The sequence below is a fragment of the Arthrobacter sp. GAS37 genome (genome assembly GCF_044908325.1).
Taxonomy (GTDB): Bacteria; Actinomycetota; Actinomycetes; order Actinomycetales; family Micrococcaceae; genus Arthrobacter; species Arthrobacter ramosus.
In genome coordinates this window covers 1-55,680 of sequence record NZ_JBIYDB010000011.1, presented here as the reverse complement: position 1 = coordinate 55,680, position 55,680 = coordinate 1, and the positions used below count along the sequence as shown (strand labels likewise).

The window sequence follows — 55,680 nt, the reverse complement described above, 5'->3', positions numbered from 1 at the left end:
TTGTTCTCTGGCCGCTAGTGGCGCTCTTCGGGGTTGATTTCCATACCTTGATCGCCTAGTCCTGCTTCCGGCGTCCGTGGACCGGGCTAGCCCCGCAGGACCAGACGTTCTATTGCTCCCGAGCGATGGCCTTGGGATACTCCACGCATGTCTTCTCTTCCCGTGACGTTCGCCGAGGATGTCCTCAACCAGCCAATCCGGACCCAATTCGAGGCATTCATTGACGAGCACCGCCGTGCGCTCAATGACTGCTTGGACGGGTTGACGGAGGAACAAGCCCGGCGGTCAATGGTGCCGTCCCGGACCACCTTGCTGGGCCTCGTGAAACACGCGACCTTCGTCGAGAAGGTCTGGTTCGACGAAGCCATCTCTTGCCGTTCACGCGCCGAGATCGGCCTCCCTGCGACGCCGGACGAATCTTTTATCCTCGATGACGGCGACACTGTCGCCACGATCCAGCAAGCACACCGCGAGGCATGCGAAGCATCGCGCCAGGCGACATCGTCCTTGGGGCTCGACGACATGCTCAACGGCAACCGACGCGGTCCGCTCCCGCTGCGCTGGGTCTATCTCCACATGCTTCGGGAGCTTGCGCAACACTGCGGGCACGCAGACATCCTGCGCGAGCAGATCCTCAGTCAATAGCAGCAGCGAAAACCCTACTCGATTCCCGCGAACAGCTCGTTGAGTTCGGCCGTCAGCTGTTTGCGCATTGCCGGGGTGCCGATCTCCCTGCCGTCCACATGGTTGACGGGAGCGATGAGCCGGATGCTTGAGATCAGCCACACCGCGTCGGCGTCGAACAGGTCTTCCGGGACCAGCGGGCCGTAGCCAAGCTCCCAGCCCGCGGCTTTCGCCTTGGTGAAAAGCGCGTCCTGGGACGTGCCCGGGAGGATCCCGCTGTCCAGTTGCGGAGTGATGAGGCGCTTGACCGTGCGCACCGAGCCGGCGCCGTCGTCGACCGTTTCAACGTGGGCCAGCAACACCGTGGACGTCGGGCCCTCGAGGACCCGGCCGTCTGTTGAGGTGAAGATGGCGTCGTCCGCGCCTTGCTTGTGCGCGTAGCGCAGCGCGGCCATGTTCACGGCATAGGAGAGAGTCTTGGCGCCGAGCAGCAGCCAGGGGGCGCGGTCGCCCGCCTCGGTGTCGAAGCCACGGTCAAGGAGTACGACGTCGATGCCCGTCTCGCGCTGCCGGCGGCTGCCCGCGGGGGACGGCGAAGCCTGGATCCAGCAAGTGGGAGTCGACGCGCCTTCCACTCCGCGCGTCACCAGCAGCTTGACGACTACTTCGTCCTCGGCTGGGCTTGGCGCGGGGAAGGCGTCGCGGAATTCGGTGATCGCGGTGTCGATCGCGCGGCGCCAAACGTCCTGCCCGGGAATGTTGAGGTCCAATGCGCGGGCTGAGCTCTCAAGCCTGTTCAGGTGCGCTTGCACCTTGCGCGCACGGCCCTCGACGGCGAGCAGCGACTCGAAGACGCCGTCACCCCGGGTGGCACCCAGGTCGGTTGCCATGAGCTGCGGCTGGCTGGAATCGGCGACGCGGCCGTTTTCGAACGCTGGATCCAGGAAAACGAGGACCGTCGAGGCAGGTAAAGTCATGCTTCCAGCTTAGTGCTGGCCCACAGGACCAGCGGTCGGGAGCGGCGCGCCAGATAGGCTGGGCTGACTATTGGTTCTTTGACTGGCTATTAGATCGTGGGGGTGTGGGGGTGCCGTTTCCTTTTCAGTTCGGAACAGAGTGGACATGGCTCCTCGGCGCGTGGGCCATCGTTGAGATCGCCTTGCGCGTCGTGCTGCTGGGCGTCATCCCCGGAAACCGCCGCCCCACCACGGCCATGGCGTGGCTCCTTGCCGTCTTCCTCGTTCCGTCCGTGGGTTTCGTCCTGTTCCTGTTGTTCGGAAATTTCCGCTTGTCCCGCCGTCGTCGGGAGCAGCAGGAGCAAGTCAACGATCGGGTGCGTGCAGGCACTTCGGCGCTCGCCGACATCGTGAGCAATTACTCGGGACCCGAATGGGTGACGTCGGCCGGTGAACTGAACCGGCGCCTCGGCTCGCTGCCGATGGTGGACGGCAACTCCGTGGAGCTGATCCCCGGCTACGAAGAGTCCATCAAGGCCATGGCGGAAGCGGTGCGGGGGGCCAAGAAGTTCGTCAATGCGGAGTTCTACATCATGAGCAGTGACTCCGTCACCGACGAACTCCTCACCGAGTTGGAAAACGCAGCAGCGCGCGGTGTCAGCGTCCGGCTTCTGTTCGACCACATCGGTACGCTGCGGATCCCTGGCTACCGAAGGCTGGTCCGCAGGCTCAAGGGCGGCCAGATCCAGTGGCGCCGCATGTTGCCGTTGTTGCCCATCCACGGCCAGTGGCGTCGCCCGGACTTGCGGAACCACCGGAAAATCCTGGTGATCGACGGCGAAATCGCCTTCACGGGCTCCCAGAACCTGATCGAGCCCTCCTACAACAACCCCAAGCACCGACGCGCCGGACGTAAATGGGTGGAACTCATGGCGCGGATGGAGGGGCCGATCGTTGCTACCCTCAACGTCGTCTTCGCTACCGACTGGCTCAGCGAAACCGATGAATCCCTCGAAAACCAGTTGCAGGTAGCGGTCCGAGCAACGCCCGGCCGAATAACGGCCCAGGTGGTTCCCAGCGGCCCGGGGTTTGTCACGGAAAACAACCTGCGCCTTTTCAATACGCTGATCTACTCGGCCCAACACCGCATCTCGATCTGCAGCCCGTACTTCGTGCCCGACGATTCGCTGCTGTACGCCATTACGACGGCGGCCCAGCGTGGCGTCGACGTGGAACTGTTTGTCTCCGAGAAGGGCGACCAGTTCCTCGTCCACCACGCCCAGCGCTCCTACTATGAGGCGCTGCTGGAAGCCGGAGTACGGATCTACCTGTACCGCGCGCCGTACGTGCTGCACGCCAAGCATTTCACCATCGACGAGGAAGTGGCCGTCCTCGGCTCCAGCAATATGGACATGCGCTCCTTCTCGCTCAACATGGAGGTGTCCGTGATGCTCCTGGGCGCCGAGGCTGTGGACAGCATGCGCTCCGTGGAATCGAGCTACCGGGAGATGTGCCGCGAGCTGACCCTGGAAGGCTGGTTGCACCGGCCTATGCTTGCCAAATACGTGGACAACGTGGCGCGACTGACCGCCACGCTGCAGTAGGGCTCAGTCCTCGGCGCAGGCCTCGTCCGCGGGTTCGCCGTGGATCCTCGACAACAGCCCATGGAGTTGTTGGAGTTCATCGGCGGAGAACCCGGCAAAGGCCTCCTGCTCGACGTCGGCTACCGCAACTTCAATCGACGCCACCGCTCGCTTGCCTTCCGCGGTGATTTCGACGATATGACGACGGCGGTCCGCGGGATCTCGGCGTCGTTCCGCCAGCCCTTCGCGTTCAAGGTCGTTCAGGACCGCTACCAGTCCGCTCGCGTCGATTGAGAGGATATCGATCAGGTCCTGCTGACTGAGCGGCCCGGACTCCTCAAGCCGGCACAGCAGCACGGCATGCCTTGGGCTGAGCCCGGAGGAGTCCAGCGCTTGGCGGAGGCGCGCATTCATGATGCGCCCGTGGCGCGCCAGGAGAAACCCCAGTTGCTTTCCTGCTGCCGAAGAACTCATCAGGAAAATCTTATCACTGAGGAAATTATTGATTACTTGCAATCGTTGTGCTTCATAAACGATCTGGGCGGCACGAGCCGAGCAGCGTGAGCTTTCTACCTAAGGAGTTGCCATGAACAACAATGCTCCGCACCCCACTGTGGTGGTTGTCGGCGGAGGCTACGGTGGGATCTCTGTAGCCAAGGCCCTGGACGAACACGCGACGGTTACCTTGGTGGAGCCCAAGGACGCTTTCGTACACAACATTGCGGCCCTCCGATCCGTGGTCCAACCCGATTTCCTGCCGCGGATGTTCCTTCCCTATGACCGCCTGTTGGTGCACGGCACGGTACTCCGGGACCGCGCGGTCCGGGTAGACGGGCACACCGTCGAGTTGGCTTCGGGTGGCAGCCTGGCGCCGGACTACATTGTCCTCGCGAGCGGTTCCAGCTACCCCTTCCCGGCCAAGAGTGATCGATTGGTCACCACCGACGCCATCGCCCGCTACCAAGCCGCACATGATGACCTCAAGCGCGCCGCCAGGGTGATGCTGCTGGGCGCCGGGGCGGTAGGCCTTGAACTTGCGGGCGAGATCGCGGCGGCATGGCCGGAGAAGGACATCGTGATGGTGGATCTGGCGCCGGACATCCTTCCCGGGCCGTACGATCCACGGCTGCGGATTGAGGTCAACCGGCAGCTGGATGAACTCGGCGTACGGCGAATCTTGGGGAGTTCGTTGGTGCAGTTGCCTCCGGTTCCTGCGGGTGAATTCGCTACCTTCACGGTCAGCACCACGGACGGTACTGACATCCAGGCGGATATCTGGTTCCGCTGCTATGGAATAGCCCCGCAGACGGACTATGTGGCGGGGGACGTCCTTGCCGCACGGACTTCGGAGGGCTACCTGGACGTCACCCCCGAACTCCGCGTCGCAGGCTTCGAGAACGTCTACGCCTTGGGCGACATTTCGGCGATCGACGTGAACAAAGCCGGCGTCGCGGCACGCGAGGCAGCGGTTGTTGCCAAGAACATCCAAGCCCAGATTGAGGGCTCCCCGGAACTGGCCGCTTACACGCCGTCGAAGCCCGTCATCATCCTTCCGTTGGGGCCGTCCGGCGGTTCGGGACAACTGCCCGACGGCGAGATCGCCAGTCCTGAGCTGATCTCCCAGATCAAGGGCCAACACATGATGATCGACCGCTATGTCGAAATGTTGAATCTCAGCGCATGAGCCGACTGCCTACGCCGACTAGTACTCACCTTTGATCACGAAGAAGGAGCCGCGGATAACGCCTGCCAGCTTCGATTTCTGGCGAGCGAATTTGAAGCGTGACGCCAGTTCTTCCGGAATCTCCATGCCGTCGGCGAGCTTGAATCCGACCGCTCGCTTCCCGCCGGCCTCGATGCTGTACATGACGTTGATCGACAGCCCCGACTCGTAGAAGACGTAGGCCATCCGCAAACCGTCGACTTCGAAGGCAGTCGCTTCCAGCGGGCGGGAGCTGATGACGATGTCACGCTCGTCCTTCAGGATGCGGCTCACCCGCTCGACCACCTCGGGAAGCTCGCTGGCGGGGTTCACAGCAAAGGCGTGGTCGTACTTGTTCCGGTAATAGCGGCCCTCGTTGGCGCGCAACCCGGCAAGCGCCCCGGCAACGGGAGACGATTCCAGCCCGGCAGTAGAAACATTCTCGAAGTCAACGATGTGCGGCATGCACCCTCCTGGTAAGACGTGGTTGGACCAATGCTAACGTGACGACGTTCCAGCACTCCCAAGGGGGCTTTCCTTCCCGCCGCAATGGGGCGATTCTGGAATTCCAAGCATGTTTGGAAGCGTTCTTCGGAGGCATCATGGCGCGGAAAAACGAGTCCCCGGCTGTGCAGGCACCGCCCGAGCCGGGAGACGAATACCCTGAGAAAGTCCGAATCCTTGCGGAGGGCCGAGTGGTCAGCGACAGGCTGTGGAATGCGGACCTCGCACCGGCCCGGCAACGCAACTGGAGGGTCCGCAGCCTCTTCGCCCTGTGGATGTGCGACGTCCACAGCATCGCCGGTTACACCTTCGCAGCCGGTCTTTTCATCACCGGCCTGGTGGGCTGGCAAGTCTTCCTGGCACTGGTCCTCGGCATTACCCTGGTCTATTTCCTCATGAACTTTGCCGGGACGGCGGGGCAGAAAACCGGGGTGCCGTATCCGGTCCTGGCGCGGATGTCCTTCGGCCTCTTCGGTGCCAACCTGGCTGCCCTGATCCGGGCACTCATCGCCATCGCCTGGTACGGCATCCAGACCTGGCTCGCCTCGGAAGCCGTGCTGGTGTTGCTGTTTTCCGTGTGGCCCCAATTGACCTCGCTCGACGGTCCGGACGTACCACGCATCCTTGGCCTCACGCCGCTCGGCTGGGCGGCTTTCCTGGTCCTCTGGGCGGTCCAGCTGCTGGTCGTCCGCCGGGGCATGGAGACGGTGCGGAAGTTCCAGGACTGGGCCGGTCCCGCCATCTGGGTGGCCATGTTCGCGCTCGCGATCTACATCCTGACGCAAGCGGGCAACAAGTTCAGCCTCTCGATCCCCGGCGTCGCGCCTTTGGACGGCCCGGCAGCCTTGACACAGTTCTTCTCGGCCATCGCCCTGACCGTCACCTACTTCGCGGCGCTTCTCCTGAACTTCTGCGATTTCTCCCGGTTCGCACCGGACCGCAAGACCATCCTGCGCGGCAACTTCTGGGGCCTGCCCGTGAACTTCATCGCGTTCGCCCTGGTCACAGTGGTGGTCACAGCCGGCGCGGCGTCCTACTTCACCGCAGACCAGTACGCCGGCAAGGACATGTTCAAGGTGATCACCGATCCCGTGGCGATCGTCCAGGCGATCAGGAATCCGTGGATCACCATCATCGCCGCCATCACGTTTGTGGTGGCCACGATCGGCATCAACGTCGTAGCGAACTTCGTTTCGGCCTCCTACGACCTCGCCAACGTGGCCCCGCACCGCATCGACTTCCGCCGCGGCGGCCTTATCAGCGCAGTGCTCGCAATCGTGATCCTGCCTTGGAACCTCTTCAGCAGTCCTGTGGTGATCGTGTACTTCCTCGGCGGCCTGGGCGCGCTGCTTGGTCCGTTGTTCGGGGTCATCTTCACGGACTTCTTCCGCATCCGGCACCAGCGTTGCAAGGTCTCGGATCTCTACCACGAGGACGAGAAAGGCCTCTACTTCTACACCAAAGGCTGGAACTTCAAGGCCATTGCCGCGCTGGTTCCGGCCGCCGTCGTCGCAGGCGTTTTGGCACTGGTCCCGGCATTGCAGAACTTCCTCCCGGGAGGCTCGGGCCTGGGCCCGTATTCATGGTTCGTGGGGGCAATCCTGGCCAGCCTGATCTACTACACGATCACCCGCAACGACCCCCGGACAGTCCGCGCACGGACGGAGGAGCACGACTGACTCTCAGGTAGTGGGAAACTCCGCGCCCAGGGCGGAGAGCACGCCGAACGCCTTGGTCCGGATTTCGTCGTATTCGTCCTGGGGCGTGGAGTCCGCCGTGATGGCCCCTCCGACGCCGAGACTGAGCGTGCGTCCGCCGTCGCCGTCGGGACCCATCACCAGGGTCCGGATCACGACGGCGAGGTCCGTCGCCGCGTTGAGCGAAAAGTACCCGATCGCGCCGGAGTAGACCCCGCGCGGTCCGGATTCGAGCCCGTCAAGGATGTCCATGGTTCTGATCTTCGGGGCGCCCGTCATGGACCCGGCAGGGAACGCGGCCGCTACGGCCTCGGCCCGGGGTGCTCCGGGGCGCAGCCGGGCGTCGATGGTGCTCACCATCTGGTGCACGGTGGCATAGCTTTCCACCTCGCACAGCCGGCTGACGGTCACCGATCCGGGCACGGCGAAGTGGCTGAGGTCGTTGCGGAGCAAGTCCACGATCATGATGTTCTCGGCACGGTCCTTGAGCGAGGATTCAAGGCCGCGCCGCAGGGCCTCGTCAATGGCGGGATCGTTGGCCCGGCCCCTGGTGCCCTTGATCGGCTCGGCCCGCATGCCGCCGTCGGAGGTTATCCGCAGGAAGCGCTCCGGCGAGGTACTCGCGACCGTCAGATCGCCGAACCGCAAGTAGCTCGCGAACGGTGCCGGGTTGCGCTTGCGCAGCGCGAGGTAGCTCTCCCACGGGTCCAGCCCAGGATCCGAGGCGGTCACGGTGGTGGTCAGGCAGACCTCGTACGTGTTGCCCTCGGCGATCTGGTGCTGGGCGTCGGTAATTTTGCTTTTGTACTCGTCCTCGGTGTCGCGGCTGGAGAACTCGAGCGCCACCGTGCCGCTCCCGACGGCGGGATCCCCGGCCGAGTGCCTCGGCGCGCCGGCCGCTTGGTGTGCCTGGGTTTTCGAGGTCTCGGCCGCGGACAGCACGGCCTCGCGCGCAAGCCCAAGCCAATCGCCGGCGTCGGGAGCATCGATGGCGAGCAGCCACACCCCAGCATCCCGGTGGTCGATCACGACGGCCCGGCCGGCGAAGAGCAACGCTGCATCCGGAGTGCCGGCGTGGACATCGCTGCCACCGGTCTCCCGCTTCAATTCATATCCGAGGTAACCCAACCAGCCGAGCGTGAATTCGCAGTCATAGCCTTCCGGTGCCCTCAAGGCCCTGCGGCCCCACACGGTGTCCAGCCAGCGGAAGAAGGGGCCGGTGGTCTCCACGGTGGCGCATCCGGCGCTCAGCCGGGTGGCTCCGGAACTGTGCATTACAGCCTGACCGAAGGAGCCGCCGTCGTCCGCGAGGATACTGAAGCGGCTGCGCTCGGCCGCGGCATTGAAGGATCCGGCGTCGCTGGCTGTGTCCCTGTTGGAGGACGTGTTGGAGGAATCGAGCCAGACGGCGTTCGCGGACTTGGCGTACAGCGCGTGGAACAGGGCCGCGGCGTCCGGCGTGGCGTCGATCCGTTCGGCCTTGAGCTGCAAGCCGCGGCGTGCCGACAGTTCGGGAGCCAGCACAGGGGAGAGCGAAGGGAGATAGTTCAGCGCTTGCAGGACGTCATCCCGGGCATTGCCGTCCGCCCGGTTCAGCACCCGGACGTCAGTGTGGTCGAGGACGTCGTCGGTCTCCAGCCACTCGTCCTCCTGCGCCGCCCAGCTGTCCCAGAACGGTTCGTAGCTGCTGCCATCGCGGGCCATCGCACGGCGCCGGCGATCGTCGTCGGGGGCGTCCACCCAGACCACGGCGTCCAGCATGGGCCGGGCGGCACTCGCGGCTGCCCCGACGCCCTCGACGATGACGATTTCGGCAGGCAGCGTCACGTGGCTGCGGCCGTCGTAGTGTTTCTCCCAGTCCCAACTGACCCACTCGGCGGCGTCGCCGTGCCGCAGCGGGGCCAGGACCGTGGTGACGTACCGCTCGATGCCCGCGGCGAGGCCGTTCCAGCCCGGATAGATGTCCTCGAGATGGAACAGGGACACCTTGTGATGCATGCGGAGGCGGGCGGCAAGTTCGACGGCGAGAGTAGTCTTTCCCGCGCCGGAGCGGCCATCGATGGCGATGATCACGGGTGCTGGGGTCATGAAATAGAGCGTACCTGCTGCGGGTCGAGGTGCTGTGCGTGCTGCCTAGCCGCAAGGACGTCACGCGTGTGCGCGACGATCCCGGGAACGGCCGCGCGGATGAGGTCCCAGGTGACGTCGAAATCGTGATGGCCGCCGTACCAGGGGTCCTCGATGCCCAGGTCCAAGGTGCTCCGGCCCGCTACGGACGGGTCGAAACTGCGCAGCATCCGGATCTTGGCAAGTGTTTCCGAGTCCGGGGCGGCCTCGTGGAGCCAGCCGTAGTGATCCACGTCGAGGGCCAAAATCAGGTCCCGCTCCCGGAACCACTCCTGGCGCCAGCTCCTGGCGATGTGACCCTCGGAGCGGATGCGGTGTGCCGAAAGGACCCGGGCCGCGCGTGGATCGATGGGGTGTCCGGCCTCGTAGGACGTGGTTCCCGCAGAGTCGACAACAGCCGCACCACCGAGCCCTCCGGCGTCGAACGCTTCAGTCAACATCAGTTGCGCCATGGGTGAGCGGCAGATGTTTCCCGTGCAGACGGTGACGATGCGGTATGGGCTCGACGCTGAGTACATGGAGCAAGCATGGGGGATGCCACCCGGTCTTGGCTAGTCAAAAACAAAGGGAGTTTACGGAATTTGTAAAGTCGCTGGTGGAGGCGTCAAAGCGCCTCAACTTCCTACCGCTTTTGACCGGGATCGCGGCCGTCGAGTGGCGGGACTCCGGGGGTCGGAAGCGGAAAGCTGGTAGGAAGTTGAGGCGGCCTGAGTCAGGAAATCCGCAAGTGCTCCAGGACTTCCTCAGCCCCGGGGTAGGCGGCCTGGGTGCCCTTCTTGGTGGTGGCGAGCGCTGCGGCAACCGATGCGAATGCCGCGGCTTCGGCCAGGGTTTCGCCCGCGGCGAGGCGGGCAGCCACGGCACCGGTGAAGGCGTCCCCTGCCCCGGTCGTATCCACGGCGTTGACCTTGGTGGGTGCGATCCGGGAGATCTGTTCCCCGGACGCGGCGAGTGAATCCAACACCACGGAGCCGTGGGAGCCGAGCGTAACCAATACCCGATGCAATCCGCGCTCGGCGAACTGGCTCCGGACCGGCTCCCAGGCGCTTGCATGCGCGCCCGGGTGGGGCATCTCGGCGTCGCCAAGGAACATTGAGGCTTCGTGGGCGTTGACCAGCAGGACATCGCTCAAGGCGGCAAGGCTTTGCGGTATCTCGGCGTACGGCGAGAGGTTCAACAGAACGGTTGCACCGGCGTCGTGCGCTGTTTTGGCGGCAGCCTCCACAGTTTCGAGGCTGACCTCCAGGCAGAGGCAGAGCACCGCGGCGTCGTCGAAGGCGTCCGCCGACACGTCCGCCGGGGCGAGCGTTCCATTGGCACCGGCCGAAATGATGATGTTGTTCTCACCATTCGCGTCCACCGCGATAACCGCGACGCCGGTGGCCACATCCGCGGAACGGCGGACGCGCGAAACGTCCACGCCGGCCCTTTCCGTGGAGGCGAGGAGCATGTCACCATTGGAGTCGTTTCCGACGGCGCCGATCAGGCTCACCGTGCCGCCCAGCCTGCTCGCCGCGACGGCCTGGTTGGCGCTCTTGCCGCCGGGATTGACCGCGAAACCGTTGCCGTGGACTGTTTCGCCCGGGAGCGGGAGCCGCTCGCAATAGATGGTCAGGTCCGCGTTCAAGGACCCGACGACGACGATCCTGCGGTTCACTTTTCAACCTCGGCTTCGAGGGGATTGGGGATGAGCAGCGACGCCGCGAAGGCGGCGACAGTGATGGCCAGGCCGACGACGACGACCGTCAAGTACGAGGCCTTGGCGTCGCCGAGCGCCGAGGTCGCCACAAGGACCGCCGGCAACACCAGGAAGCTCAGGCCAGCGCCGAGGTTGAAGGCTCCGGCGTTCATCCCGGGCAGGAAGCCGGGGTTGCCGGCGGGGGAGAGGACAACTCCGAGTCCGTTGAGCATGATGTTGACCGTACCGGCGTACATGATGCCGAGCAAGGCCGTTCCCACGATCATGAGCGGCAGGCTGCTGAGTCCGAAGAACGCGATGATTGCCAGGGCCGCGATGCTTCCCAGCATGCCGATTCGCAGGACTTTGGTGTAGCCGAGTACGGGTGCGAGCCGGCCGCTGATGGGTCCGAACACCCAGCCGAGGAGTGCGTACGGTGTGAGGATCATGAGCGACATCTCGGTGGGGCCAACCCCGAATCCGGGTGCCGCGGCCTGGACGTAGGCCGGGACAATGCCGTTGATGACTGCGAAGATACCCGTCATGGCGAGGGTCGTGGTCAGCAGTGGCGCCCAGGTGGAACGCCGGCGAAGGTGGATCGTTTCGACCATCGGCTCCTTGGAGCGCTTCTCCACTGCCCAGAAGGCTGCGAACGCGGCCGCGGCGACCACAATCAGCCCGATGGCCAGCATCAGCGTTCCGGAAGAGAAGGCGCCAACCAGCTTGGATCCCTCATTGAGGGCTGTCAGGAGTGCGCCCACAGCGATGACAATGAAGAACACGCCCAGCCAGTCCATGGTGGTGCCAGCGGCGGGCTTGCTCTCGCCGGCAAGGATGGCGATCAAGGCCATGGCCACGATGGCGAGGCCAACCATGAGCCAGAAAATGCTGCGGAATCCGAAGTGCTCGGCGAAGTAACCGCCCACGAAGGAGTCGACGCCGGCAACGCCGCCGTTGACTGCCGTGATGAGGCCCATCAGGGCTCCGTACTTGCGCGGGTTGTTGACTGCGGAGCGCAGCATGATGAGGCATAGCGGCACGGTGGGGCCGCTGACGCCCTGGACGATGCGGCCCACGAAGAGCCAGGTAACGTCGGGCGCCATGGCTGCGATGACCGAGCCGACGGCCATCAGCAGCATCATGCCGAGGAGGATTTTCTTGCGGCCGACGATGTCGCTCAGGCGCGGCAGGAAGAGCGAGAACAAAGCTGCTGCCGTGAAGAACCAGGTCTGGGAGAGGCCGATGACCGCCTGGTCCGTGTGGAGCTCGTTGCCCATGGTGACCAGGGCCGGGCTGAGCATGGACGCGTTGAGCTGGAAGGCTACGCAGGCGGCGAGCAGAGCCACCATGAGGGCCGCAACGTTGCCGCGGTTGGTCTTGGTTTCGTTGATGAGGGTGGTCATTTACTTGGCCTCTCCTGCGATGCCGGCGACGGCGGCGGCGTCGCCGCTAATGGTGGCGGGAGCGCCGGCGTCGGGCTCGCCGATGCGGATGATCGCGTCAGTGACGAGGTTCCAGAACTTCTCGTGATCGAGGTCGACGGCGACGGAGGTGTGGCAGTCGGCCGGTGCCGGGGCGCGGAAATCGGCCACGGTCATGCCGAGGGTGAGCTTGCCCTGCAGTTCGATGTCGACGGGGACCTTGCGGGTGGTCATCACGGTGGGGTCGATGACGTAGGCCACGGCGCAGGGATCGTGCACCGGCGGATGGTCAAAGCCCTGGGCGTCCTTGTAGGTCTTGGTGAAGAACTCCATCAGTTCCATGACGAATTTGGCCGGCTTGGTGCCCACGGCGGCGATCTTCTCAACGACCTCGGGAGTGGCCAGGGCCTGGTGCGTGAGGTCCAAACCGACCATCACCACGGGCCACTTTTCGTTGAAGACGATGTGTGCGGCCTCGGGGTCGATGATGATGTTGAATTCGGCCACGGCGCTCCAGTTGCCTACGTGGTAGCCGCCGCCCATGAGGACGACTTCCTTGACGCGTTCAACGATGCGTGGCTCCTTGCGGGCGGCCATGGCGATGTTGGTGAGTCCCGCAGTGGGGACCAGGGTAACGGTGCCCGGCTCGTGCGCCATGATCGTTTCGATGATGAGGTCGACGGCGTGGCGCGGGTCCAGCTCGATGGTGGACTGGGGTTGTTCGGGGCCGTCCATGCCGGTTTCGCCGTGGATGTCGGGCGCGGTTTCGATGGAGCGGACGAGTGGGCGGTCGCACCCGGCGGCAAAGGGAACACCGGTGATGCCTGCGATGGTGCCCACCGATAGGGCGTTGCGGGTGACCTTTTCGAGGGTCTGGTTGCCGACCACCGTGGTGACGGCGAGCAGTTCGATGTCCGGGTTGCCGTGGGCCAGCAGCAGGGCCACGGCGTCGTCATGCCCGGGATCACAATCCAGGATGATCTTCTTGCGTTCACGGGTCATGGTGTTGGGGTCCATGTTCATCTCCACGTCATTGGGGCCTGCCGAGGCAGGGCGCTAAAGCATTCAGAGGAATTCTGGCACTGGCCTGCGTGTCGCGTCAAACGCTTAACGCTTCGTGCGTCAAGCGCTTGATGCCTTGCGGCGTGGGAAGTGGCTGATTCCCGCTACGATCGTTGTATGGAATCCGCGGAACCAGTGCATCGGGCCTCAAGCCGTACGCAGCGTGTCACCGCAGCGATGGTGGCCTCCCTGGCAGGGGTCTCGACTGCGACGGTGTCCCTGGTTGCCAACGGCAAAACCCAGGGCAGGGTGTCCGAAGACAACATTTCACGGGTCCGCGAGGCTATCGCCGAACTCGGCTACGTGGTGGATGGCATCGGCAGTTCTTTGGCCAAGGGTGTGAGCTCGATTGTGATCCTTGTGGCGCCGGACATTTCCAACCCCTTTTTCGCCAAGGTCATCGCCGGAGTCCGGGAATCGCTCGGCTCCGAGTACCAGCTGCTGCTCTCCGTGACCGACGCCGGTGAGTTCCCCCGTGCGGAGGACGTCCGAAAGCTCCTCGCCCTCCGCCCCGCCGGCCTGCTGGTGGATGCGCCCAACGCAAGCTTCCTGGAGGACCTGTCCGTTGCCGGGCCACTGGTCCTTCTCGATGCCCCCGGCCTCGAAGCCTATGCTCCGTCCGTGAACCTCGATGTTGCCCATGGCGCGCGTGAACTGGCCGCGCATCTTGCGGCCTCCGGGCACAAACGAGTTGCCTACGTGGACAGCGTGACGGGCACAGCCACGTTCGAAGTGCGCCGGGCGGCGTTCTTGGATGAGGCCAATTCCTGCGGTATTTCCGTTGCGGACGCGCACATCATCAGTACCACCATCGATGTCGGCGCTGCCGCAGCTGCCTTCGCTGCCGCCTGGCCGGACTGGCAGCGCGCCGGGGTCACCGCCGTCGTCTGCGGAACGGACACCCACGCCTACGGTGTGTTGCAGGAAGCCCGCGTTGCCGGTGTCCGGATTCCGGAGGAACTCGCTGTTGCCGGCTTCGATGACCTGCCGTATTCAGCCACGAGCAACCCGAGCCTGACCAGTGTGCATTTGCCGGCCACTCCGTTGGGACTCAAGGCCGGCGAACAACTCCGTGGATTGATGGAAGGCCGTGAGCTGGAACAGCCGCAACTGACGCTCGAGAGTTCGTTGGTGGTGCGCGGGTCCACGGGGTAGGTTTCCCCATCGATTGCCGCCCTAGTGGATGACGGCGAGCAGCACACCCATGGACATGAACAGCACGCCGAAAGTGCGGTTCAGGACCTTTTGTCCGTGCTCGTTGTGCGTGAACCGCTGGAATGAACGGGCTGCCAAAGCGAAGAAGAACCACATGACGCAGATGTCGATGAAAACGATCGTGGTGCTGAGGACCAGATACTGCGGAATCAGTGGCTGCTCGGGGCGGATGAATTGCGGCATGAAGGCCAGGAAGAAAACGATCGCCTTGGGATTGAGCAAGTTGACCCAGATGCCTCGCTGGAACATGGACCACGCTGGCTCGTTGCGCCGGGCCTCCACCTTTTCCTTGTCCAGGTCCGGCCGGTGCAGGAACTGCCGGATGCCCATGTACACCAGATATGCGGCCCCCGTGTAGCGGATCACGTTGAAGACCACGGGCGAGCTGGAGACCAGAACACCTACCCCGAGCGCCACGATCAGGATGTGGATGATCAGTGCCGCCTGTTGGCCCAGAACTCCCCAAATGGAGCGGCGGAATCCGGAGTTGAGCGAATTGCTCATGGTGGAGATGGCGCCCGCGCCGGGAGTGAAACTGATCAGGGCGCCGGCGCCCGCAAGGGCCAGCCAAAGCGAAATTTGCACCAATCCAGCTTATGCCCGCAGGAAGGGGCGCCCTGACACGCGGCTACCAGATCGTGCTGACGAGCCGGAATTCCTGGAGCGCCCGATCGGACGTCACAAGCGTCAAGCCTTCGACGGCGGCTTGGGCGGCAATCATCCGGTCGAAAGGGTCCCTGTGCGGCCAATCAAACGATGCCGCAGCCAGGGCATGCTCAGCAGTAAGGCTCAATTCCTCGGTGACTACACGTTTTACGTGCTGACGGTAACCAGTCATGATCGGATCCAATGCAGCGAGGCGACCGCGTGAGTACTTGTAAGCCAGTTCATAGGCCGAGGCAGCTGAGGCAAAAGTTCGATTTTCGAGGTCTTCGATGATCGACCTGGCCGTGCTGGACAATTGTTCTGGCCTGGTCATGGCGAGCACCAACGCGTTGGAATCCAAGAGAAACGCGGTCATTCCCACTCCGCCAGTTCTTGCTCCGTCAGAGGGTCGAACAGGTTGTCAGGAAGATCGATCTGACCCAGAAAGCCCAACTCGCGCTTCCGGGTGTGCTCAATACGAACTATCCGTGCGACGGGCTTGCCGGCCTTGGCGATAACCACTTCTTCGCCCCGTTCAACCATGTGGAGAAGTTCAGAAAGGCGCGTTTTTGCTTCCTGGATGTTGTACTGGCCCATGTTGACCAAGCATACTTGGTCAACCTAAACGGCGTAAGGTCCAGAACGTCGGTGGACGCTTTTGGCGGCTGCGCTCCGACGCCTACTCACAAAGGCCGAATCTCGAATGCACCCAGTGGGTCATCGTGTCCGGGAGATGGTCTCCCAATGAATATTGGTCGAAGTAGGAGTGCGGGCCGTTGGACATGTACCCGGTTTTGTCGAGCCCAAAATGGCCGATCATGTGAAACCCGCGCTCCTCGGCAATGCCGTTGAGTTTCTTCGCTTCCTGGAGGATGGGCTGTTCATCGAAGTAGTCCTCCTCGGCCCAGATCCCCGCGTGGGCAATCGCAAAGTACTTGGCGCCAACGAGATCCAGATGTTCCAGGATGGCGTCCTGGAACGGATTCAAGCTGCCTTCAAAGGACTCCGTGACAACCTGGATGCTTTCCAGCTGCATCTCGGCGTCGAGGCCGATCACGACGAGTCTTGGGTAGGGTTTTTCTTCTTGGACAATGAGCGGACGGGCGAGGAGCTCGAGGTCAAAACCTGCTTGAATGATCATGCTTTGAGGCTATTCATGGCCGCAGACCGCCGACAGAGGTCACTTTGCCTATGTGGACAACTGCGCGAGTTTCGCTACCTTCACCAGGAGATACTGCCGCTCCTGCAGGCTTCCGGTCTTCTTTGCCGCGGTGAGAAAGCATTCCCGGGCGCCCGCAAGGTCACCGGACATTTCGAGCAAGTGGCCGCGGACGGCGTCGAGCCTGTGCCAGTCTTTCAGTCCACTCTCGAGCCCTTCCAGCAGCTCAAGGGCCGCCTGAGGCCCCTCGACCATGGCCACGGCAACTGCGCGGTTGAGCGTCACCACCGGGCTTGGGGCCATGGCTTCGAGGACCGTGTACAACGCCAGGATCTGCGGCCAGTCGGTCTGCTCCGCGGAGGGCGCCTCGGTATGGACCGCCGCGATCGCGGCCTGCAGCTGATAGGGTCCCGGACGCCCAACCCCCAGCACGGCCGACAAGAGTTCAAGCCCCTCGGCGATTTGCGTCGCGTCCCACAGCCGGCGATCCTGCTCGGCGAGCGGCACCAGCATCCCGTCCGGGAGGGACCTCGCCCGTCGTCGTGCGTCGGTGAGGAGCATGAGGGCCAGCAGTCCGCCCACCTCGAGTTCGCCCGGGAGCAGTTCCCGCAGGAGACGCGTAAGGCGGATGGCCTCCGCCGTGAGGTCTTCGCGATGCATGGATGGCCCGGAACTCGCCGCGTAACCCTCGTTAAAGATCAGGTACAGGACGTGGAGTACGACGCCGAGCCGCGCCTTTCGCTCGCCCGTTTCCGGGAGCTCGAAATGGGCTCCGGCCTTCTTGATGCTCTGCTTGGCCCGGCTGATCCTCTGGCCCATGGTGGCTTCCGGGACAAAGAACGCGCTGGCGATTTCCGCCGTCGTGAGCCCTCCGACTGCCCGCAATGTCAGTGCCAGCTGCGAGGGTGCTGAGAGGGCGGGGTGACAACAGAGGAAAAGGAGGGTGAGGGTATCTTCCGCAAACCCGTCCGTGTCACTGGTCGAAGAAGGCTTCTCGCCAGGCGGCGGTTCCAAGGCCGCCGCGCGTTGTTCGCGTGCCTGTCGGGCACTTTCGCTGCGCCAGTGGTCCACCAAGCGACGCGTGGCGACCGTGAGCAGCCACGCCCTGGGATTCTCCGGGACGCCGGAGGCGGGCCATTGCAATGCTGCCTCGAGCAGTGCCTCCTGCACGGCATCTTCGCACTCGGCGAATTGGCCGTACCTGCGGACGAGCACGCCAAGGACCTGCGGCGCAAGAGTGCGCAGCAGGTCCTCGAAGGTGGATTCCCCGGAAGGCTCGGCCAATCGCTAGACCTCCGGCGGCTCGTCCTGGACGCGGCGAAGCTCCACAACCGGTGCGTACTTCACGATGCTGGAGCAGATTTCCACGGCCCGTTCTTCGCTGGCGACGTCCACCACCCAGTAGCCGATGAGGGATTCCTTGGCCTCAGCGAAAGGTCCGTCGGTGGTGATGACGCCGCTGTCCGTCTGCTTGACCAGCTTGGCAGTGCCGGGGTCAGCCAGTCCCGCGTTGAAAACCATCTCGCCTGAATCGCTGAGATCCTTGTCGATCTGGATCATGAAGCCGATCATTTCCCTGATCCACTCGGGATTGGCGGTCTCCATCATGCCCCCGGCAGAACCAAACATCATGATCATGTATTTCATCTCGAACTCCTTATCAGGGGCGCTCCGTGCGGGCGCTTTCGTTCATGGGTCGGAACTACGGGAGGGTTTTCGACATGGTTGATGGAAAATCCCGAAAAACTTTTTGGCGGGCGGCTACGCCCGTGCGATGACTTCTCCATTCGGGATCAGGAAGAAGCCATCATCCGTGGAGCCCCAACGGTGCCAACCGGCGGCGATCCGGGCCAGGTCGGCCTCGTTGGCCAGCCCGTATTCCAGCGCCTGCTCGGCAAAGGCGGAGTGCAGGACGCGCTCGCTCCACACCCTCGACTGCCAACGGCGTTGCTGCGCGGTGGCGTACAGCCAGTTGCTGCTGGAGGGCGCGACGTCGGTGAAGCCCGCCTGCTGTGCCCAGGACACGAGCCGCCGCCCGGCGTCGGGCTCTGCTCCGTTCCGTCGGGCGATCTTTTGGTAGAGCTCCATCCAGTCGTCGAGCTCGCGGACCTCCGGGTACCAGCTCATGCCGTGGAAGTCGGCGTCGCGCACTGCCACTATGGCGCCGGGTTTGGCCACGCGCCGCATCTCGCGCAACGCGGCCACGGGGTCGGTCAGGTGTTGCAGGACCTGGTGCGCGTGGACAAGGTCGAAGGTCTCGTCCTCGAAGTCCAGATCGTAGATGTTGCCCGTCACGAATTCCACGTTTTCCACACCACGTTCGGCCGCAAGCGAGGCAGCCTGGGCCACGATCTCGGCGGAACGGTCCAGCCCGACGACCTTCGCGGGCTCCACCAGTTCCGCGAAGTCGCACGTGATGCTCCCAGGTCCGCATCCGACGTCGAGCACTGATGTCCCGGCGGTCAGATGCGGGATGACAAACGCGGCAGAGTTCTCGGCTGTGCGGGAGGCATGGGCGCGTACTACGGACTCGTGGTGGCCGTGTGTGTAGACGTCTTCAGGCTTCTGCTCGTTCATAGGGAAACGCTACCCCGATGGAGTGGAAAGGGAGCGGAACTGCTCGATGACTTTTAAGGAAATGTGTTGTCTAAAAGGCATCAACCGTTGCATGATGGAAAAAGTGATTCGGATCACTCCGAGTGCCCGCCCGTTTGGCGGCGACATCAGCTTGCCGCAGGGCATTCCAGATCAGAAGTGGAGAAAAATGAGCTCTCAGCTAACACCGGAAGAAGTCACTTCGGCCGCGGAACGGATCGTTAGGGCCTATTCGGCCATGGACGAGGACGTATATTTCAGCTCATTCGATCCGCAAGCCACCTTCTTATTCCACGCGACCGCTGAACGGCTCACCAGCCGGGAAGACTACAGAGTGCAGTGGCGCATCTGGGTGTCCGAGGGATGGAAAGTGATCGGCTGCCACAGCAGCGATCCATTCATCCAGATCTACGGCACAACCGCGGTTTTTTCCCACAGTGTGGCTACCACCACGGAAGAGCGGGGACAGCGGGCAGTCACTGAGGAACGGGAAACCATCGTGTTCACCCGGGCCGGCTCTGGCGGCATCATGGCCGTGCACGAGCACCTATCACTCAACACATTCTGATCACGGAGTCGAGCAATGACGACAGAAGCATCCGACCGGCCCAAGGCACGGCCCGGCGCACCCTTGATCGAGGTCCGCTCGATCGACTGGGTTCCCGATAACGAACGGCACGGCCGCCTGTGGCATCAGGCGCCGCTATGGTTCCTGGGCAACTTCCAATACTTCTCCATCCCGATCGGTTTCATCGGCCCGTCGATGGGCCTGTCACTGGGGTGGACGGTCGTGGCGAGCGTCCTGGGCATTGGAGTGGGAACCATTTTCATGGCCTTCCACGCCTCCCAAGGCCCTACCATGGGCCTGCCGCAGATGATCCAATCGCGGGCCCAATTCGGGTACCGGGGTGTGGTCGTTCCCCTGATCGCCACCCTTTTCACCTATGTGGCATTCAACGTCGTTGATACCGTGCTCCTCGGTGACGGACTGGGCAGTGCTTTCGGCTGGAACCCGGCCCTCATCGCCATTGTCGCTGCCGCAGGCGCGGCGGCACTTGCGATCTTCGGCCATGACTGGTTGCATAAGGCCTTCCGCGTGCTCCTCTACGTTTCCTTGCCGCTGATGCTGATCCTGACCATCGGAGTCATCTTCGGAAATGCCGGCGGAGCCGAAAGCAGCACGCAGTACGGCTTCAACTGGGGCGCGTTCATGGCACAGTTCGCCGCGGCAGCGGCATACAACATCACCTATGCCCCCTATGTTTCCGACTATTCCCGGTACCTTCCCTCCAAAACCAAGAGCCGGTCCGTCATCGCTGCCGTGTTCTTCGGCGCATCGTCGTCGGCGATCTGGCTGATCGTCCTTGGGGCCTGGCTGGCGATCAGGCTTGGCGCCACCGATGGCCTCGCCGGTCTCCAATTGGCTGGAAACACCGTTTTTGTACACCTCGGTGACGCCACAGCCTTGCTTTCGGCCATGGCCCTGGCCGCCACCATGGGAATGAACGCCTACGGGGGAATGCTCACCGTGTTGACCACGGTCGATTCCGTCCGTCCCATCAAGCCGAACCGCAAAGCCCGGGTCATCACCATCCTTGTCCTGACAGCGGTGTGGTATCTCATCGCCAGCACGATCACCTCCGGGGCCGTCAGCACAGTGTTCTCCTCGCTGACCCTGATGCTGTATCTTCTGGTTCCCTGGACGGCGACGAACCTGGTCGACTACTTCCTGGTCCGCAAGGGTCACTACGCCATCACGGATCTGTTCACCCCCAAAGGCATTTACGGTGCTTGGGGGTCGCGGGGCTTGTTCTCCTTCGCCATCGGTCTCCTGGCTGAAATTCCCTTCATGGTCCTGCCCCAGATTGGTCCCTGGAGCTACACGGGACCCCTCGCCCAGGCCTTGGGCGGTGTCGACATCGCCTGGCTTGTCGGGCTACTAGTGACTTCCGTCGCTTACTTCCTGCTCAGCCGCTCACTCAACCTGGCCGCCGAACAGGCCGCGCAGGTCAGAAGCGATCAACAACTCGGCCGCGAAAAAGAAGCAGCGACCACCGGGCACTGACGGGGGAATCCTCAAGACCGACTGGACTGAACGTCCCGACGCTCGCTCACTTTTGGTGCCCTTTCTGGTGACGCTCACTCACATCCAGTGAGCGAGCGTTGGGGGAAAACCTGCGAAAGGTGAGCGAGCGTCGTGGCTAGCGCGCCGACGTCGGGACCTGGTGGCCCTACTCCTGCGGCCGGTTCCGATAGGCCGCCAGGAACGTGGCGATCCTGCGCACGGCCTCCTCGATCTCGCGGACGGATGGCAGGATGACGAAGCGGAAATGGTCCGGGGCAGGCCAGTTGAAGGCCGAGCCGTGGGAGACCAGGATTTTCTGGTCCTGCAGGAGATCGAGGACGAATTTCTCGTCGCTCTCGATCGGGTAGACGTCAGGGTCCAGCCGCGGGAACAAGTACATCGCCCCGGCTGCGGGAACGCAGCTCACTCCGGGGATCGCAGTCAGCAGCTTCAAGGCCAGATCCCGTTGTTCGCGGAGCCGGCCACCCGGCCTGATGAGTTCCTCGATGCTCTGGTAGCCGCCCAGGCAGGTCTGGATGGCGTGCTGCGCCGGAACGTTGGAGCACAAACGGAGGGACGCCAACAGTTCCAGAGCCTCACGGTATTCGGCGGTTGCCGCGTGCGGGCCGGTCAAAGCGACCCAGCCGGCGCGGTAGCCGGGCATGCGGTAAGCCTTGGAGAGGCCGCTGAAGGTCAGGACGCAGATGTCGTCTGCCACGGATGCCGTGTGGATGTGCTGGGCGTCCTCGTAGCGGATCTTCTCGTAGATCTCGTCCGAGAAGAGGACAAGATCGTGCTTGCGGGCCAGTGCCGCGAACTGCTCCAGGATGTGGCGGGGGTATACCGCGCCCGTGGGGTTGTTCGGGTTGATGATGACGATGGCCTTGGTGCGCTTGGTGATTTTGGCTTCGACGTCGGACATGTCCGGCCACCAATTCTGGCTCTCGTCGCAGAGATAGTGCACCGGGTTGCCGCCCGTGAGGGTCACCGTGGCCGTCCACAGCGGATAGTCCGGCGCGGGGATGAGGACCTCGTCGCCGTTTTCCAGGAAGGCCTGCAGCGTCATGGAAATCAGTTCACTGACGCCGTTGCCGATGAAGATATCCTCGACGCCGATATTCATCAGGTTCTTGGTCTGGTAGTACTGCGAAATCGCTGTCCGCGCCGTGAAGATGCCCTTGGAATCACTGTACCCTTGGGCGCCGCGGAGGTGGTGGATCATGTCCACCACCACGGACTCCGGAGCTTCCAGCCCGAACGGCGCGGTGTCCCCAAGATTCATCTTGAGGATGCGGTGCCCCTCGGCCTCCATGGTCTTGGCTGCTTGAAGGATGGGCCCACGGAGTTCATAACGGACGTTCTGTAGTTTGCTGGAGTGCTGCATCGGACGCATGGTTGATCATTTCACGTCCGGGCGCCTGTTCTCCTCATTCCCATCGGATGATGACCGGCAGGCTACTCGTATTGGCCGAGACTTCACGTTCAGTGCCGCGGACTGCCACGACAAAATGCTGGAGATCGTCCGCCGAGGCCAAGACCTCGAAATGGCCTGTGGGATCGCTCACGACGGCGGTTCCGGACGAATGTGGGCGGATATATGCCTCAGGGATGCCTTTGTTATGGACGTCGACCAACCTGCCGTGGATGAGGCGGGCCAAAGCGGTGGCGGCAAGCAGGGGTTCAGCGACCGGAGGCCCGGAAGGCTCGTCGAGGCTTATGCCGATGGGGACGCGGACCAGGAAACCGAGGCCTTTGCGGATGCCGGCGTCGTATTCGTCCGGCTGGAATTCGCCACTGGAGACCACCGAGTATTGGGTGTTTTGCTCGATCGCGACCAGGAGCTTCTCCATGTTGTCCAGTTGCGTGGGACCATGGCATTCCACCGCCACTTTGAGCTCAAGGTCCAGCAGCGGCCCCTCCCGACGGGAACGGCCCACCCTGTTCATTGCGACGGCATGGACCGTAACAGGGGCGTCGGTGGATTGACCTGTGGGTGGTTCGGAACCGTCGTCGAAGCGGACGCGCACGGGCGAGACGGCGTCGGAAAGTATCCCGAGGAGCTCGGTCAGGGATGATCGCACAACACCCACGGTGACACTCCAGTCCACAAAGTGGTCCAGCTAGCCGTTGTGCTCTACGTTACTCCCGCACTGGTCCACGAGTCACCGGGGTTCAGGCGTAACTCCATTCGATGGTTGGCTGTTCGCCGTGACATCGTCGCGTCGAACGAGACTCAGAGGGCAGCCACGGTTTCCTGATCCCGCCACCAAGCCACGGTCGCCGCCATCGTGTCCGCAAGCGGCGTCGGTTCCAGCCCGAGCTTGGCCTGACTCGCAGTGGAGTCCATGACGAACGGCCGCTCGAACTGGTACAGCATTTCGGCCAGTTCCCGCATGTCGGTTGAAAACAGGCCGAGCGTCCGGAGCAGCCAGCCCGGAACCACGCTCAGCTTCGGTTCGGGAACGCCGGCCGAGCGTGCGAAGTTTCCCGCAATTTCCCGCATCGTCATTGCCGGTCCCGTGGGGGCGTGCAGCACCGAGTTCCAGAGTTCGGGCTTTTGGGCCGCGGCGATCATGGCTGCGGCAAGATCCGGGACGTAGGTGAAAGAGTGCGGCTGCTCGGCGCTTCCCAGGACCTGGATCGTCTTGCCCTTGAGGATGAGGGGGACCATGCGCTCGCCGGCGTGCGCCAGGCGGGCCCGCGGTCCGAAGAAATCGCCCGCCACCACGCTGACGGTATTCGCCGGGTGGGCTTGCCGGGCCTTCAGCAGGGCGGAGCGGATCCCGCGCTTGCCGCCGGCCGCTTCGCGCGGGCTGCTTTCGGTGATGGTCTTGTCCGGCTCGCTGTAGGAGTAGAGGCTCTCAGGGAAGACGACGACGGCGCCCGCCGTCACCGCGGCGTCCATCACCACTTGCTCTGCTCCAGGAAGCTCGGCCGCCCAGGCCTTGGCCCGGTAGGCAGAACCGTGGATGCAGTGGAAGACCGCCGTGGCACCGTCGAAGGCTTCCGCCAACTTGGCCGGGTCCGAGACATCCACGCGGAGCTTTTCGACCAGCGGGTGGTCCGGTCCGCTGCCTGAGCGCGTCAGGACACGCACGTGTTCTCCGCGGTCCGCGAGTTGCTCTGCAATGGTCCATCCGACGGGGCCTGCTCCTGCGACGACGTACATGGTATTGCTCACTTTCTGGCTGGGAACCTAGTTCTTGGGTTGGAAACCTTTTTCGAGAGCAGTGCTCTCTGAACTCAGAATGAACCTTGTTGAATCGCATGTCAAGAGCACTGCTCACATTTGTTTCCACTGCTCTCTTTTATGGCATGCTGGATGCATGGAGCTCCCTTTAGCCGCACTGGCCAAACAATCGACGCCCCGCGAGCGGGCCCGGGCCCGGACCGTGGCGGACATCATCCGGCTGGGTCGCCAGCACCTTGCCTTGCATGGCGCCGCGGGTTTGTCCCTGAGGGCGGTCGCACGCGATCTCGGCGTGGTGTCCTCTGCCGTGTACCGCTACGTTGAGAGCCGCGACGAACTGCTGACCCTCCTGCTGATTGACGCTTACGGCGAGCTCGGCGACGAAGTGGATGCCGCCGTCGACGCACTCCCGGGGGACGACTACCGTGGCAGGTTCCTGGCGCTTGGGCGGGCCGTTCGTCAGTGGGCCCTGCGCGAGCCGGCAAGGTACGCCCTCCTGTTCGGCAGCCCGGTGCCCGGATACCAAGCACCCGCCGAGCGCACCACCGAACCCGGAACGCGGGTGATCTACCGGATGGTGGGGATCTTCGACGCCGCGTACCGCGCAGGTGCCTTGGCCGCCGACGTCGCGCCCGCCGTCGTCGTTCCTCCCGCTCTTGCCGCGGACCTGGCGGCCATCCGGGCCGAACTGGGCGTGGCCGTTCCCGAGCCCGCGTTGGCCCGGGGTGTGCTGGTGTGGACGTCGGTTTTTGGGGCGGTCAGCTTCGAGGTATTCGGCCAATACGGGGCTGATACTTTCGCCGCGCGCGACGAGTTGTTTGAGCACCAGCTCGAGGTGCTGCGCGGAATCGTGGGGCTGTAGCCGCCGGCGCAACCGTGCATGAGAGACGGCACCGAAAGGTACAGTAACTGCATGGCTCGCGGACTTTCTGACATCGGCGCGGAGGGCGTTTTGCTCGCTGGAGCAGGACGCGCCATTCTGATGCAGATCGCCAATCCCGCGGTCGGTCACGGCGTCGCCGAGCACAGCAATTTCGCCGAGAGGCCACTGGACCGGCTGCATGCCACCATGACGTACGTCTACGCCGTGGTCTATGGCTCGGACGAACAATTGGCCGCGGTGCGCCGGGCTGTGAATCGTGCGCATGCCCCGGTTCGCCGGCCAGCGGACGAGGGATCGACGGGATACAACGCCTTTGACGCGCAATCCCAGCTCTGGGTAGTGGCGACCCTTTATGACACCGCCGTGACCGTTTACGAAAAGATCCATGGAACCCTCGACGACGACACTGCTGATCGTGTCTACCGCGAGTATGCGCGGATCGGGACAGCCTTGCAGCTTCCTGCCGAGCTCTGGCCTGCCGACCGCTCGGCCTTCGCGAGCTATTGGGATGAATCCTTGCGGAACCTCGAACCGGATGCAGCCGCATTGAGGGTGGCTCGCGAGCTCCTGTACCCCGCGGGCGGGCCGTTCTTGATGCGCTTGAGCATGCCGTTGGTCCGGCTCCTTACGGCGGGCCTGCTGCCGGAGCAACTTCGTGCGGGTTTCGGACTTCCTTGGAATGCGCGGCATCGGCGCAGCTTCGACGGCACCATACGACTCTTGGCGGTGGCTTATCCAAGGCTGCCGGAAAAAGTCAGGCATTGGCCGAAGAACTACTATCTTGGCCGGCTCGGACCGGGCGAGCCCGGCCCTGGCGAGTAGAACCGATGCGCGAGCTCACCGCGGTAGAGGAACTTATCGACGGGAGCGCGGGCCGCTTCCTGGGCGGTGCCCCGGCCCACGGTCTTCGATCCAGGCTCACTGAGTTCACCGTCTTCGGCCTCAAGCAGGCGTGGGCGTGCATCTTCGGCGCTTCGCTCCTTGCCGTCATTTTCGCTGCCCACCTCTGGTATCCAGCCAACGCCGGCCTCGCGAGGAACGATTTCTTGACGATCGCCGCCGTCGTGATCCAAATCCTGATGGTGGCCACGAGGCTGGAAACCTTGCGCGAGCTCAGGGTCATCGTGCTCTTCCACTTGGTGGGAACGGTCATGGAGTTGTTCAAGACCGACGTCGGCTCGTGGTCCTATGAAGCCGAGGGTGTCCTCCGGGTCGGGGCCGTTCCGCTCTTCAGTGGCTTCATGTACGCAGCGGTTGGCTCGTACATGGTGCGCGTTTACCGGGTTTTCGACCTGCGCTTCGCCCGGTATCCGCGGCGTTGGATCACTGCGGTCCTCGCTGCGGCCATCTACGTGAACTTCTTTTCGCACCACTACATCGTTGATGCCCGCTGGGTCCTGCTGGCCGCCGTCGTCGTGATCTATGGCCGGTGCGTCATGCACTTCCGGGTGTTTCGGCGTCGACTCCGGATGCCGCTGGTCCTGGCATTCCTGCTGGTGGCGCTCTTCATTTGGATTGCCGAGAACATCGCCACCTGGTCGCACGCCTGGCTGTATCCGAGCCAACTGGATGGCTGGCATTTGGTGTCCCCGGACAAGCTTGTCTCGTGGTTCCTCCTGATGATCATCTCCGTGGTGCTGGTGGCGTGGGTCTACAAGCCGATGCCGCCTGACTGAACACCCGCCGTCGACGTCGCCGGAACGCTGCGGAGTCGCCGGAGTGTACCGGCGAACCGGCACTGTTCCCGCGAGTTCGACGTCGGCCCTCAACGGGCGTTCTCCCACGGCGAAATCGGTGACAAATCCCCGTGTTGCCGGGGTTTCTTGACAGGCATTAAGCAGAGTTGAGCGTACTCGACTCAACTTTAGGTTGACATTGAATGAGGCCTGAGTACAGTTGAGTGCAGAACGCTCAACTAGCCGAAGGTTGAGTGCTCCCCGCCCTCCAAGCCCTCCGTGGGTATCGGAACCGGGTGAAATCTCGATCGTCGGCCATTGAAAGGAAGCAACATATGTCACGCGCTGTAGGTATCGACCTCGGAACCACTAACTCCGTCGTCTCTGTTCTCGAAGGTGGCGAGCCCACCGTCATTGCCAACGCCGAGGGTGGCCGCACCACGCCGTCGGTCGTTGCATTCTCCAAGTCCGGTGAAGTCCTGGTTGGCGAAATTGCCAAGCGCCAGGCCGTCAACAACATCGACCGCACCATCGCTTCCGTGAAGCGCCACATGGGCACCGACTGGTCCGTCGCCATTGACGACAAGAAGTACACGCCGCAGGAAATCTCCGCGCGTATCCTCATGAAGCTGAAGAACGACGCCGAGAGCTACCTCGGCGAAAAGGTCACCGACGCTGTCATCACCGTCCCGGCCTACTTCAACGACGCCGAGCGCCAGGCCACCAAGGAAGCCGGCGAAATCGCCGGCTTGAACGTCCTCCGCATTGTCAACGAGCCCACGGCCGCTGCACTTGCCTACGGCCTGGACAAGGGCAAGGAAGACGAACTTATCCTGGTCTTCGACCTCGGCGGCGGAACGTTCGACGTCTCCCTGCTGGAAGTCGGCAAGGACGAAGACGGCTTCTCCACCATCCAGGTCCGCGCCACTGCCGGCGACAACCGCCTCGGCGGCGACGACTGGGACCAGCGCGTTGTTGACTACCTGCTGAACCAGCTCAAGATCAAGGGCATCGACCTTTCCAAGGACAAGATCGCCCTGCAGCGTCTGCGCGAGGCTTCGGAGCAGGCCAAGAAGGAACTCTCTTCCTCCACCAGCACCAACGTCTCCCTCCAGTACCTCTCCGTCACCCCCGACGGCCCGGTCCACCTGGACGAGCAGCTGACCCGCGCCAAGTTCCAGGACCTCAGCAAGGACCTGCTCGAGCGCACCAAGAAGCCGTTCCACGACGTCATCGCCGAGACCGGCATCAAGCTCTCCGAAATCGACCACATCGTCCTCGTGGGCGGCTCCACCCGCATGCCCGCTGTCTACGACCTCGTCAAGGAACTCGCCGGTGGCAAGGAGCCTAACAAGGGCGTCAACCCTGACGAAGTTGTGGCCGTTGGCGCAGCCCTCCAGGCCGGTGTGCTGAAGGGCGAGCGCAAGGACGTTCTCCTGATCGACGTCACCCCGCTGTCCCTCGGTATCGAAACCAAGGGCGGCGTCATGACGCACCTGATCGAGCGCAACACGGCCATCCCCACTAAGCGTTCGGAGACCTTCACCACCGCTGACGACAACCAGCCGTCCGTGGCCATCCAGGTCTTCCAGGGCGAGCGTGAATTCACCCGCGACAACAAGCCGCTGGGCACGTTCGAACTGACCGGCATCGCTCCGGCACCGCGCGGCGTCCCCCAGGTCGAGGTCACCTTCGACATCGACGCCAACGGCATCGTCCACGTGTCCGCCAAGGACAAGGGCACCGGCAAGGAGCAGTCGATGACTATCACCGGCGGCACCGCGCTGTCCAAGGAAGACATCGATCGCATGGTCCGTGAAGCCGAGGAGCACGCAGCCGAGGACAAGGCACGCCGCGAGGCTACCGACACCCGCAACACTGCCGAGCAGCTCGCCTACTCCGTGGACAAGCTCATCGCCGAAAACGACGACAAGCTGCCTGAAGAGGTCAAGACCGAGGTCAAGGCCGACGTCGACGCCCTCAAGAAGGCCCTCGAAGGCACCGATGACGCAGCAGTGAAGACCGCTTTCGAGAAGCTGCAGCACTCGCAGTCGAAGCTCGGCGAAGCGATCTACTCGCACGCCGGTTCCCCGGATGGCGCAAGCAGCGCCGCTGGTGCCGAGGGCGCTCACGCCGGGGCCAAGGCTGCTGACGAGGACATCGTCGACGCCGAGATCATCGACGAAGACGAAAAGAAGTAAGCATGCCTCACCACGGCAACGACGCAGAGCACTCACCTTCCAACAATGAGGGCAACGAGCAGCAGAAGCCGGTCATTCGCGACAACCGCAAGGTTGACCCGGAGACCGGGGCCGCCCGCCACCCCCAAGGATCGGCAGCTGATTCCAACGCCGCTGCCGCCGAGGGCGACGCCCTGTCCCAGGCTGAGGAAATCCTCAACGGCATGGAAGTTCCGGCTGAAGAGTCGGTAGCCCCCGGTGCCGCTGCAGAAGCAGAGGCCGCGGAACTCCGCAACGACCTCCTGCGCCTGCAGGCTGAGTACGTCAACTACCGCAAGCGCGTCGAACGCGACCGCGCCGTCGCAGGGGAAATGGCCGTCATCGGCGTCCTGAACTCCCTGCTGCCGGTACTGGACGACGTCGACGCCGCCCGCCAGCACGGCGACCTCGTGGACGGCCCGTTCGCCGCGATCGCCGCCAAGCTGGAGAACGCGCTGAAGACGTACGGCTTGGAGCGCATCGCAGAAACCGGAGTCGACTTCGACCCCACGATCCACGAAGCCCTCATCCAGCAGCCGGGCGAGGACATCGAAGTAGACACCGTCAGCCAAGTGCTGCGCTCCGGCTACCGGTCCGGCGACCGCGTGCTGCGCGCGGCCCAGGTGATTGTGGCTGTGCCGGCTTAGTTGTACTCACCGCGCTAGGTGTGCTCACCGCGCCTTCGCGGATGAGGGGGCAGCACCGCGAAACGAGACAAGGGGCCCCGCCCCTTCGCCGGGTGGCCTAGGATCTGCGATCCTTGGCCACCCGGCTTCGGCAGGCCCGAAGCCACTCCCGGGCCCCTTGCCTCGCTCCGCTCAGGCGGTCGGCTCACCTAAGGTGGGATGAGCGCAGCGCAAACTTAACCAGAAACGAAAGAGAGAAGCCGAGTGGCCAGCCAGGACTGGGTTGAGAAGGATTTTTACGCCATCCTTGGTGTCGCCAAGGACGCCTCTGACGCTGACATTAAGAAGGCGTACCGCAAGCTTGCGCGGAAGTACCATCCGGATACTAATTCCGGGGATTCTACTGCGGAGAAGAAGTTCAAGGACATCTCGGAGGCCTATTCGGTGCTCTCGGATGCCGAGGAGCGTCAGCAGTACGATGCTATTCGCGCCATGGGCGGGGCACGCTTCGCTCCGGGCGCAGCTCGCGGCGGGCCGGCCAATGGCGGCTTCGAGGACCTGTTCGGCGGGCTTTTCGGCGGCGGCGCACGCCAGCCTGCGGGGGCCGGGGGTATCCCTCCCGAGTTCGCTGACCTGTTCGGCGGCGGCTTCGGCGGTGGACAGACCGGTTTCCAGCGCGCCCCCCAAAAGGGCAGCGACCGCACGGCTTCCACGTCTATTTCCTTTGCAGGCTCCATTCACGGCACCACGGTGAGCTTGCGCGAAAGCAACGGCAACGTCATCGACGTGAAGATTCCCGCGGGGATCAGGGACGGCCAGAAGGTGCGCCAGCGCGGCAAGGGCAACCCCGGCGCAGCTGGCAACGGGGACCTCATCATCACGGTGAACGTCAAGCCCCACGATTTCTTTAACCGCGACGGCGACAACATCCGCATCCACGTGCCGGTCACTTTCGCGGAGGCCGCCTTGGGTTCCAACATCCACGTGCCGACGCTCGACGGCGACACCGTCACCGTCCGCGTCCCGGCCGGCACCCCTTCCGGCCGCACGCTCCGGGTCAAGGGTCGCGGCGTCAAGACATCGAAGGCCACCGGAGACCTGTTGGTGACGATCGACGTCTCCGTCCCGCAGAACCTCAACAAAGAGGCCGAGGAGGCCGTCAAGGCGTTCGCCGCGGCCACAGCCGACGCCGATCCTCGCCACGACTTGGCCGCCAAGGCCCGCTTGTAGCGGCAGAACACACGGGAGGACGTAGGCATGGGCATCGACATCAACCAGCCGATCTTCGTCATCTCCGTCGCGGCCGAACTGGCTGACATGCACCCGCAGACCTTGCGCCAGTACGACCGTCTCGGCATCGTGTCGCCGAGCCGTGCCCCGGGCAAGTCCCGGCGTTACTCCCAACGGGACATCGACCGCTTGCGCGAGGTCCAGCGGCTCTCCCACGAGGGCGTGTCCCTCGAGGGCATCAAGCGCATCCTCGAGCTCGAAAACCAAGTGGCCGCGCTGCAGTTCCGCGTGGCCGAGTTGAGCGAGGAATTGCAACGCCGGCGGAGCCCGATGGAGGCCCGTATTTTCGCTGCAGGAGCAGCGGGCGACGTCGTCAGCCTGGCCCGCGGGCAGCGCCCCCGGGCGCGGTCCCAGGCCGTGGTGGTGTGGCGGCCTCGTCCGGGGGAGTAGTCCTCTAGCCCTGCGAGAGGGACGCCAGCAGCACCGGCGCTTCCTGTTCGGTCCACGTACCCCGCAGGGTAGCTGAATTTTCCGGACCCGGTGTCCCCGGATCCAGGACACGATTCACCAGCAGTGTGAGCTCACCGCCGTCGATGCTGGTGACGCTGCCTTCGGTGACCGGGGCTGCCGGGGTCACCGAAGGGACTTCGCTACCGGGGGCTCCGCTGCCCTTGACTGTGACGGAGCTGGCGCGCGGCTCCAGGGCGCCGTCGACCTCCACGAACTGTTGGGCTTCCTCTTGTCCAGTGAGGATGGCGGCGGCCAGGGCGGATACGTAGACGGGATCGGCGCAGGCGTCGTACACCCACCTCGTGCCCAAAACGGAGTGTTCCATGGTGCCGAGCAGCGAGTCCTCCCCACCGTGCAATTCCGAACCCCGGTAGCTCAGGGAAACCTGATAGACCTTGCCGCCGTGGGAGATCAGATGGGTCTCGAGGCCGACTTCGCCGTCCGGATCATCGAAGCGGTACGCACCGCGCATCTCGGGCGGCGCGGAGCCATCCTTGGTGAACCACGGCTGGACGGGCAAATACCTTTCGATGAGTTCAAGTTTGCTGGGATTCAGGGTTGCTCGATGGATGATAGCCATGCGGTCCAGCCTAGTTGGCCAGCGCGGGCGCGGAGACTGCTCTCGGGGTCCAACGCAGGTGCGTGTTGTCAGAGTTGGAGGCGGGCTCTTTCAAGAGTGAAAGCCTGGGCCTAACGGCATCTGTGCGGGAGCTCGGCGGTTTGCGACGGCCCGCCCGGAACTGCGGCACCCACTGCGCTCCGGTGCCCTGGTATTCCTGCTCGGCTGCGGCGTGGAGCGTCCACTGGGGGTCGAACAAGTGCGTCCTGCCCAGTGCCACGAGGTCGGCCCGTCCCGCAAGGAGGATGGAGTTGACGTCGTCATAGCTGGAGATGGCACCGACGGCGATGACCGCTGCTCCGGCGGGTGCGGCAACTTCCTGGCGGATGCGGTCGGCGAACGGCGTCTGGTAGCTGCGGCCGAAAGCCGGTTGTTCTTCCTTGGCGACCTGCCCGGTGGAGACGTCGATGCCCGCGGCGCCGTGGGCCACGAATGCCCGCGCGATGTCGAGCGAGTCGTCTGAGGTGTTGCCTCCTTCGACCCAGTCCGTCGCGGAGATGCGTACCGTCACAGGCTTGCTGGCAGGCCACGCTGCACGGACGGCGTCGAACACTTCCAGGGGGAACCGCAAGCGGTTCTCCAAGCTGCCACCGTACTCGTCCGTCCGGCGGTTCGACACCGGCGAGAGGAACGAGGAAAGCAGGTAGCCGTGGGCGGCATGGACCTCAAGGAGGTCGAAGCCTGCCTCTTCGGCACGGAGTGCCGCGGCGACGAACTCAGCCTTGATGGCGGCCATTCCTGCGTGGTCGAGTTCCACAGGCGTCTGGTTGCCGGGACCGTATGGCAGGGCCGTCGGTCCAACAGCCTTCCAGTTGCCGGATGCGAGCGGTTCGTCGATGCCTTCCCACATGAGCTTGGTGGAGCCCTTGCGGCCGGAATGACCGAGCTGCGCACCGATCTTGGCCGTCGAACGCGCATGGACGAAGTCCACGATTTCCTTCCAGCTGTCGCGCTGTGCCTCCGTGTACAGGCCGGTGCAGCCGGGGGTGATCCGCCCGGTCTCGGAAACACACACCATTTCGGTCATGACCAATCCGGCGCCGCCGAGTGCCTTGGAACCGAGGTGCACTTTGTGGAAGTCGCCCGGGACGCCATCCACCGCGGAGTACATGTCCATGGGGGAGACCACAATGCGGTTCTTGAGCTCCAGTCCGCCGATCCGGAACGGTTGGAACATGGCCGGCGCAGTCTCCGTCAGTCCTTGGGACTCGGCGAAGTTGCGGTCCACGGCGTCGGCGAATTCCGGGTCGCGCAGCCGCAGGTTTTCCTGGGTGATGCGGCGGCTCCGGGTGAGGAGGTTGAAAGCGAACTGCGTCGGGTCCTGCCCCTTGTACTGGGCGATCCGCTCGAACCATTCAAGCGAAGCCTGGGCGGCACGCTGGGTGGAAGCGACAACCGGACGACGCTCTGTTTCATAAGCAGACAACGCGGATTCCACATCCGGGTGTTCATGCAGGCAGGCGGCGAGTGCCAGGGAGTCCTCCATGGCCAGTTTGGTTCCGGAGCCGATGGAGAAATGCGCTGTGTGCGCCGCATCGCCGAGCAAAACCACGTTGCCGTGGCGCCAGCTCTCGTTACGGACGGTGGTGAAGTTGATCCACTTGGAGTTGTTGGACAGGACCTCGTAGCCGTAGAGTTCCTCGGCGAAGATGGAACGGATCTTGCTGATCGCCTTCTCGTCGGAGACGCCGGGCGGGAAGACGTCGGCTGCGGTCTCGTCGAACCCGGCAGCCCGCCACACGTCCTCGTGCATTTCGACAATGAACGTGGATCCTTCGTCGGAGTACGGGTAGCCATGGATCTGCATGACCCCCCATTCGGTCTCCTTGACGAAGAACTTGAAAGCCTCGAACACCTGGTCGGTGCCGAGCCACATGAACTTGTTGGGCCGCAGGTCAAGGCTCGGAATGAAGGAATCCGCGTATTTGGCGCGGATCTGGGAGTTGATGCCGTCTGCTGCGAGGACCAGGTCGTAGTTGGCCTCAAGCTCCTCAAGCGGTGGCGCAACGGTCTGGAAACGCAGGTCGACGCCGAGCTCGGAGCAGCGGCGCTGAAGCAGTTCCAGCAGTTCCTTGCGGCTCATGGCCGCAAAGCCCTGGCCGCCCACCGTCACTGTTTTGCCGCCGAAGTGGATGTCGATGTCGGACCAGCGGGCGAAGCGCCGGCTCATGTATTCGGCCACGACGGGGTCGGCGTTGCCGATGCCGCCGAGAGTCTCATCGGAAAATACGACGCCGAAACCGAAAGTGTCACTGGCAGCGTTTCGTTCCCAGAGGGTGATCTTGTGTGACGGGTCGAGTTGCTTCATCAATGCCGCGAAGTACAGGCCGCCGGGGCCGCCTCCTACGATTGCGATTTTCATGCTTTTGCTCCTTCGCAGGCCTGGCCCAAGCCTGCGCCGGCAAGCTGTTCGGGGTCGTTGTCGATACGGTCGCGCAGCTTGAAATGCTGCAGCTTGCCGCTGGGATTGCGGGGAAGTTCGTCAACGAACCGGATGTCCCGCGGGTACTTGTAGGGGGCGATCGTCCGTTTGACGAAGTCCTGTATTTCCTTGCGCTTCGCGTCATCGCCCCTGACGCCTTCGCGCAGGACGATGAACGCGCAGACGACGCTGCCGCGTGCCTCGTCGGGCCGGCCGATGACCGCGTTCTCCACCACATCCGGGTGCAGGTCGATGGCGGTTTCCACCTCGGGGGCGCCGATGTTGTAGCCGGAGGAAACGATCATGTTGTCGGACCGGGCCTGATAGGTGAAGTACCCGTCCTCATCTTTCGTGAAGGTGTCGCCGGTGACGTTCCAGCCGTTGACCACGTAGTTCGCTTGCCGTGGGTCGTCCAGGTAGCGGCATCCGGTGGGGCCGATGACGGCGAGCCGCCCAAGCTGCCCGGGTCCTAGTTCCAGGCCCTCGTCGTCGAGGATCGCTGCCCTGTACCCGGGCACCGCCCGTCCGGTGGTGCCGGGCCGGATGTCGTCCCCGGACGCGGAAATGAAGACGTGCAAGAGTTCGGTGGCTCCGATGCCGTTGACGAGCCGGAGATCAGTGGCCTCCCGGACTGCTTCCCACGTTTCCTTGGGCAAGTGTTCGCCCGCCGAGACCGCTACCCGGAGCTTGCGGAGCAACGATCCGCGGCCTTCCTTGAGGATGGCCCGGTAAGCGGTCGGTGCGGTGAACAGGATGGTGGCCCCGGCAGCGGCTGCACTCTCGGCAAGTTCCACGGGGGTGGCCCGTTCGGTCAACAACGAGGATGCGCCGAATCGCAGGGGGAAGACCACCAGCCCACCGAGACCGAACGTGAAGGCGAGGGGTGGTGAACCGGCAAACACGTCGTCGGCGGTTGGCTGCAGAATATGGCGGGCAAAAGTGTCGGCGTTCGCGAGGATGTCCCTGTGGAAATGCATGGTGATCTTCGGCGTGCCCGTGGTGCCCGACGTTGGGCCGAGCAGCGCGACGTCGTCGGCTGAGGTGGGCACGGCAGCGAACTCGCCGCTCTTGGCGGCACAGCGGGACGCGAGGTCACCGGCGTCGTCCGATCCATAGGAGAGGACAACGGTGTCCTCTCCTACCGCCGCGAGCAGTTCGTCCATGAACCGGTGGTCGGAGATGGCTACGGTGGGACGTGTGAGGCTGATAATCGTGCCGACCTCGCTGGAACGCAACATCGGCATAGTGGTGACGACGACGGCCCCGGCCTTGAGCACACCGAGCCAGGCCGCGACAATCCAGGGATTGTTCGGACCGCGCAACATGACGCGGTTGCCAGGCACCACGGCCAGGTCCTCGGTGAGGACCTGGGCAACTTGGTTGGCGCGCCGCTGCAGCTCACCGTACGTCCAGACCGTGCCGTCGGGGGTAACCAGAGCGGCCCGCTCTGCACCATGGTTTGCGACGGCGTCGTCAATGAGCGCCGCTGCTGCGTTGAGCGTCGCCGGGTACTTGAGTTCCGGCAGGGTGAATTCGAGGGTCGGCCACGTGCCGGCCGGTGGCAGATGGTCGCGGGTGAAGGTGTCCACGTGGGCTGATCTCAACATTGTCATGGCCACTCCTTTCAGTTATACGGCGGATAAGTCGAAGGTGTTCAGGAGCCAGCGCGGATCATGCCTTCTTGGGCAACCGTTGCCAGCAGGCGTCCTTGCCTGTCAAAGAAACGGCCCGTGGCCAGCCCCCTGTTGCTTTGCCCGGACACGGCCTCCTGTGCGTACAGGACCCAGTCATCGGCGCGGCCGTCCCGGTGAAACCACATGGAGTGGTCCAGGCTGGCCGTGGCGAGTCCGGGGCTGGACCAGTGGAGCCCGTTCACCCGGAGCAGGGGCTCGAGGATGGTGTAGTCGCAGACGTATGCCAGCGCGGCTCGGTGCAGATCTGCCGTCGCGTGTTCGTCACCGGCGTCGGGCAATTGCTCGAAGGCTTTCACCCAGATTGCCTGGTGCGGCACAGAATCGCCTTCGACCTGCAGATATACCGGCCCGGGAATGTGTCGCATGTCGAAGCTGCGCTTCGAGGACCAGTACTCGGCAGCCGGCCCCTCGACCCCCTGTAGCACCTCGGCGGCACTGCGCAGGGATTCGGGTTCGACGGCGGTTGGCGCCAGAGGCTGGAACTCCGGACCGTCTTCGGGAACCTGGAAGGAACCCATCGCCGCGTAAACGGTCTTGCCGTTCTGGTAGCCCCGCACGCTGCGGGTCGAGTATCCACGGCCGTCGCGGAGGCGTTCGACTTCGTAGCGGACCGTGGCCCCGATCTCCACGGGGCGCATGAAGTAGCCGTGCATGGAATGCAGCGCGCGGTCGACGTCGACCGAGCGCATCATCGCTGCCGCCGCCTGGGCCACCATGTCCCCTCCGTAGGCTTTGGGCCACGGAACGTACTGGGAGGTGGCTTCGTAGGCTTCGTCGTGAATTTGGGCGGGGACGGCTGTCAGCTCGATGGCTTTGAGGAATGTCTCCGAGGTCAGGATTCCAGTGGACATGTCCATCAGGCCCTGCGGAAATCTACGAGGGTCTCGTCGGCAACGTCTTCGAGGTTGACCACGAGGTTCTCCGGGGTGCGCGCGGTCAACCACACGAGTTCTTCGGTGACGGACATGTTGGCCTCGACATGCGGCATGAACGGCGGGACGAATACCCAGTCGCCCGTCTTCATGTCCAGGAACTCGGAGTAGTTCTCGCCAAATTAGATGCGGCCGTGGCCGCGGAGCACGTAGCCGCCGGTTTCCGCTTCGCCGTGGTGGTGCGGCAGGGAGCGGTAGCCGGGAACGTTGGAGACCTGCCCGAACCAGATCTTGGTGGCCGGCGTGTGCTGGATGCTGACGCCGGAGACGCGGACACAGTCGCCGGACTGGGCAGTGTTGGTATCTTCTTCGCCGGCGCGGGTGACGACCGGCACCACCTTGCCGTCGGCCTGGGCGTAGATGGAGTTGTCGCCTTCGAGGCGGTAGTCGGTAGCGGTTGTGTTCATAGTGGTCACTCCTTTGAAGTGCTTGGTATTGGCTTAGACGTTGGCGGGGACGGGTGCGTGGATTCTGAATTGGTTTTCCAGCCTTCCGATCCCGTCGATTTCGGTGGTGAGTACGTCGCCGTCGTTCAGGAAGCGCGGCGGTATCATGCCCATCCCCACTCCGCCGGGCGTACCAGTCAGGACAAGGTCTCCGGGCCGCAGGATGGTGAACTGGGAAATGTAGGAAAGGAGTTTCGCCGGTCCGAACACCAAGGTGCTGGTGTTCCCGTGCTGCACGAGCTCACCGTTGACGTAGCCGCGGACCTCAAAGTCGCAGTCCGCTTCGTCCCCGGTCACCATGACCGGGCCTACCGGGGTGGTTCCGTCGAACGCCTTGCCCTGGAACCACTGCAGCGTGCGGTTCTGCCAGTCGCGCATGGAAACGTCGTTGGCGATTGCGTACCCGGCAATTGCCGCGCGGGCTTGGTCCTCGTCCGCGCGGAACAGCACGGAGCCGACGACGACGGCCAGCTCGGCTTCCCGGTCGACCTTCGCGCTGCCGTGGACATGGATGGTGTCAGCCGGCCCGATAAGGGTGTCCGCGTACTTCGCGAAGAGCGTGGGGTATTCCGGCAGTTCGCGGCCCATCTCCTGGATGTGGTCGCCGTAGTTCAGCCCGCAGCAGATGACTTTTCCGGCCCGTGGAAGCAGAGGTGCCAGCTCGCTGGGGGGTGCGGAAACGACTCCCGGTCCAGACGCTGCAACAAACGCTGCTTCCGCCAGGGCGCGCCAGTCCGGGACGGCGAGAAGTGCTCCGACGTCGTTGGCCGGCAGCGGTACGTAACTGTTCCCGCCCATGGCGAGCGCCGCCGTCGTGCCCCCGTCGGCTGTCCGTAAGGTGGCCAGCTTCATGCGTGTTGTCCCTTCGTGTGCTGCCGATTCCTACATTCATTCCGATGTGTCGACTTTTTTACGATCGTCACATATGCTCAACGTAGCACGGCGGGGAATGATCTGCACAGGGATTTTTTAGAACATGTCGCAGCCGCCACCAAGAGGAGGAACAACATGAGCCACAAGACCGTCAATCCCGAGTCGCTCCCAAAGCCGTCGGGCTTTGCGCACGGAGTGCTTGCCGGAAACACGCTGTTCTTGGGTGGTCAGACGGCCCTGGACAAAGCCATGAACATCGTTCCCGGCGGGATCGTAGAACAGTTCACTCAGGCGTTTTCCAATGTGCTGACTACCCTGCGCGAGGCGGGCGGATTACCCGAGGACCTGGTCAGTGTGACCATCTACCTCACCGACGTGGACGACTACATGGCCAACGGCCGTGAGATCGGACGGATCTGGCGCGAAATGGCCGGATCCGAGTATCCCGCCATGGCTGGAATCGGCGTCACGCGGCTTTGGCAGAAGGAAGCTCTCATCGAGATCCAAGGCATCGCGGTCATCCCGGAGCGCTAGCCCAACGGCGCAGAGCGCCAGGACATGGACGAAAGGCCGACGGGACAACAGTCCCGTCGGCCTTTCGCCGTGGCGAAGACGGTAGTGCGTTGGGCGAGGCCGTTCAACGGAGCGTATAACGGCCAGCTTGAACAGACCGTCCAGCGCTGCCTTGAACTCGGCTCCCGGTTCGTCGGCCCGAGGGAAGTTCCAGCACTCGATAAGCCGTGAACCCGGTGCCCATGCCGCACGAACCGGAGATTCTGCTAACGCCCGCGGTCGTCGGCTGAATCGATTCGTGATAGCGCGGCGTCCACAACCGTCCAAGCCATCGCGATCGCGCCTTCGATGAGCGCATGATCAGCTCGCTCCGAGGCTGCAGCTTCTGTGAACGCGGACTGATGGTTGGACACAGGCGAGTCACAAATCTTGACGTGCGGATGAAGGCTTGGGACGACTTGGGAGACTGCGCCGAAGTCGGTGGAGGCACGGAATGCGCGAGCTTCGGGATCCTGCGGAAAGCTTCGGCCTAGGGCCTCCGCATTCTGCTGATACAGCGAGGCCAGCCGTGGCGACTGCACAACATTCGGGTATGTCAGTTCCCATTCCAATTCCACTGTGCAGCCGGCCGCGAGGGCTGCCCCCGTGAAGCAGGCCTCGACACGTGGGACCATATCCTCAAGGTCCGCCAGGGTTTGGGCTCTGATCCCGTACACACCCGCGGACCTTCCTGGGATCACGTTGGCAGCAGAACCGGCGTTCGTGACCACACCATGGACTCGGGTGTCGTTGGGGAGCTGCTGGCGAAGCAAACCGACGGCGACCTGCGCGATGGTCGATGCGTCGGCGGCGTTCGCTGCCTCCCATGGCGACGCGGCGGCGTGCGAGCTCTTACCTGAGAACTCGAAGGAGAAACCGGTGCTGGCGAGGAAGCCTGGTGAGGCGTCTTCGAATGGCGCAGGATGAATCATCATGGCCATGTCGGCGCCGATGAATGCACCTTGTTCCAGCATGAGGATCTTGCCACCGCCGGTCTCCTCTGCCGGGGTGCCCAACACTTCGACCGTGAGATCGAGCTGCTCAGCCACGCCCTTCAGTCCCACAGCCGCAGCGACTGCGCATGCTGCGATCAGGTTGTGGCCGCAGGCGTGGCCGAGCTCTGGCAATGCGTCGTACTCTGCTACGACGATCGCTTTGAAGGAGCCTGCTCCGGCAACTGCGGAGATCGCGGTGTCCAGCCCAAAGGCGCGTTCTGTCACTGTGAATCCGGCTGCGCGCAGCTCGTTCGCGACTTCCCTGCTGGAGTTAAACTCGGCAAAACCGAGTTCGGGCATGCCGTGGATGCGATGGCTGAGGTCGATCGCCTGGTCGCGAAAAGCCTCTATCTCCGCCTGCACTGCCCCTTTAATGGCGTTTCGGAGTTGGGTATTCCTGGTGGCAGATGCCCCTATGGTCTCGGGGATGGCTGCGTTGGCGCTCATACGTCGGCCGCCGCAACGAATCCGACGGCATGGCCTTCGGGCACGGCAAAGGACCCGCCCCCTGGCGCCGTCGTCAGGAAAGCCCACACGAATCCCGTGACGGGCATCTTGACCTCTTCCAACACCGACCCATCCATGCCCACGATGTGCGCAACAACGCTGCCTTGCTCCATAACTGTTCCTGGATCGCAAACCGGGAATAGAACACCTGACTCGCGGGAGGTGAGTACCCCATGGTAGGTGAAACTTCCTTGGAGCCTTTCCACCAACTGGGGTGCAACTGGTTCCTCCAACATTCCTAGCTTGGACATGATGTTGAGGACACCTCGGACACCCGCTTCGTATCCTTGGTGTCCATGCTCGTCGAGCAACTCGACCATCAGCCCCGGAATACCATGTGCTGACGCGGCAGCAGCGGGCTGGCCGTCCACGGACCCCACCTTCTCCGCGGTGCCGTCCTCTGGGTCGGTCATCAGCACCGGGGTGACGCCGAAAGCTTCCGCCATTGCGCGCTGGACTTGGCGGACCTCGGGTGAGGAGCACTGTGCCGCGAACTCCATCGACATGGGCACCGCTGGCTCCGCGTTGTTGTGCAAGTCGATGTAGTGAGTCGCGACATCGAAGAGACTGCGGACTTGCGCCCCTATCCGCAGCGTTGGTGATCCGGCTGGGTCGCTGGGCCAGTAGCACGGCATTCCCAGGTGGATGCCGTCCTCGGGAGAGGCGTAGGTCGCCCGGTCGAAAGCAAGGGGATTGGTCACCGGAACTGAGATCAATGTTCCTCGCAGCCTCGCCGGGTCAATGCGCGCGATGAGCTTGAGAAGTGTTCGTGTTCCCGTGATTTCAGTGCCATGCGTGGCTCCAGTGACAAGAAGGACAGGACCAGGCTCCGCCCCGTGCATGATGCTCACCGGCACACTGACTACTTGTCCGGAGGCGGACGTGGTAGCGGTCAGGCGACCGTGTCGCAGTTCCCCTGCGGGTACGTGGAGGGATCCGACCTCGAATACGCTCATTGCGGGATTCCTTAATGTTGGTTTCACGATGCAGGCGTCGCTGTGGAGGCGAGGCACCGGTGGGTGATGGCATCGGTGGTTAGCTGATCCCCGGTCAGCTCTCCGGAGACGGCCCCGTTCTTGATGACGATGACTCGATGACAAAGATGGGCCAGATCCTCATATTCACTGCTCGCGATCACGACGGAGCAGCCGTCTTGGGCAGCGCGGTTGATCAGGTCAAAGAGAGTCTTCTTGGCTCCCACGTCCACGCCGTTGGTCGGTTCGTGGAGGAAGAGAACGTGGGGACGGGTGAGCAGCCACTTGGCAAGGATTAGTTTTTGCTGGTTGCCGCCGCTGAACGAGCTCAGGGGCAGATCGGGCGCCAGCGGCCGCAACCCAACACGGCGCATCGCCTCGATTGCGTCCTTGTGCTCCTCTGAGTAGGCCATGCGACCCGAACGCCAGTAACGCCTCAGGGTGGCCATCGTGAGGTTCTCGGCCGCCGAAGCCGCCATGAGTCCGCTGGAGGTCGCCCGATCTGCGGGGATATATGCCATCCCCATGCTCATGGCACGGCGCGGTCGAAGCCACTTCTGCTCGACTTCCGTGCCTTTGACTTCGACTTTCCCTTCTCCGCGGCTGGCACCGAAGCACAGACCTATGATCTCCTCGAAACCATCTCCCACGAGACCCGTCAGCCCGAGGATCTCTCCGCGGGACGCCACGAATGAGACATCACGCGTTTCTGCTCCGCTGAGATTTGTAGCCCGTAGGACGGGCTCAGTCACGCTCGTATGTTCGGACGGATAGAGGTTCGTGAGCTCCGTGCCAAGGATGGCCGTTATGAGGTCGTCGGTAGTCGCTGACGCGACGTCCATGGTTGTCACGACTTCTCCTGACCTCAGGATGGTCGCCCGATCGCAAACATCCTTCACTTCGTCGAGTCGGTGCGTCACAAACACCACCGAGCTACCGGTGGCCTTGATCCTGCGGAGGACCTCGAATACCTGGTGCACCGCGTCCGCCGGGAGGTAGGCTGTGGGTTCGTCCAGGACGAGCACACCCCTTTCTTCGCCGCTTATGGACTCGATGCCCCTGATGATCGACAGCATGGCCCGCTCTACTGCGGACAGGCGTGCGACCACCGCGTCGGGCGAGAGCCCGAGCCCATACCGTCGGAGGGTCTCTTCGGTATAGGACCGTTGGGCGCGCCAGTTGATCCTTCCCCACTGTGTTCGGTAACGGCCTAGCCCTAGCGTCTCCATGACGGTGGATGAAAGGACCAGGCCGAGATCCTGGTGCACAAATCCAAGCTTCAGGCGTTCTGCCGTCTTAGGGTCGATCGGGAGTCCCTCCGACCGGCCGGACACCGTGACGCGGGGAGCATTGTCTGCCGCGTAGCCCCCATCCGGGGCGATCTGGCCGGCGAGGAGTTTGATCAGTGTGGACTTGCCTGAGCCATTCTCGCCCAGGAGGGCATGGATCTCACCGGACACGATGTTGAGATATGCCTCCTTGAGGACGGGACGGGCGCCGTAGGACTTAGTGAGATGCTCGGCCCGGAGCAGGGGCTCCTGGTTCGTTGAGTTCATGGTACTGATCACCCTTGCCAGAGCCGGGTGTAGAAGGTACGGAAATCGAACGCGCCGTACCAGTCGCCGGACTTCTTCGCGAGGTCGATCGTGTCGATGTTGGCCCGCGTAAATGTCCGGTTCGGGACCTGCTCGTCTGCGACCGCATCCTCGCCTGCGATCGCGCGCATCGCCTGGTCAACCGCCGCCCACCCCATTTGGTAGAGGTTGGTCCCTACTGTCGCCGCCTCCGGGTCCGCCTTGTCCTGGAGCCCGCTCAGCGCCCCGACAATGGCGTTCGAGCCCACCAAGCGGATGTTTCGGCCGGCGAGCCCGGTGATCGACGGCTTGATCGCCAGATTCATGTCGTCGACGAGGCTCACAACGTAGCGGGTTTCTGGATTGCGCTGCAGAAACGCGTTTACCTGCGGTTGCAGGAGGGACGACCAAGCTTCCAAAGGTGCGTCCTGCACGGCGACCTTGGCATCGGGGCACAACTGGGCGAACTGTTTCGTGAACTGGTCGACCACATCGGAACTCGAGGTTCCGAAGCTCGAAGAGCCCAGATAGAGCACACCTGCGTGGCACGACGAGTCCGCAGCCACGAAGTTGGCCTGCCGTGTGCCCACGTCGTTCGTTGCCGACGCGTAGGCGAATACACCGATATCGGCAAGTTCCTTAGAGACCTTGCCCGGCGCGTCACTGCCGACACTGATCACGGGGATCCCGTGGCTTTTGGCCCCGGTGATGCTCGATGCAACGCTCTTCGGGGGCGTGCCCTGAAGCAGGATGACGTCGACGGATTGGGCAACTGCCTGATCTACGAGGGAAGCGGCCTTCGGAGGATCGCCCTCGCTGTCCGAAACAGTGACGGTGGCACCCGCCGCCGCGGCGCCCTCCTTGACGCCGGCAAGAACGTCCTGGCTGAACGGGAAACTGAGGCCGCTCGCGATGAACCTGATGTTTTTGCCCCGTAAGGAAGTCCCGTTCTTGACCGACGGGATCTTGGGGCTAGTGGTCACGGGCGCAATGTCGAGGGCTAGCGCCTTGGTGGCGACGCTTTCGGGGTTTGAGGTCCCCGCGGCGGCATTTGTGGTCTCACTCGCTCTTTGACAGCCCGTCATGCCCAGGAGCGCAACGGAAATTACGATGGGCAGGATGGCTGCACGTTTCTGTCTCATCATTTGAATCACCTAAATTTGTTTGGGTCGAGAACGACATTGTTCTTGGATGCTTATGCGCGAATTGTTCGGCCGTTGCGGCGGGCCGCAAACGTTGAGAGGGCGACTCCCAGGATCAGAGCCATGCCGTAGAACACCTGCGTCACCCAGCCGGCCAGTCCCAGGAGCTGGAGCCCGGTGATGCCGGTTGCGAGGAAGTATGTCGCGACCGCCGTTCCTAAGATGTTGAAACGGCCGGGCGTGAAACTGGTGGATCCGAGCATCGCGGCCGCGAACGGTGCGAGCGCGTAGCTGGTACCAACGTTTGGGTCAGCCGAGCCGAGCACTCCGGTAAGCAGAACTGCGGCCACCGCGCCAAGAAGGCTGGATACGATAAGGGACCCGGCTCGGATCGCGTCCACTCGAACTCCGGACAGGCGAGCTACCTCTCGCCCGGCACCTGTGAAGTACAGGCTGCGGCCGATGGGCGTGTGCTGGAAGACGTACCACGCCACCACAACCACACCCAGGGCGTAGAAGAAGACGAGCTGGATCCCGCCCACAGTGCTTCGGGCGGCATCAACCAGGTCCACAGAGATGCCGGTGACGGTGAGGTTATTCAGCCCCAAAGCGAAGCCGATGAGCACCGAGGTCATCGCGAGTGTCACAATGAGTGAACTGATCCCGATACGGACGACGAAAAAGGCGTTCACGCATCCGACGACCAACCCAATTGCCAGCGCCACGAGCACTGTCGGCATCAGCGGCCACCTTTGGATGACGTTTAGATACCCCATCGTGACAACCGTGATCACAACTACACCGCTCGACGACAGATCGAACTCCCCGGCGGCCATGGGAATGGTCACTGCGATTGCCACGATCAGGACCGTGGCCTGCGAACTGAGGAGGTAACCCAAGTTCGAGCCTGAGAGGAAAACTCCGGGCAGGAGCACGCCAAAGGCCACGATCATCAGGGCCCAGGTGATAATCAGCCCGAAGCGCGAACCGATCAGAGCGATCCAATCGTGAGCCCGCAACCTCGGCTCGGCCAGGGGGGCGTCAGCCGTGTTTGCGGGATGGGATGGTCCGTCCTTAACCAGGCCACCGCGAGACGTCGCGGGGGAGGCCGCAGGGTCTTGTCCGATTCGCGTTTGCGCCATTTTGTCACTCCTATGGATCTCACTCAGTGCTTGCGCGTTGTCGCGCTTTAAGAAAAGTCTGAGGTCAACGATCATAAGAGGCAGAAATTTGTTTGAATTCAGCAACAACACGGCCAAAATTGTAGGAAAACGATCCTCGCTCCGGCTGGTTGGGCTCAGTCCGTCCACGGTCGGAGCGGGACGACGCCCGCGGACCGACCATTTTCGCCGAGAAGCCTGCCCATTCGCTTGACGGACCGCAGATCGATAACCCGGTTAGACACAACCACAAAGGGAAACCGCTCAAGCAGGGTTGCCTCTACCGCCTCGATCTCTCCCAGCGAGTGGAGCCAACAGGTCGCCATGAGGTTGTTGGGTCCTGTCGTTGCCGCCGCGACGCGAACTTGAGAGGATCCTGCCAAGGTCCGACACACCTCCTGAAGCCTGTTCGCCGGAACCTTGCCCCAGATTGTTGCCGAGATGGGCCAGCCAAACACTGGCGCGGCAAGATCGCACCTGACTCGCACCACCCCACTGTCAACAAGCCGGCCCACGCGACGCCGGGCGGTCGCCGGGGTCACGCCCGCCTGTGCCCCCAAATCCTGGAAGGCCGTTCGGCCGTCAATCACCAACGCGTCCAGCAGAGAACGATCCACTGGATCTAGCTGCGGCATCTCCCGGCGGTCGAGCGTATCCCGTGAAGTTACTGATGCGAGCCTGCCAACCTGACCGGCGTCCATCGCGCGGAGCCGCCAGCGGCTACCCTCTCCGTACAGTGTGGTTACAATCGATACTTCGACACGGTCAACTCCGGGATAGCTCCCCAGCCGGCTCAATACACTCTCGTGAAGCGAGTAGAGGCTGCTTGAGAACACCGTCATGGAGAGATCGGGCGCGCCCCCCGTGATTTCCAAGGTCGCCACTGAAGGGTCGTTCTGCAGCCTTACGACCAATTTTTCCCGAAGCCGTGGACGGCACCACATCAAGACGAACGCGGTCACGCCAACAGTGTGAAAAGCCGGACCGGGCGTAGCGCTCACCCAAGCGAGCCCGGCTTCGCGCAAGCGGTCCCACCGGCGAGCCAAAGTGATTGGCGCGACGTCCAGCGCCTGGGAGATCAGAGCCCATGGCGCGCGCGGCGCGCGCTGCAGTGACTCCAACAACGCCAAGTCAAGCTCGTCCGGAGCGATGGATTCGTGCACAATTCCTCGACTATTTGAAGGTTGCTTCCCTGATGAGGCGGGACGAGACGACGTGGCGTTGGCCGCGAGACCTGTGCGCGAACTTAACAGTCGACTCGGCGGTATGTCAACGTCCGTGTTGCCTCTTGCTGGATCGCACTAGGGTGCCACCAGGCCCGTATTGCCGTGGATGAGTTCGTGTGCGTGGGCTGCCGCGAGGGGCGCGGCAAGGCGATGAACCGCCTGGAACGTCTCGCGAACCACCGGACCGCGCCAGTCCTTCGGGAGGTATTCCAATGGCAGGTTCGGGTCCCGGTACGGGAAGCGGCGCCACAGAGTCAGCATGGGAATGTAGTAACGGAAAGCATCCCGGCGCAGCTGGGCCGTCGAGTTGGCCAGGGCAGCTCCGGGATCATGGCCTACCAGTCCGGCCCAAAGATCTCCGGCCCCTTCGTAGAGATCCAGAAATTCGGCGAATTGCTCGTCGATGGCCTTCAGATCCCACCATTCGGCCACCTTCGGCCGCATGGGGCCCTCAAACAAGTAGTCGCCCCGGAAGAAGTCCACAAACTGAACAAGGCCGCGCGAGGCAAGCCGCTCACGGGCTTGTTCAAGTACTTGGGCCGGTGCGATCCATACCCCCGATGCCACGGACCCAAAACCGAGCCCGGACAGCTCTGACCGCAGTTGGTGCCGGCGGTTCCGCATTGTTTCGGGGACGGAGAACACCGCGAGGACCCAGGATTCCAGCTGGGCGGAGCGATCGGCGGCGAAGATTCTCCGGTCGCCCTCGCGGAAAACATCCAGAACAGTGTCGGACAGTTCGTATTTGGCGACACCGTCCTGGCGGACACTTTTGAGGACACCCTTGGCTTTGAGCCGCGAGACTGAGGAACGGACTCCCGGCGCGTCGTAGCCGAGGTCGCCCAGCATGGAAATCAGCACGGAGACAGGGAGGGCGTCGCTCGAACTACGGCCGTAGAGCCCATACAGGGTGACGATCAGTTGCTGGTGGCGCACCGGCGGAGCGGGCATGTCCATCATGGTTCAGAGCCCCGGACTGTTCGGGACCGCTACGCCAGCGGCCTGCCGGATCCGCTCCGGCCATGGCTGGGCCGAGGCTGAGCCCGCTGGGACGTGGGCGGTGGTCAGTGTCCCGTGGGCAGCCAGGCCGCCCGGCGAGTTTGGATGTGCGTGGCCGTGGACCTCGAAGGCAAGAGTCATGGACGTACGGCCGACTTTTTGGATCTTCACGGTTGTCGTCACCCGTTGGCCAAACCACAGCTTGGCCGTGTAGTTGACCACTTGCTGCACTCGCGGAGCACTCGGGAAGTACTCCGGAAGCGCCAGATTCCGGAAGAGCTCTGCCTCGGCAGCCTCGACCCAGCGCATGATCGCGGAGTTGTGTTGATGGCCCGACGCGTCAGTGTCCACCCATTCCACAGCCCTGTCGATGCTTGCCTGCGTCTCTGGCTGTGCTTCGCTGCCCTCCATGGTTCCCCCTTCGGCGACGCTGTATTGCTCAGGCCGCCTTCAATTGTATACATCAAGTGACGGCCGTTCGGAACTCGATATGCCGAAGGAGGTGGGCTCAGGACGGAAGCAGCCATACAGCCTCCTGAAACGGTGAGTTAGTCGCTCCCTATTCACATTTGTGCATCAAAAGTGAATAGCGGCGGTCCTGGTCGTTCCTCAGGTGCGCACCCTACTCCGCGAACAGCCCCGCCAGATCCTCCGCCGTCAGGGCGCCACCAGTCAGGGCATCGCCTTCCATGACGTCCGCGAACAGCTGCGATTTCCTGGTCTTGAGGGCCATGACCTTTTCCTCGATGGTGTCCTTGGCCACCAATCGGTAGACCATGACGTTCCTCGCCTGCCCGATCCTGTGGGTGCGGTCCACGGCCTGCGCTTCGGAGGCGGGGTTCCACCATGGGTCCAGCAGGAACACGTAGTCGGCCTCGGTCAGGTTCAGGCCGAAGCCTCCGGCCTTCAAGGAAATGAGGAACACGGGCGCTGCGCCGTTCTTGAATTCGCTCACGACGTCGGCCCGGTTCCGGGTGCTGCCGTCGAGATAGCAATACTCAATGTTCTCCGCGTCGAGCCGCTCCCGGACCTTGCCCAGGAACCCCGTGAACTGGCTGAAGATGAGGGCCCTGTGCCCCTCGGCAACGATGTCCTCCAGCTGTTCGAACAGCACATCGAGCTTGGACGAGCGCACTGCGGACAGGGACTCGTCCACGAGGGAGACGTCCAGGCTCAGCTGCCGCAGAAGGGTGAGCGACTGGAAAATAGTGAAGCGGTTCTTATTGACGTCGTCGATGAGCCCAAGGATTTTCTGCCGCTCACGCTGAAGATGCGTCTGGTACACCTTCTGGTGCCGCGGGTTCAGCACCACTTCGAGCACCTGCTCCTGCTTGGGCGGCAGGTCCTTGATGACTTGCTCCTTGGTGCGGCGCATCATGAGGGGGCGTACCCGACGGCGGAGCTTGGCGAGCTGGGCCTTGTCGCCGTTCTTTTCGACAGGCTTTTGGTAGTACTCCGCGAAGCGGCGCGGGCTGGAGAATAGCCCGGGTGCGACAATCGAGGTCAGCGCCCAGAACTCCATGAGGTTGTTCTCAAGCGGCGTTCCCGTGATGGCCAGCTTGAAGGATGCCGGGAGTTTCCGGGCGCACTGGTACGCCTTGGATTGATGGTTCTTGACGAACTGGGCTTCGTCGAGCATGAGCCCGGCCCATTCTTTGGCTGCGTAGGCCTCGTAGTCGATCCGGAACAGCGCGTAGGAGGTGATGACGACGTCGGTTTCGGCCATGGCTTCCTGCGGATCCGTGCCGCTCTTGGCGAAGGTCTCTCCGACGGTCTTTATGCTCAGGCCGGGCGCGAAGCGTTGGACCTCGGCGGCCCAGTTGCCCACGACGCTGGTAGGCGCGACCACCAAGAAGGGGGCGCTGCCGCCCGCGCCGTCAACGGCGGATTCAGCCTGCTCCTTCGCCGCGCACATCAAGGCAATCGCCTGCACTGTCTTGCCGAGGCCCATGTCGTCGGCCAGGACGCCGCCCAGGCTGTGCCGGTAGAGGAAACTCAACCAGTTGAAGCCCTCCAACTGGTACGGACGGAGCTCGGCATCAAGCGAGCCCGGCAGCGGTAGCCCGGTCACGCCGTCGTCGAGCAAGCCGCCCACGGCCTCGCGCCATGCGGCCGCTTGCTCGTCCACAATCCCCAATTGCGCGAGCTCATCCCAAAGCCCCGCCTGGAAGCGGCTGATCTGCAGGGTGCCGTGCCGGTCCGGGTTGTCCTGCAAGGACCTGGCCTCGTCGATCAGCGCGCGGAGTTGGTGCAGTTCGGGCAGGTCCAACGAGAAGTAGGCGCCGCTGGGCAGCAACATCCGGCTTTGGCCGGCCGCGAGGGCGGAGAACACTGCGGCGAAGGACACAGGTTCGCTCTCGAGCGTGATGACGATGCCGAGATCGAACCAGTCGCGGCTGTCGGTGGCCTTGGTCGAAATGGAGACGACCGGAGCCTCGGTGGCTTCGCGGTAGTCGGCGATCTCGCCGGAGGTGTCCACGACGACGTCGGGCAGTTCGCGCATCCGGGGCAGTACCTCCTCGGTGAAGGCCAGGGTGTCGAGCCCGTCCAGCGCCACCGAGGCCGCAAGGCGTGGAGCCCCCCATCCGCCGCTCGAGGATTCGCCCAGCGCAGCAACCACATCCCAAGGCCGGCCCAGGGACTCCAGGATCCGGGCTTCCTCGGCGTCGTCGCGGTAGCCGTGGTCGTCCGGGTGCCGCCAGAGGGGCTGGGCCGTCACGAGCTTGCCGGCCTTGTAGTGCCACTCCCAGTGCAGCCGCACCCGGTGGTCGGAGCCGTAGTTCGCCAGCAGGGACAGCGTGGGCACGGCGAGGACCGGCAACTCCACTGAATGGTCCGCAGCCGTGACCCGGGTGGACTGCTTAAGCTTCGGATAGAACGCCGTGAGGAATCGTTCTTCGTCCTTCGCCGGGATCTGGAGCCGGGAAGCGCCCATGACGAAATCGAGGAGTTCCTGCGACTCGCCGCCCTCCAGCGGAGCCAGCGTGATGAGGTTCTCGGGTGCCGGTACGCCGGGCAAGTGCCCCTCGCCGGGGCCCGTGAAGAACAAGCCATGCGCCGGGCGGCCGATCAAGCCCAAGGTCGCCGGATCGAGGGCGTCCGCGCCCAAGGTCACCGACGGCGCCAGCTGCAGTCCGTCGTCGGGCCGGCCGCTTTCCAGTCGGCTCAGGTCAAGCCCGACGACGGCGGGCTCCGCAGCAATGCGGACCGGCTCGGCCCCGCCGGAGTGGATGAGCGAGACTCCTATCTTCTCGGCCTCAGCTATGAGGCTCCACAGGTTCTTGCCGGCGAATTCGTTGAGCAGCATCCACATGCTCGAAGTGAGCTGCCGGTAGTCCGAGGTGGAATGCGCGGCCAGGAAGTTCTGCATCCAGTCGATATGGGCTTCGTTGAACTCGCGCTTGTAGCCGAGGTAGTTCAGGTTGGTCCAGGAAACATCGCCCCGGATCCATTTGCCCTTGGCGCCCATCATCACCGGGCGGGCCTTGAGCTGGCGCACGCTGCGGAGCGGATCGCGCCGGCCTGTGTAGGAGAAGTGCGGGGCAGGTTCTTCAACCTCGAACGCCAGTGCCAAGGGGAGGCCTTGGCCTTGCGGGGCGGTTCCCGGGGTGGCGATGAGCTTGCTGAGTGCCTGCTCCCAGGCCGGCCGCTGCACGATTCCCCCAGGCTGAGCCGTCTGTCCGAACGCAGGCGCGCTGAGCAGCTGTGCGCGCACGGCAGGATGGTCTTCGGCGGCGAAGAGAAGGGCGGCCACGTGTTTGCAGTCCTTGCGGACGGGGCAACTGCAAACGCCAACGGTGCAGCTCCAGCCGCCGGGCTTGCGGACCAGCTTGGCCGACGTCGAATACGCTGATGGGCCACTGCCCCGGACTTTGCCCATCATCAGACCGGTCGCAGAGTCGAAAGTGATGCTGCTGACCCGGCTTCCCATGGCATAGGCCAGGCCGGCCGCCAGGGAGCGGTCGTTAATGGCGGGTGTCTGAATCGCCAGTTCCCAGGAGTCGTCTGAGTGGGAAGGCATTCGTTGGGGCTACTTTCGGCAGGAGGCTATCTATGAATCCTAGGGCCCGCGGAGCAGCCCTGAAACTTTGCCGGACGTTCACCTCTGCCTAGCTTGCCCGACAACCGCCCCCGCGTACGTTGAAAGGGTCCGGAGCAGCACAAGCTTCCTAGCAGTGAGGAAATCCCATGACCAGCAATGAGAACCCCGTCGTTCTGACGAAGGACAGCATCGAGGCCGCCAGCGCCGACGTTGTGGACGCGAACGTCACCGTGGTCAACGAGATGTACGAGGAGCTCCTCAACCATGAGGAAATCGCTACCAATGCTCTGCGCAGCTACTTTGTGGACTACTACCTGACACAAGCACTCGCGGGCGGTTTCGCCCACTACGTGTTCACGGTCCCGGAACGCGAAGAGGTGGATGCGTTTGTCCGCGAAGGTCTCGAAGGAATGGGTGCCAAAGGCCACCTTGAGCTGTTCAACCGCACCGCCGCAGCTTTCGACGCGCTTTCCGAGGACGACGCCGAGGCCTACCTGGACGGCGATCTTGACGAGTCCGAGGTGGCACCGGAAGCCGTTGCTGAGCTCGAGGCCCTCGACGGCGAATTCGAATCCCTCCTGGAAACCGAAGACATCATCGAACTCAACGCAGCGTGGCTCCGCAGCCAGGACGGCGTGCTTTACCTGGACGAGGAGCAGCTCAAGGCACACATCGCCGAGCGCGTGGCCCTCATCCCGAACCTCGAAGAGCGCCAGGCCGAGGCGGCCGAAGCGGAACTCGAGAACGCCCCTGAATTCGAGCTCATCATCCGTGAACTGTGCGACGTTGCCGGCTACCAGCTGGAGAAGATCACGATGGGCGATCCCAACTACGAGCACGACGGCGAGACGATCCTCGCCTGGCACTTCACCACGGACCACGGCAACTACATCATGATCGAAGAGGACGACGAAGCCTTCATGATCCACCCGGAGACGAAGGAAATCATCGCGGCCGTCGAGTTCGAGGACGCTGACGAGTTCGAAGACGCCTAAAACGCCCGCTCACCTGTAGGGCTTCTGAGGCGGACGCTAGCTCACCTTTAGGGCCTCTCAGGCGGACGCCCGCTCACTTATGAGGCCTCCAGGACAAACGCTCGCTCAGATCTGCCGGCCGGTCCGGAGAGATCTGAGCGAGCGTTTGCCATTTGGGGTGCAAAGGTGAGCGAGGGTTTAGTAGCCCATGCTGCTCCCGCTTGGGGTGCTGCTGCTCGGGGTCAGCATGGAACCGGACGGACTGACCAAGGACCAGACACCGCCCACGCCTTGGCCGTAGGTGTCACTGGAGTCTTCGTCCTTGGAGTAGAAGTAGATAGGCATGCCGTTGATGGTGATCTGCATCTTGCCGTCCGCTGTGGGGATGGTGCCGATGGTTCCGCTCACCCCGTCAACCGCCGGCATGGTCGACGTCGTTGTCACGGCAGGCCAGTTTGTAGCGCAACCGCCGGTACAGGCGCTTTTTCCGGAGTCCTTGACGTCCTTCGAGAAGATGTAGACGCTCTTGCCGTTCGCCGCAACGACGCGCTCGCCGACGCTCGACGACGCCGTCTTCAGTTCCGCCGCGCCAGCAGGAGTGCTCGACGCGGGAGCGCTTGAACTCGCCGACGCCGCGGAGCTGGGGGTGGTGGCGCTCGAAGACGTGGAAGACGCGCCGGGGCTTCCTCCACAGCCAGTGAGGGCGATGGCCAGGGCAAGGATGCCGAGCCCGGTGCCGAGTTGCTTCTTCATGGTTTGCTCCTTCGCTTGCACCGGCCGTGGACGTGCCGGAAGCTAACCCGTACGACGCCGCCGGGTGAAGAATGGTTCACAGGGCTTGAACCTTTTTCGTGGCGGGCACGTCGTATCGCAGGAGAAGGGGAAGCCGAGCACCAAGGAGGCGCCGATGCCGCTCGACGAGGACGTGGTGGCCGCAATTTACCGCGACCACGGCACAGCCCTGCGCCGCTTCGTGCTGAGCTGCATGCCGGACGCGCACTTGGCTGAAGACGTGGTGCAGGAAACCATCCTTCGCGTGTGGCAGCACGCACCCCAGATCACCGGCAGCCTGCGTAGCTATTTGTTCCGCACTGCCCGCAATGTCATCATCGACAACTACCGCAAGGCCCAGCGGCGCCCGGCAGAGGCTGCCGAACGCGACATGGCGGACCCGGAGGAGGCCACCGAGCGTGTGGACGAACTCCTCAACCGGGTCCTTATGGAGGAGGCGCTCCTGCGGCTCAGCACCGAACACCGGGAGGTCCTGGTAGCCCTGCATTACGAACGTTTCACGGTGAACGAGGCCGCGCTGAGGCTCAACATCCCCAGCGGTACGGTGAAATCGCGGGCCTTCTACGCCGTCAGGGCGCTTCGAACGATTCTCGACGAAATGGGGGTGCAGCGGTGAACGAAACCGGACTTCACCAATTGCTGGGCGCCTACTTGCTCGGCGGCCTCGAGCCCGCGGAGGCCCGGCTTTTCGAGGAGCACTTGGCAAGCTGCGCTGATTGCCGACTCGAGCTGGGCGAGCTGGAGAGCCTCCCGGCCCTGCTCGACGCCGTCCCCGTGCCCGACGCCGTCGCGCTTGCCGCCGGGCGGCCCGCCGTCGAGCCCTCCGCCGCCGTTCCGTCCGTGACGTCCGACGCCCGCTCACTTTTGGGGGCTTTTTCAGAAACGCTCCCGCAGCCGATTCTCTTGAAAATGGCAGCACGGCGGCGGAAATCCCGACGCCGGTGGGTGGCTCTGGTGGGTGCCGTAGCCGCCGCATGCCTTGGGTTGGGCATACTGGCGGGGCCCATGTTGAACCAGCCGCCCAAGCCTGACGCCAGCTATTCGCTGCAGACAGACAACGGCCTGCAGCTCACGGTGGGGCTCGTCAGGAAGGCGTGGGGGACCGAGCTGCAACTGGAAGGCCGCAGCATGCCGGCGCAAGGCACGATGTACCTGTGGGTCAAGGGCCGCGACGGCACGGAGGAAATGGCTTGCGGTTGGACCGCGACGTCCAGCGGCCACATCAAGGTCACGGGCGCGACGCCGGTCCAGCTCGCCGGGATTTCGGGCGTGGAACTGCGCGATGACAACCAAAAGACGGTCGCGGTGATTTCGGTCCCGGGGAGCTAGGGGTCCCCAGGACCTAGGCGGTCAGCGTACGCGGCTACGCTGATGCGGCTTCGCTGGCAGCAGGATCGGGCAGATCGCCTCGTTCCCAGGTGGGCATGTCCAGTCGGTTGAAACTGTAGAGATGGAGTCCAGAGACACCATCCGGGTGCGCCATGAGTTCGGAAACCAGGCCTTCCGGTGAGTACTTGTCCACGCCTAGAAGCTTGCGGGCAAGGACTCCTTTGTTACTGAGGAACTTCAGGGATGTCCCGACGCCGATCTGGGTCGCCAGCGCCAGCAGTTTTGTCCGCGGAACGGCCCCGGCAACACCGGCCCACACCGGCAGGTCGACCCCTTCGCGGCGCAGGAGTGCTGCGTAATCGAGGACCTTCGGGGCGGAGAAGCACATTTGCGTGACAACGTGCGTGGCCAAATGTTGTTTGGCCAACAGGGCATCCAGCAAGTCCAGTCCGCTCACGGAAGGGTGCCCCTCGGGGTAACCGGCGATGCCCGCGGTGATGCTACCGCCGGAGTACTCGGCGATGTCCGCCAAGAGGGGAAGGCTCGATCGATAGGGGCCGGCAGCTTGCGCACCGTCTCCACCGATGGCGAAGACCTCCGCGATCCCGGCGGCCCCGCAGTCCCGGAGGATGCCGGAAAGCTGCGCCCGGTGCTCCAGCCCGCGCGCCGAGAGGTGCGGAATCACGTTGTAGCCCAGAAGGCTGAGCTTGATGGAAGCCTCCATGGTCCGTGCGATGCCGTGATGGGGCAGGCAGGTAACGGTGAGCGCAGTGGAAAGTGGCACAGCGGCCTGGACTTTTTCAACGATTCCGTCCGAGGGAATGATTTCAATCCGGGTGGGGAACATGCTGGCTCCTTGCGGATCAGGCCGTCGCGTGGTGTGCGAGGAGGGTGCGGGCTTCCTGGCGGGTGGTGCCGGAGTCCTGGATGCCTTCGGCGATGTGGGCCAGGTGGGCGGGGATTTCTCGGCCTTTCTTGCGCATCGCGGTGGCCCAGAGGCGTCCGGCGCGGTAGGAGGAGCGGACCAGGGGGCCGGACATGACGCCGAGGAAGCCGGTTTC

The 55,680-nt window shown here is 63.6% G+C and carries 53 protein-coding genes and 3 pseudogenes (1 of these 56 only partly in view); 19 read left to right on the top strand and 37 right to left on the bottom strand.

Going from position 1 to position 55,680, the window contains the following annotated elements; translation table 11 throughout:
• Together ABH924_RS11395 and ABH924_RS11390 are read left to right on the top strand one after the other, a co-directional pair.
• Positions 1-59: the end of a hypothetical protein gene (locus tag ABH924_RS11395; RefSeq protein ID WP_234750999.1), read on the top strand. It extends 127 nt beyond the left edge of the window; the window shows 59 of its 186 coding nt (coding positions 128-186); its start codon lies beyond the left edge, outside the window; the stop codon is at positions 57-59.
• An 88-nt stretch (positions 60-147) separates the two neighbouring features.
• Positions 148-645 (top strand): DinB family protein, encoded by a 498-nt coding sequence (locus ABH924_RS11390; RefSeq protein WP_404498874.1) that lies wholly within the window; start codon positions 148-150, stop codon positions 643-645.
• Positions 646-659: 14 nt separating this feature from the next.
• On the opposite strand, the gene ABH924_RS11385 is transcribed toward ABH924_RS11390, so the two are convergent.
• A complete protein-coding gene (locus ABH924_RS11385) occupies positions 660-1,601 on the bottom strand; it encodes an aminodeoxychorismate lyase (RefSeq protein ID WP_234751001.1) in 942 nt (313 codons plus the stop codon).
• A gap of 110 nt (positions 1,602-1,711) precedes the next feature.
• Here ABH924_RS11385 and cls point away from each other — a divergent pair, with 110 nt between their 5' ends.
• On the top strand, positions 1,712-3,184 hold the full coding sequence (gene cls, locus ABH924_RS11380; protein ID WP_404498872.1) for a cardiolipin synthase: 1,473 nt from the start codon (positions 1,712-1,714) through the stop codon (positions 3,182-3,184).
• A gap of 3 nt (positions 3,185-3,187) precedes the next feature.
• Here the strand turns inward: cls and ABH924_RS11375 are convergent, their stop codons facing one another.
• Positions 3,188-3,637, bottom strand: coding sequence for a MarR family winged helix-turn-helix transcriptional regulator (locus tag ABH924_RS11375; protein WP_404498870.1), 450 nt, complete (start codon positions 3,635-3,637; stop codon positions 3,188-3,190).
• Positions 3,638-3,749: 112 nt separating this feature from the next.
• Here ABH924_RS11375 and ABH924_RS11370 point away from each other — a divergent pair, with 112 nt between their 5' ends.
• Positions 3,750-4,847 carry an FAD-dependent oxidoreductase gene (locus ABH924_RS11370; protein ID WP_404498868.1) on the top strand — a complete coding sequence of 366 codons (1,098 nt, stop codon included), beginning with the start codon at positions 3,750-3,752 and terminating at the stop codon, positions 4,845-4,847.
• Positions 4,848-4,865: 18 nt separating this feature from the next.
• Here ABH924_RS11370 and ABH924_RS11365 read toward each other — a convergent pair whose 3' ends face one another.
• Entirely contained in the window at positions 4,866-5,330 is a 465-nt protein-coding gene (locus tag ABH924_RS11365; RefSeq protein WP_404498866.1) for a phage tail protein, read from the bottom strand.
• A 137-nt stretch (positions 5,331-5,467) separates the two neighbouring features.
• Here ABH924_RS11365 and ABH924_RS11360 point away from each other — a divergent pair, with 137 nt between their 5' ends.
• Positions 5,468-7,048, top strand: a complete 1,581-nt coding sequence (locus tag ABH924_RS11360) for an NCS1 family nucleobase:cation symporter-1 (RefSeq protein WP_404498864.1) — start codon at positions 5,468-5,470, stop codon at positions 7,046-7,048.
• A gap of 3 nt (positions 7,049-7,051) precedes the next feature.
• Here the strand turns inward: ABH924_RS11360 and pabB are convergent, their stop codons facing one another.
• From pabB to ABH924_RS11335, 5 genes are all read right to left on the bottom strand, one after another.
• On the bottom strand, positions 7,052-9,154 hold the full coding sequence (pabB, locus tag ABH924_RS11355; RefSeq protein WP_404498862.1) for an aminodeoxychorismate synthase component I: 2,103 nt from the start codon (positions 9,152-9,154) through the stop codon (positions 7,052-7,054).
• A complete protein-coding gene (locus ABH924_RS11350) occupies positions 9,151-9,711 on the bottom strand; it encodes a low molecular weight protein-tyrosine-phosphatase (protein ID WP_404498860.1) in 561 nt (186 codons plus the stop codon). The genes pabB and ABH924_RS11350 overlap by 4 nt, the downstream gene beginning before the upstream one ends.
• A gap of 194 nt (positions 9,712-9,905) precedes the next feature.
• On the bottom strand, positions 9,906-10,850 hold the full coding sequence (locus ABH924_RS11345; RefSeq protein ID WP_404498858.1) for a ribokinase: 945 nt from the start codon (positions 10,848-10,850) through the stop codon (positions 9,906-9,908).
• Positions 10,847-12,274, bottom strand: a complete 1,428-nt coding sequence (locus tag ABH924_RS11340; RefSeq protein WP_404498856.1) for an MFS transporter — start codon at positions 12,272-12,274, stop codon at positions 10,847-10,849. Before ABH924_RS11340 ends, ABH924_RS11345 begins: the two co-directional genes overlap by 4 nt.
• Entirely contained in the window at positions 12,275-13,309 is a 1,035-nt protein-coding gene (locus ABH924_RS11335; protein WP_404498854.1) for a nucleoside hydrolase, read from the bottom strand.
• 222 nt (positions 13,310-13,531) lie between these two features.
• On the opposite strand from ABH924_RS11335, the gene ABH924_RS11330 reads away from it, so the two are divergent.
• Positions 13,532-14,509: a LacI family DNA-binding transcriptional regulator gene (locus tag ABH924_RS11330; protein ID WP_372460926.1), complete on the top strand. Its 978-nt coding sequence runs from the start codon at positions 13,532-13,534 to the stop codon at positions 14,507-14,509.
• A gap of 21 nt (positions 14,510-14,530) precedes the next feature.
• On the opposite strand, the gene ABH924_RS11325 is transcribed toward ABH924_RS11330, so the two are convergent.
• The 7 genes from ABH924_RS11325 to ABH924_RS11295 all read right to left on the bottom strand — a co-directional run bounded on the left by ABH924_RS11325 (position 14,531) and on the right by ABH924_RS11295 (position 18,950).
• Positions 14,531-15,154, bottom strand: coding sequence for a LysE family transporter (locus tag ABH924_RS11325; RefSeq protein WP_404498852.1), 624 nt, complete (start codon positions 15,152-15,154; stop codon positions 14,531-14,533).
• A 43-nt stretch (positions 15,155-15,197) separates the two neighbouring features.
• A complete protein-coding gene (locus ABH924_RS11320) occupies positions 15,198-15,590 on the bottom strand; it encodes a type II toxin-antitoxin system VapC family toxin (RefSeq protein WP_234751014.1) in 393 nt (130 codons plus the stop codon).
• Complete coding sequence (locus tag ABH924_RS11315; protein WP_234751015.1) at positions 15,587-15,811, bottom strand: type II toxin-antitoxin system Phd/YefM family antitoxin; 225 nt, start codon at positions 15,809-15,811, stop codon at positions 15,587-15,589. The genes ABH924_RS11320 and ABH924_RS11315 overlap by 4 nt, the downstream gene beginning before the upstream one ends.
• Positions 15,812-15,893: 82 nt before the next feature.
• The gene (locus tag ABH924_RS11310) at positions 15,894-16,355 is read right to left on the bottom strand and encodes a hypothetical protein (RefSeq protein WP_404498850.1); all 462 of its coding nucleotides are present in this window, start codon (positions 16,353-16,355) and stop codon (positions 15,894-15,896) included.
• Positions 16,356-16,403: 48 nt separating this feature from the next.
• Positions 16,404-17,657, bottom strand: a complete 1,254-nt coding sequence (locus ABH924_RS11305) for an RNA polymerase sigma factor (RefSeq protein WP_404498848.1) — start codon at positions 17,655-17,657, stop codon at positions 16,404-16,406.
• 3 nt (positions 17,658-17,660) lie between these two features.
• The gene (locus ABH924_RS11300; protein WP_404498846.1) at positions 17,661-18,020 is read right to left on the bottom strand and encodes a YciI family protein; all 360 of its coding nucleotides are present in this window, start codon (positions 18,018-18,020) and stop codon (positions 17,661-17,663) included.
• A gap of 114 nt (positions 18,021-18,134) precedes the next feature.
• Positions 18,135-18,950 (bottom strand): methyltransferase domain-containing protein, encoded by an 816-nt coding sequence (locus ABH924_RS11295; protein WP_404498844.1) that lies wholly within the window; start codon positions 18,948-18,950, stop codon positions 18,135-18,137.
• Between the two features lie 46 nt (positions 18,951-18,996).
• On the opposite strand from ABH924_RS11295, the gene ABH924_RS11290 reads away from it, so the two are divergent.
• Both ABH924_RS11290 and ABH924_RS11285 read left to right on the top strand, forming a co-directional pair.
• Positions 18,997-19,536, top strand: coding sequence for a YybH family protein (locus tag ABH924_RS11290; RefSeq protein ID WP_404498842.1), 540 nt, complete (start codon positions 18,997-18,999; stop codon positions 19,534-19,536).
• Between the two features lie 15 nt (positions 19,537-19,551).
• Positions 19,552-21,033 carry a purine-cytosine permease family protein gene (locus tag ABH924_RS11285; RefSeq protein ID WP_404498840.1) on the top strand — a complete coding sequence of 494 codons (1,482 nt, stop codon included), beginning with the start codon at positions 19,552-19,554 and terminating at the stop codon, positions 21,031-21,033.
• Between the two features lie 166 nt (positions 21,034-21,199).
• Here the strand turns inward: ABH924_RS11285 and ABH924_RS11280 are convergent, their stop codons facing one another.
• The 3 genes from ABH924_RS11280 to ABH924_RS11270 form a co-directional block, all read right to left on the bottom strand.
• Positions 21,200-22,426, bottom strand: coding sequence for a pyridoxal phosphate-dependent aminotransferase (locus ABH924_RS11280; RefSeq protein ID WP_404498838.1), 1,227 nt, complete (start codon positions 22,424-22,426; stop codon positions 21,200-21,202).
• Between the two features lie 34 nt (positions 22,427-22,460).
• Complete coding sequence (locus ABH924_RS11275; RefSeq protein WP_404498836.1) at positions 22,461-23,141, bottom strand: hypothetical protein; 681 nt, start codon at positions 23,139-23,141, stop codon at positions 22,461-22,463.
• 125 nt (positions 23,142-23,266) lie between these two features.
• Positions 23,267-24,202, bottom strand: coding sequence for an NAD-dependent epimerase/dehydratase family protein (locus ABH924_RS11270; protein WP_404498985.1), 936 nt, complete (start codon positions 24,200-24,202; stop codon positions 23,267-23,269).
• 157 nt (positions 24,203-24,359) lie between these two features.
• Here ABH924_RS11270 and ABH924_RS11265 point away from each other — a divergent pair, with 157 nt between their 5' ends.
• The 7 genes from ABH924_RS11265 (at position 24,360) to ABH924_RS11235 (ending at position 31,307) form a co-directional block, all read left to right on the top strand.
• Positions 24,360-25,085 (top strand): TetR/AcrR family transcriptional regulator, encoded by a 726-nt coding sequence (locus tag ABH924_RS11265; RefSeq protein ID WP_404498834.1) that lies wholly within the window; start codon positions 24,360-24,362, stop codon positions 25,083-25,085.
• A gap of 51 nt (positions 25,086-25,136) precedes the next feature.
• Positions 25,137-25,928: an oxygenase MpaB family protein gene (locus tag ABH924_RS11260; RefSeq protein WP_404498832.1), complete on the top strand. Its 792-nt coding sequence runs from the start codon at positions 25,137-25,139 to the stop codon at positions 25,926-25,928.
• 5 nt (positions 25,929-25,933) lie between these two features.
• Positions 25,934-26,782 (top strand): DUF817 domain-containing protein, encoded by an 849-nt coding sequence (locus tag ABH924_RS11255; protein WP_404498830.1) that lies wholly within the window; start codon positions 25,934-25,936, stop codon positions 26,780-26,782.
• A 335-nt stretch (positions 26,783-27,117) separates the two neighbouring features.
• Entirely contained in the window at positions 27,118-28,983 is a 1,866-nt protein-coding gene (dnaK, locus tag ABH924_RS11250) for a molecular chaperone DnaK (RefSeq protein WP_404498828.1), read from the top strand.
• A gap of 2 nt (positions 28,984-28,985) precedes the next feature.
• Positions 28,986-29,648 carry a nucleotide exchange factor GrpE gene (locus ABH924_RS11245; protein ID WP_404498826.1) on the top strand — a complete coding sequence of 221 codons (663 nt, stop codon included), beginning with the start codon at positions 28,986-28,988 and terminating at the stop codon, positions 29,646-29,648.
• A 243-nt stretch (positions 29,649-29,891) separates the two neighbouring features.
• Positions 29,892-30,857 carry a DnaJ C-terminal domain-containing protein gene (locus ABH924_RS11240; RefSeq protein WP_404498824.1) on the top strand — a complete coding sequence of 322 codons (966 nt, stop codon included), beginning with the start codon at positions 29,892-29,894 and terminating at the stop codon, positions 30,855-30,857.
• A gap of 27 nt (positions 30,858-30,884) precedes the next feature.
• Positions 30,885-31,307: a heat shock protein transcriptional repressor HspR gene (locus tag ABH924_RS11235; RefSeq protein ID WP_234751031.1), complete on the top strand. Its 423-nt coding sequence runs from the start codon at positions 30,885-30,887 to the stop codon at positions 31,305-31,307.
• 4 nt (positions 31,308-31,311) lie between these two features.
• Here the strand turns inward: ABH924_RS11235 and ABH924_RS11230 are convergent, their stop codons facing one another.
• From ABH924_RS11230 to ABH924_RS11205, 6 genes and pseudogenes are all read right to left on the bottom strand, one after another.
• Positions 31,312-31,947, bottom strand: coding sequence for a hypothetical protein (locus tag ABH924_RS11230; RefSeq protein ID WP_404498822.1), 636 nt, complete (start codon positions 31,945-31,947; stop codon positions 31,312-31,314).
• Positions 31,948-31,957: 10 nt separating this feature from the next.
• Positions 31,958-34,348 (bottom strand): bifunctional salicylyl-CoA 5-hydroxylase/oxidoreductase, encoded by a 2,391-nt coding sequence (locus tag ABH924_RS11225; protein ID WP_404498820.1) that lies wholly within the window; start codon positions 34,346-34,348, stop codon positions 31,958-31,960.
• On the bottom strand, positions 34,345-36,021 hold the full coding sequence (locus ABH924_RS11220; RefSeq protein WP_404498818.1) for an AMP-binding protein: 1,677 nt from the start codon (positions 36,019-36,021) through the stop codon (positions 34,345-34,347). The genes ABH924_RS11225 and ABH924_RS11220 overlap by 4 nt, the downstream gene beginning before the upstream one ends.
• A 41-nt stretch (positions 36,022-36,062) precedes the next feature.
• Positions 36,063-36,953, bottom strand: coding sequence for an acyl-CoA thioesterase (locus ABH924_RS11215; RefSeq protein ID WP_404498816.1), 891 nt, complete (start codon positions 36,951-36,953; stop codon positions 36,063-36,065).
• 5 nt (positions 36,954-36,958) lie between these two features.
• Positions 36,959-37,441: pseudogene (locus ABH924_RS11210) on the bottom strand (cupin domain-containing protein).
• A gap of 33 nt (positions 37,442-37,474) precedes the next feature.
• Positions 37,475-38,332, bottom strand: coding sequence for a fumarylacetoacetate hydrolase family protein (locus ABH924_RS11205; protein ID WP_404498814.1), 858 nt, complete (start codon positions 38,330-38,332; stop codon positions 37,475-37,477).
• 156 nt (positions 38,333-38,488) lie between these two features.
• Here ABH924_RS11205 and ABH924_RS11200 point away from each other — a divergent pair, with 156 nt between their 5' ends.
• Positions 38,489-38,887: a RidA family protein gene (locus ABH924_RS11200; RefSeq protein WP_234751037.1), complete on the top strand. Its 399-nt coding sequence runs from the start codon at positions 38,489-38,491 to the stop codon at positions 38,885-38,887.
• 245 nt (positions 38,888-39,132) lie between these two features.
• On the opposite strand, the gene ABH924_RS11195 is transcribed toward ABH924_RS11200, so the two are convergent.
• The 10 genes and pseudogenes from ABH924_RS11195 to ABH924_RS11150 all read right to left on the bottom strand — a co-directional run bounded on the left by ABH924_RS11195 (position 39,133) and on the right by ABH924_RS11150 (position 51,503).
• Positions 39,133-40,347 carry a M20 family metallopeptidase gene (locus ABH924_RS11195; RefSeq protein WP_268819074.1) on the bottom strand — a complete coding sequence of 405 codons (1,215 nt, stop codon included), beginning with the start codon at positions 40,345-40,347 and terminating at the stop codon, positions 39,133-39,135.
• Positions 40,344-41,363 (bottom strand): succinylglutamate desuccinylase/aspartoacylase family protein, encoded by a 1,020-nt coding sequence (locus tag ABH924_RS11190; RefSeq protein WP_404498811.1) that lies wholly within the window; start codon positions 41,361-41,363, stop codon positions 40,344-40,346. The genes ABH924_RS11195 and ABH924_RS11190 overlap by 4 nt, the downstream gene beginning before the upstream one ends.
• Positions 41,364-41,386: 23 nt before the next feature.
• Positions 41,387-42,937 (bottom strand): sugar ABC transporter ATP-binding protein, encoded by a 1,551-nt coding sequence (locus ABH924_RS11185; RefSeq protein WP_404498809.1) that lies wholly within the window; start codon positions 42,935-42,937, stop codon positions 41,387-41,389.
• A gap of 8 nt (positions 42,938-42,945) precedes the next feature.
• Positions 42,946-44,100: a sugar ABC transporter substrate-binding protein gene (locus tag ABH924_RS11180; protein WP_404498807.1), complete on the bottom strand. Its 1,155-nt coding sequence runs from the start codon at positions 44,098-44,100 to the stop codon at positions 42,946-42,948.
• A gap of 50 nt (positions 44,101-44,150) precedes the next feature.
• Positions 44,151-45,239 (bottom strand): ABC transporter permease, encoded by a 1,089-nt coding sequence (locus tag ABH924_RS11175; RefSeq protein ID WP_404498805.1) that lies wholly within the window; start codon positions 45,237-45,239, stop codon positions 44,151-44,153.
• A 155-nt stretch (positions 45,240-45,394) separates the two neighbouring features.
• The gene (locus ABH924_RS11170) at positions 45,395-46,219 is read right to left on the bottom strand and encodes an Lrp/AsnC family transcriptional regulator (RefSeq protein ID WP_234751043.1); all 825 of its coding nucleotides are present in this window, start codon (positions 46,217-46,219) and stop codon (positions 45,395-45,397) included.
• A gap of 57 nt (positions 46,220-46,276) precedes the next feature.
• Positions 46,277-46,420: pseudogene (locus ABH924_RS11165) on the bottom strand (AsnC family protein); the annotation flags it as partial.
• 138 nt (positions 46,421-46,558) lie between these two features.
• Positions 46,559-47,434 (bottom strand): PaaX family transcriptional regulator C-terminal domain-containing protein, encoded by an 876-nt coding sequence (locus tag ABH924_RS11160; RefSeq protein ID WP_234751044.1) that lies wholly within the window; start codon positions 47,432-47,434, stop codon positions 46,559-46,561.
• A gap of 12 nt (positions 47,435-47,446) precedes the next feature.
• Positions 47,447-47,893 carry a thioesterase family protein gene (locus tag ABH924_RS11155; protein WP_234751045.1) on the bottom strand — a complete coding sequence of 149 codons (447 nt, stop codon included), beginning with the start codon at positions 47,891-47,893 and terminating at the stop codon, positions 47,447-47,449.
• A gap of 211 nt (positions 47,894-48,104) precedes the next feature.
• Positions 48,105-51,503: an SNF2-related protein gene (locus ABH924_RS11150; RefSeq protein ID WP_404498802.1), complete on the bottom strand. Its 3,399-nt coding sequence runs from the start codon at positions 51,501-51,503 to the stop codon at positions 48,105-48,107.
• A 167-nt stretch (positions 51,504-51,670) separates the two neighbouring features.
• Here ABH924_RS11150 and ABH924_RS11145 point away from each other — a divergent pair, with 167 nt between their 5' ends.
• The gene (locus ABH924_RS11145; protein WP_404498800.1) at positions 51,671-52,519 is read left to right on the top strand and encodes a hypothetical protein; all 849 of its coding nucleotides are present in this window, start codon (positions 51,671-51,673) and stop codon (positions 52,517-52,519) included.
• A 177-nt stretch (positions 52,520-52,696) separates the two neighbouring features.
• Here ABH924_RS11145 and ABH924_RS11140 read toward each other — a convergent pair whose 3' ends face one another.
• The gene (locus ABH924_RS11140; RefSeq protein ID WP_404498798.1) at positions 52,697-53,251 is read right to left on the bottom strand and encodes a hypothetical protein; all 555 of its coding nucleotides are present in this window, start codon (positions 53,249-53,251) and stop codon (positions 52,697-52,699) included.
• A 154-nt stretch (positions 53,252-53,405) separates the two neighbouring features.
• Between ABH924_RS11140 and ABH924_RS11135 the strand changes: the two genes are divergently transcribed.
• Both ABH924_RS11135 and ABH924_RS11130 read left to right on the top strand, forming a co-directional pair.
• Positions 53,406-53,906: a sigma-70 family RNA polymerase sigma factor gene (locus tag ABH924_RS11135; protein WP_404498796.1), complete on the top strand. Its 501-nt coding sequence runs from the start codon at positions 53,406-53,408 to the stop codon at positions 53,904-53,906.
• A complete protein-coding gene (locus ABH924_RS11130; RefSeq protein ID WP_404498794.1) occupies positions 53,903-54,619 on the top strand; it encodes an anti-sigma factor family protein in 717 nt (238 codons plus the stop codon). The genes ABH924_RS11135 and ABH924_RS11130 overlap by 4 nt, the downstream gene beginning before the upstream one ends.
• Before the next feature lie 34 nt (positions 54,620-54,653).
• Here the strand turns inward: ABH924_RS11130 and ABH924_RS11125 are convergent, their stop codons facing one another.
• Both ABH924_RS11125 and ABH924_RS11120 read right to left on the bottom strand, forming a co-directional pair.
• The gene (locus tag ABH924_RS11125) at positions 54,654-55,466 is read right to left on the bottom strand and encodes a methylenetetrahydrofolate reductase (protein WP_404498792.1); all 813 of its coding nucleotides are present in this window, start codon (positions 55,464-55,466) and stop codon (positions 54,654-54,656) included.
• Positions 55,467-55,482: 16 nt separating this feature from the next.
• A pseudogene (locus tag ABH924_RS11120) lies at positions 55,483-55,680 on the bottom strand (lipoyl synthase); the annotation flags it as partial.

What these genes read in the sequence shown, in the direction of transcription:
- ABH924_RS11260 (WP_404498832.1), top strand. Translation starts at nt 25,137, where the DNA reads ATGGCTCGCGGACTTTCTGACATCGGCGCGGAGGGCGTTTTGCTCGCT.
- ABH924_RS11145 (WP_404498800.1), top strand. Translation starts at nt 51,671, where the DNA reads ATGACCAGCAATGAGAACCCCGTCGTTCTGACGAAGGACAGCATCGAG.
- ABH924_RS11215 (WP_404498816.1), bottom strand. Translation starts at nt 36,953, where the DNA reads ATGTCCACTGGAATCCTGACCTCGGAGACATTCCTCAAAGCCATCGAG.
- ABH924_RS11350 (WP_404498860.1), bottom strand. Translation starts at nt 9,711, where the DNA reads ATGTACTCAGCGTCGAGCCCATACCGCATCGTCACCGTCTGCACGGGA.
- ABH924_RS11150 (WP_404498802.1), bottom strand. Translation starts at nt 51,503, where the DNA reads ATGCCTTCCCACTCAGACGACTCCTGGGAACTGGCGATTCAGACACCC.
- ABH924_RS11195 (WP_268819074.1), bottom strand. Translation starts at nt 40,347, where the DNA reads ATGAGCGCCAACGCAGCCATCCCCGAGACCATAGGGGCATCTGCCACC.
- ABH924_RS11315 (WP_234751015.1), bottom strand. Translation starts at nt 15,811, where the DNA reads ATGGGCCAGTACAACATCCAGGAAGCAAAAACGCGCCTTTCTGAACTT.
- ABH924_RS11175 (WP_404498805.1), bottom strand. Translation starts at nt 45,239, where the DNA reads ATGGCGCAAACGCGAATCGGACAAGACCCTGCGGCCTCCCCCGCGACG.
- ABH924_RS11185 (WP_404498809.1), bottom strand. Translation starts at nt 42,937, where the DNA reads ATGAACTCAACGAACCAGGAGCCCCTGCTCCGGGCCGAGCATCTCACT.
- ABH924_RS11140 (WP_404498798.1), bottom strand. Translation starts at nt 53,251, where the DNA reads ATGAAGAAGCAACTCGGCACCGGGCTCGGCATCCTTGCCCTGGCCATC.
- ABH924_RS11365 (WP_404498866.1), bottom strand. Translation starts at nt 5,330, where the DNA reads ATGCCGCACATCGTTGACTTCGAGAATGTTTCTACTGCCGGGCTGGAA.
- ABH924_RS11335 (WP_404498854.1), bottom strand. Translation starts at nt 13,309, where the DNA reads ATGGACCCCAACACCATGACCCGTGAACGCAAGAAGATCATCCTGGAT.
- ABH924_RS11245 (WP_404498826.1), top strand. Translation starts at nt 28,986, where the DNA reads ATGCCTCACCACGGCAACGACGCAGAGCACTCACCTTCCAACAATGAG.
- ABH924_RS11290 (WP_404498842.1), top strand. Translation starts at nt 18,997, where the DNA reads ATGACTTTTAAGGAAATGTGTTGTCTAAAAGGCATCAACCGTTGCATG.
- ABH924_RS11385 (WP_234751001.1), bottom strand. Translation starts at nt 1,601, where the DNA reads ATGACTTTACCTGCCTCGACGGTCCTCGTTTTCCTGGATCCAGCGTTC.
- ABH924_RS11285 (WP_404498840.1), top strand. Translation starts at nt 19,552, where the DNA reads ATGACGACAGAAGCATCCGACCGGCCCAAGGCACGGCCCGGCGCACCC.
- ABH924_RS11300 (WP_404498846.1), bottom strand. Translation starts at nt 18,020, where the DNA reads ATGAAATACATGATCATGATGTTTGGTTCTGCCGGGGGCATGATGGAG.
- pabB (WP_404498862.1), bottom strand. Translation starts at nt 9,154, where the DNA reads ATGACCCCAGCACCCGTGATCATCGCCATCGATGGCCGCTCCGGCGCG.
- ABH924_RS11200 (WP_234751037.1), top strand. Translation starts at nt 38,489, where the DNA reads ATGAGCCACAAGACCGTCAATCCCGAGTCGCTCCCAAAGCCGTCGGGC.
- ABH924_RS11265 (WP_404498834.1), top strand. Translation starts at nt 24,360, where the DNA reads ATGGAGCTCCCTTTAGCCGCACTGGCCAAACAATCGACGCCCCGCGAG.
- ABH924_RS11230 (WP_404498822.1), bottom strand. Translation starts at nt 31,947, where the DNA reads ATGGCTATCATCCATCGAGCAACCCTGAATCCCAGCAAACTTGAACTC.
- ABH924_RS11330 (WP_372460926.1), top strand. Translation starts at nt 13,532, where the DNA reads ATGGTGGCCTCCCTGGCAGGGGTCTCGACTGCGACGGTGTCCCTGGTT.
- ABH924_RS11220 (WP_404498818.1), bottom strand. Translation starts at nt 36,021, where the DNA reads ATGACAATGTTGAGATCAGCCCACGTGGACACCTTCACCCGCGACCAT.
- ABH924_RS11310 (WP_404498850.1), bottom strand. Translation starts at nt 16,355, where the DNA reads ATGATCATTCAAGCAGGTTTTGACCTCGAGCTCCTCGCCCGTCCGCTC.
- ABH924_RS11125 (WP_404498792.1), bottom strand. Translation starts at nt 55,466, where the DNA reads ATGTTCCCCACCCGGATTGAAATCATTCCCTCGGACGGAATCGTTGAA.
- ABH924_RS11155 (WP_234751045.1), bottom strand. Translation starts at nt 47,893, where the DNA reads ATGGAGGGCAGCGAAGCACAGCCAGAGACGCAGGCAAGCATCGACAGG.
- ABH924_RS11235 (WP_234751031.1), top strand. Translation starts at nt 30,885, where the DNA reads ATGGGCATCGACATCAACCAGCCGATCTTCGTCATCTCCGTCGCGGCC.
- ABH924_RS11225 (WP_404498820.1), bottom strand. Translation starts at nt 34,348, where the DNA reads ATGAAAATCGCAATCGTAGGAGGCGGCCCCGGCGGCCTGTACTTCGCG.
- ABH924_RS11340 (WP_404498856.1), bottom strand. Translation starts at nt 12,274, where the DNA reads ATGACCACCCTCATCAACGAAACCAAGACCAACCGCGGCAACGTTGCG.
- ABH924_RS11205 (WP_404498814.1), bottom strand. Translation starts at nt 38,332, where the DNA reads ATGAAGCTGGCCACCTTACGGACAGCCGACGGGGGCACGACGGCGGCG.
- ABH924_RS11180 (WP_404498807.1), bottom strand. Translation starts at nt 44,100, where the DNA reads ATGATGAGACAGAAACGTGCAGCCATCCTGCCCATCGTAATTTCCGTT.
- ABH924_RS11370 (WP_404498868.1), top strand. Translation starts at nt 3,750, where the DNA reads ATGAACAACAATGCTCCGCACCCCACTGTGGTGGTTGTCGGCGGAGGC.
- ABH924_RS11390 (WP_404498874.1), top strand. Translation starts at nt 148, where the DNA reads ATGTCTTCTCTTCCCGTGACGTTCGCCGAGGATGTCCTCAACCAGCCA.
- ABH924_RS11360 (WP_404498864.1), top strand. Translation starts at nt 5,468, where the DNA reads ATGGCGCGGAAAAACGAGTCCCCGGCTGTGCAGGCACCGCCCGAGCCG.
- ABH924_RS11160 (WP_234751044.1), bottom strand. Translation starts at nt 47,434, where the DNA reads ATGCCCGCTCCGCCGGTGCGCCACCAGCAACTGATCGTCACCCTGTAT.
- ABH924_RS11295 (WP_404498844.1), bottom strand. Translation starts at nt 18,950, where the DNA reads ATGAACGAGCAGAAGCCTGAAGACGTCTACACACACGGCCACCACGAG.
- ABH924_RS11255 (WP_404498830.1), top strand. Translation starts at nt 25,934, where the DNA reads ATGCGCGAGCTCACCGCGGTAGAGGAACTTATCGACGGGAGCGCGGGC.
- ABH924_RS11135 (WP_404498796.1), top strand. Translation starts at nt 53,406, where the DNA reads ATGCCGCTCGACGAGGACGTGGTGGCCGCAATTTACCGCGACCACGGC.
- ABH924_RS11270 (WP_404498985.1), bottom strand. Translation starts at nt 24,202, where the DNA reads ATGTACGTCGTCGCAGGAGCAGGCCCCGTCGGATGGACCATTGCAGAG.
- ABH924_RS11375 (WP_404498870.1), bottom strand. Translation starts at nt 3,637, where the DNA reads ATGAGTTCTTCGGCAGCAGGAAAGCAACTGGGGTTTCTCCTGGCGCGC.
- ABH924_RS11320 (WP_234751014.1), bottom strand. Translation starts at nt 15,590, where the DNA reads ATGACCGCGTTTCTCTTGGATTCCAACGCGTTGGTGCTCGCCATGACC.
- dnaK (WP_404498828.1), top strand. Translation starts at nt 27,118, where the DNA reads ATGTCACGCGCTGTAGGTATCGACCTCGGAACCACTAACTCCGTCGTC.
- ABH924_RS11190 (WP_404498811.1), bottom strand. Translation starts at nt 41,363, where the DNA reads ATGAGCGTATTCGAGGTCGGATCCCTCCACGTACCCGCAGGGGAACTG.
- ABH924_RS11280 (WP_404498838.1), bottom strand. Translation starts at nt 22,426, where the DNA reads ATGCGTCCGATGCAGCACTCCAGCAAACTACAGAACGTCCGTTATGAA.